This is a genomic window from Thermodesulfobacteriota bacterium (assembly GCA_040753795.1).
In the GTDB taxonomy this organism is placed as follows: domain Bacteria; phylum Desulfobacterota; class Desulfobacteria; order Desulfobacterales; family Desulfosudaceae; genus JBFMDX01.
On the sequence record JBFMDX010000006.1, the window covers coordinates 1 to 57,671 of the forward strand.

General features: G+C 58.2%; 42 protein-coding genes (1 of these 42 running past the window's edge). 27 read left to right on the forward strand and 15 right to left on the reverse strand.

Annotated elements, in window-relative coordinates; translation table 11 throughout:
• From AB1724_08995 to AB1724_09035, 9 genes are all read left to right on the forward strand, one after another.
• Window positions 1–648: hypothetical protein (locus AB1724_08995; protein MEW6077935.1), on the forward strand; the 648-nt coding region annotated here is incomplete at its 5' end.
• 443 nt (window positions 649–1,091) lie between these two features.
• Window positions 1,092–1,793 carry a diheme cytochrome c gene (locus AB1724_09000; protein ID MEW6077936.1) on the forward strand — a complete coding sequence of 234 codons (702 nt, stop codon included), beginning with the start codon at window positions 1,092–1,094 and terminating at the stop codon, window positions 1,791–1,793.
• A 48-nt stretch (window positions 1,794–1,841) separates the two neighbouring features.
• Complete coding sequence (locus tag AB1724_09005) at window positions 1,842–3,059, forward strand: MFS transporter (protein MEW6077937.1); 1,218 nt, start codon at window positions 1,842–1,844, stop codon at window positions 3,057–3,059.
• Window positions 3,060–3,222: 163 nt separating this feature from the next.
• Complete coding sequence (locus AB1724_09010; protein ID MEW6077938.1) at window positions 3,223–3,510, forward strand: GYD domain-containing protein; 288 nt, start codon at window positions 3,223–3,225, stop codon at window positions 3,508–3,510.
• 42 nt (window positions 3,511–3,552) lie between these two features.
• Window positions 3,553–5,943 carry a DUF2207 domain-containing protein gene (locus tag AB1724_09015; protein MEW6077939.1) on the forward strand — a complete coding sequence of 797 codons (2,391 nt, stop codon included), beginning with the start codon at window positions 3,553–3,555 and terminating at the stop codon, window positions 5,941–5,943.
• Between the two features lie 12 nt (window positions 5,944–5,955).
• Window positions 5,956–6,447, forward strand: a complete 492-nt coding sequence (locus AB1724_09020; GenBank protein ID MEW6077940.1) for a hypothetical protein — start codon at window positions 5,956–5,958, stop codon at window positions 6,445–6,447.
• A gap of 52 nt (window positions 6,448–6,499) precedes the next feature.
• The gene (locus AB1724_09025; protein MEW6077941.1) at window positions 6,500–6,985 is read left to right on the forward strand and encodes a hypothetical protein; all 486 of its coding nucleotides are present in this window, start codon (window positions 6,500–6,502) and stop codon (window positions 6,983–6,985) included.
• A gap of 21 nt (window positions 6,986–7,006) precedes the next feature.
• Window positions 7,007–7,582 carry a LemA family protein gene (locus tag AB1724_09030; GenBank protein ID MEW6077942.1) on the forward strand — a complete coding sequence of 192 codons (576 nt, stop codon included), beginning with the start codon at window positions 7,007–7,009 and terminating at the stop codon, window positions 7,580–7,582.
• 65 nt (window positions 7,583–7,647) lie between these two features.
• Window positions 7,648–9,537, forward strand: coding sequence for an aldehyde ferredoxin oxidoreductase C-terminal domain-containing protein (locus AB1724_09035; protein ID MEW6077943.1), 1,890 nt, complete (start codon window positions 7,648–7,650; stop codon window positions 9,535–9,537).
• 27 nt (window positions 9,538–9,564) lie between these two features.
• On the opposite strand, the gene AB1724_09040 is transcribed toward AB1724_09035, so the two are convergent.
• Genes AB1724_09040 through AB1724_09085 form a run of 10 tightly spaced genes read right to left on the reverse strand, consistent with a single transcriptional unit; the run spans window position 9,565 to window position 23,627 of the window.
• On the reverse strand, window positions 9,565–11,139 hold the full coding sequence (locus tag AB1724_09040) for a glutamate synthase-related protein (protein ID MEW6077944.1): 1,575 nt from the start codon (window positions 11,137–11,139) through the stop codon (window positions 9,565–9,567).
• Entirely contained in the window at window positions 11,105–12,526 is a 1,422-nt protein-coding gene (locus AB1724_09045; GenBank protein MEW6077945.1) for a glutamate synthase-related protein, read from the reverse strand. The genes AB1724_09040 and AB1724_09045 overlap by 35 nt, the downstream gene beginning before the upstream one ends.
• An 18-nt stretch (window positions 12,527–12,544) precedes the next feature.
• The gene (locus AB1724_09050) at window positions 12,545–13,450 is read right to left on the reverse strand and encodes a methylenetetrahydrofolate reductase (GenBank protein MEW6077946.1); all 906 of its coding nucleotides are present in this window, start codon (window positions 13,448–13,450) and stop codon (window positions 12,545–12,547) included.
• A gap of 4 nt (window positions 13,451–13,454) precedes the next feature.
• Window positions 13,455–13,847 carry a hydrogenase iron-sulfur subunit gene (locus tag AB1724_09055; protein MEW6077947.1) on the reverse strand — a complete coding sequence of 131 codons (393 nt, stop codon included), beginning with the start codon at window positions 13,845–13,847 and terminating at the stop codon, window positions 13,455–13,457.
• Window positions 13,848–13,880: 33 nt separating this feature from the next.
• Window positions 13,881–14,549 (reverse strand): methylenetetrahydrofolate reductase C-terminal domain-containing protein, encoded by a 669-nt coding sequence (locus AB1724_09060; GenBank protein ID MEW6077948.1) that lies wholly within the window; start codon window positions 14,547–14,549, stop codon window positions 13,881–13,883.
• Window positions 14,546–14,995, reverse strand: a complete 450-nt coding sequence (locus AB1724_09065) for a hydrogenase iron-sulfur subunit (GenBank protein ID MEW6077949.1) — start codon at window positions 14,993–14,995, stop codon at window positions 14,546–14,548. The genes AB1724_09060 and AB1724_09065 overlap by 4 nt, the downstream gene beginning before the upstream one ends.
• 19 nt (window positions 14,996–15,014) lie before the next feature.
• The gene (locus AB1724_09070; GenBank protein MEW6077950.1) at window positions 15,015–19,481 is read right to left on the reverse strand and encodes an FAD-dependent oxidoreductase; all 4,467 of its coding nucleotides are present in this window, start codon (window positions 19,479–19,481) and stop codon (window positions 15,015–15,017) included.
• Between the two features lie 7 nt (window positions 19,482–19,488).
• Window positions 19,489–20,385: a CoB--CoM heterodisulfide reductase iron-sulfur subunit B family protein gene (locus AB1724_09075; GenBank protein ID MEW6077951.1), complete on the reverse strand. Its 897-nt coding sequence runs from the start codon at window positions 20,383–20,385 to the stop codon at window positions 19,489–19,491.
• 1 nt (window position 20,386) lies between these two features.
• Window positions 20,387–20,950, reverse strand: coding sequence for a 4Fe-4S dicluster domain-containing protein (locus tag AB1724_09080; protein ID MEW6077952.1), 564 nt, complete (start codon window positions 20,948–20,950; stop codon window positions 20,387–20,389).
• Between the two features lie 19 nt (window positions 20,951–20,969).
• Window positions 20,970–23,627, reverse strand: a complete 2,658-nt coding sequence (locus AB1724_09085) for a glutamate synthase (protein ID MEW6077953.1) — start codon at window positions 23,625–23,627, stop codon at window positions 20,970–20,972.
• A 546-nt stretch (window positions 23,628–24,173) separates the two neighbouring features.
• Between AB1724_09085 and AB1724_09090 the strand changes: the two genes are divergently transcribed.
• Both AB1724_09090 and AB1724_09095 read left to right on the forward strand, forming a co-directional pair.
• Window positions 24,174–25,454, forward strand: a complete 1,281-nt coding sequence (locus AB1724_09090) for an MFS transporter (protein ID MEW6077954.1) — start codon at window positions 24,174–24,176, stop codon at window positions 25,452–25,454.
• Window positions 25,455–25,672: 218 nt separating this feature from the next.
• Window positions 25,673–29,275: a DUF3683 domain-containing protein gene (locus AB1724_09095; GenBank protein MEW6077955.1), complete on the forward strand. Its 3,603-nt coding sequence runs from the start codon at window positions 25,673–25,675 to the stop codon at window positions 29,273–29,275.
• Between the two features lie 12 nt (window positions 29,276–29,287).
• On the opposite strand, the gene AB1724_09100 is transcribed toward AB1724_09095, so the two are convergent.
• The gene (locus tag AB1724_09100; protein MEW6077956.1) at window positions 29,288–29,938 is read right to left on the reverse strand and encodes a DedA family protein; all 651 of its coding nucleotides are present in this window, start codon (window positions 29,936–29,938) and stop codon (window positions 29,288–29,290) included.
• Between the two features lie 134 nt (window positions 29,939–30,072).
• On the opposite strand from AB1724_09100, the gene AB1724_09105 reads away from it, so the two are divergent.
• Window positions 30,073–30,294 carry a hypothetical protein gene (locus AB1724_09105; protein MEW6077957.1) on the forward strand — a complete coding sequence of 74 codons (222 nt, stop codon included), beginning with the start codon at window positions 30,073–30,075 and terminating at the stop codon, window positions 30,292–30,294.
• Window positions 30,295–30,300: 6 nt separating this feature from the next.
• On the opposite strand, the gene dctP (AB1724_09110) is transcribed toward AB1724_09105, so the two are convergent.
• Window positions 30,301–31,683, reverse strand: coding sequence for a TRAP transporter substrate-binding protein DctP (gene dctP, locus AB1724_09110; protein ID MEW6077958.1), 1,383 nt, complete (start codon window positions 31,681–31,683; stop codon window positions 30,301–30,303).
• Window positions 31,684–32,288: 605 nt separating this feature from the next.
• Between dctP (AB1724_09110) and AB1724_09115 the strand changes: the two genes are divergently transcribed.
• On the forward strand, window positions 32,289–33,530 hold the full coding sequence (locus AB1724_09115) for a radical SAM protein (protein ID MEW6077959.1): 1,242 nt from the start codon (window positions 32,289–32,291) through the stop codon (window positions 33,528–33,530).
• Window positions 33,531–33,647: 117 nt separating this feature from the next.
• Here the strand turns inward: AB1724_09115 and AB1724_09120 are convergent, their stop codons facing one another.
• The gene (locus tag AB1724_09120) at window positions 33,648–34,859 is read right to left on the reverse strand and encodes an START domain-containing protein (protein ID MEW6077960.1); all 1,212 of its coding nucleotides are present in this window, start codon (window positions 34,857–34,859) and stop codon (window positions 33,648–33,650) included.
• 373 nt (window positions 34,860–35,232) lie between these two features.
• Here AB1724_09120 and dctP (AB1724_09125) point away from each other — a divergent pair, with 373 nt between their 5' ends.
• The 4 genes from dctP (AB1724_09125) to AB1724_09140 all read left to right on the forward strand — a co-directional run bounded on the left by dctP (AB1724_09125) (window position 35,233) and on the right by AB1724_09140 (window position 41,020).
• Entirely contained in the window at window positions 35,233–36,903 is a 1,671-nt protein-coding gene (dctP, locus tag AB1724_09125) for a TRAP transporter substrate-binding protein DctP (protein MEW6077961.1), read from the forward strand.
• 315 nt (window positions 36,904–37,218) lie between these two features.
• Window positions 37,219–38,220 carry an NAD-dependent epimerase/dehydratase family protein gene (locus AB1724_09130; protein MEW6077962.1) on the forward strand — a complete coding sequence of 334 codons (1,002 nt, stop codon included), beginning with the start codon at window positions 37,219–37,221 and terminating at the stop codon, window positions 38,218–38,220.
• Window positions 38,217–39,023, forward strand: a complete 807-nt coding sequence (locus AB1724_09135; protein MEW6077963.1) for a glycosyltransferase family 2 protein — start codon at window positions 38,217–38,219, stop codon at window positions 39,021–39,023. Before AB1724_09130 ends, AB1724_09135 begins: the two co-directional genes overlap by 4 nt.
• Window positions 39,024–39,148: 125 nt before the next feature.
• Window positions 39,149–41,020, forward strand: a complete 1,872-nt coding sequence (locus tag AB1724_09140; protein ID MEW6077964.1) for a tetratricopeptide repeat protein — start codon at window positions 39,149–39,151, stop codon at window positions 41,018–41,020.
• A 50-nt stretch (window positions 41,021–41,070) separates the two neighbouring features.
• On the opposite strand, the gene AB1724_09145 is transcribed toward AB1724_09140, so the two are convergent.
• Window positions 41,071–42,405 (reverse strand): PAS domain S-box protein, encoded by a 1,335-nt coding sequence (locus tag AB1724_09145; protein ID MEW6077965.1) that lies wholly within the window; start codon window positions 42,403–42,405, stop codon window positions 41,071–41,073.
• A 145-nt stretch (window positions 42,406–42,550) separates the two neighbouring features.
• Here AB1724_09145 and AB1724_09150 point away from each other — a divergent pair, with 145 nt between their 5' ends.
• From AB1724_09150 to AB1724_09160, 3 genes are all read left to right on the forward strand, one after another.
• Window positions 42,551–42,688 carry a hypothetical protein gene (locus AB1724_09150; protein MEW6077966.1) on the forward strand — a complete coding sequence of 46 codons (138 nt, stop codon included), beginning with the start codon at window positions 42,551–42,553 and terminating at the stop codon, window positions 42,686–42,688.
• An 88-nt stretch (window positions 42,689–42,776) separates the two neighbouring features.
• Window positions 42,777–43,433 (forward strand): TetR/AcrR family transcriptional regulator, encoded by a 657-nt coding sequence (locus AB1724_09155; GenBank protein MEW6077967.1) that lies wholly within the window; start codon window positions 42,777–42,779, stop codon window positions 43,431–43,433.
• Window positions 43,430–44,812: a radical SAM protein gene (locus tag AB1724_09160; protein MEW6077968.1), complete on the forward strand. Its 1,383-nt coding sequence runs from the start codon at window positions 43,430–43,432 to the stop codon at window positions 44,810–44,812. The genes AB1724_09155 and AB1724_09160 overlap by 4 nt, the downstream gene beginning before the upstream one ends.
• Before the next feature lie 19 nt (window positions 44,813–44,831).
• Here the strand turns inward: AB1724_09160 and AB1724_09165 are convergent, their stop codons facing one another.
• The gene (locus AB1724_09165) at window positions 44,832–46,445 is read right to left on the reverse strand and encodes an AAA family ATPase (GenBank protein MEW6077969.1); all 1,614 of its coding nucleotides are present in this window, start codon (window positions 46,443–46,445) and stop codon (window positions 44,832–44,834) included.
• A gap of 128 nt (window positions 46,446–46,573) precedes the next feature.
• Between AB1724_09165 and AB1724_09170 the strand changes: the two genes are divergently transcribed.
• The 7 genes from AB1724_09170 to thiM all read left to right on the forward strand — a co-directional run.
• A complete protein-coding gene (locus AB1724_09170) occupies window positions 46,574–47,248 on the forward strand; it encodes an MBL fold metallo-hydrolase (GenBank protein MEW6077970.1) in 675 nt (224 codons plus the stop codon).
• 50 nt (window positions 47,249–47,298) lie between these two features.
• Window positions 47,299–47,733: a PaaI family thioesterase gene (locus tag AB1724_09175; protein MEW6077971.1), complete on the forward strand. Its 435-nt coding sequence runs from the start codon at window positions 47,299–47,301 to the stop codon at window positions 47,731–47,733.
• A gap of 273 nt (window positions 47,734–48,006) precedes the next feature.
• On the forward strand, window positions 48,007–51,111 hold the full coding sequence (locus tag AB1724_09180) for a fused MFS/spermidine synthase (protein MEW6077972.1): 3,105 nt from the start codon (window positions 48,007–48,009) through the stop codon (window positions 51,109–51,111).
• Between the two features lie 167 nt (window positions 51,112–51,278).
• Complete coding sequence (locus AB1724_09185; GenBank protein MEW6077973.1) at window positions 51,279–54,509, forward strand: 7TM diverse intracellular signaling domain-containing protein; 3,231 nt, start codon at window positions 51,279–51,281, stop codon at window positions 54,507–54,509.
• Between the two features lie 52 nt (window positions 54,510–54,561).
• On the forward strand, window positions 54,562–56,262 hold the full coding sequence (locus AB1724_09190) for a hypothetical protein (GenBank protein MEW6077974.1): 1,701 nt from the start codon (window positions 54,562–54,564) through the stop codon (window positions 56,260–56,262).
• A gap of 21 nt (window positions 56,263–56,283) precedes the next feature.
• Entirely contained in the window at window positions 56,284–57,210 is a 927-nt protein-coding gene (locus AB1724_09195) for an exopolyphosphatase (protein MEW6077975.1), read from the forward strand.
• A gap of 16 nt (window positions 57,211–57,226) precedes the next feature.
• Window positions 57,227–57,671, forward strand: the 5' portion of a protein-coding gene (gene thiM / locus AB1724_09200; protein ID MEW6077976.1) for a hydroxyethylthiazole kinase. It continues 353 nt past the right edge of the window; only the first 445 of its 798 coding nucleotides appear in the window; the start codon lies at window positions 57,227–57,229; its stop codon lies beyond the right edge, outside the window.

A 57,671-nucleotide genomic window follows, 5' to 3' on the forward strand; every position in this document is an offset into this window, starting at 1 on the left:
GGCGGCCAGCGCCACTTTTGCCTTGAATTCCGGGCTGTATTGTTTCCGTTTCTTGATCATGTAAAGCTCCTTTCATGTTGTGAATCAGAGCTTAGCACATTGTCCAGTTTTTGGGGACCACCGCAGAGTAATGATGTGATTTTTGATAGAGCATGTAAAAGTTTAGAAGACGGACATCGAGTTGAAGATTTTGCGCTTGATAACATCGGCAACCTTTCTGATGCATTTCTCCATTACTTCCGTGGAATTGAAATAATATCTATTAAGCTCACTGCTAAATGGCGTTCTGAAAATTTAACATTAATTCGACAGAGTCAGTTGAATATTACCAATAAGTTGCACTTGGCTCTTGAAAAATTGTCCGGTAAAAAGAGAATCACGGCTATCAGAAATTGTTCAGATGAACTCGATAGAGTTGAAGAGGATTTTATTTCAACAAGTATTGAAAGAACATTAAAAATACTTGGGATCACAACTGATGATATAAGCGAAAAAGATATTATTCGGCTCCGCAATCAACTATCCCATGGTCGTGGAGCAGGAATGGAATTGACAGAATTAAAGCAAACGCTGAAATGCATAGAGAAACTTTCTCGAAAGGTAATTGGCGGTTATGCCAAGTTTGTTGCGACTAAGACAAAACCATAGCGAAACTCAATATATTATTGTACTTCTCTGTTGAGTTGAGGGTTAGTTGAGGGTTAATTGCATCTTACTGAATAATTATTGTTATGAAAGCAAATGGACAAGCGCTGGTTCTGTCATAAGCCGATCATTGAGGACTCAACGCTTTACCTTATACAAGCTGTTTGGAGTATCCAATCGAAAATCTATAATCATTGGGATTGCGCCTTATTTTTAAAACGCAGTAGGGTGTAAACAATGGCTGTATCCAGGAATCATCCGTTCGCCTTCAATCGGGATTCTTCTCCGCATAAACCAGGCTGCCCATGCTCCGCGGCGAGACAGACGACCCCATTCCGGTTGATCTTCCGGAAATTAGCCTGTACATTATCGGATAATCAGGCTTGAAATTAGAAAAGCCCGGAGCCCCCGGCTCCCCGGCAGTCTATTCGGAAGGAGATTAAGATATGATCAGACGCGGAAAAATCATCCTGGCTCTTCTGGCTTCATTATTATTAATCACTGGCCCCCTTTTCATGGCCATAGCTGATGACGACGGTGACGAACAGGAAGACAGTTACCGGGAAACCGAAACACGGGCAAGAGAACCCCGGGGAACCGAAGCACGGGAATCCGAAACCCGGGAAACCGAAACCCGGAGCAGCCGACAACGGGACAACGATTACCGGGACAGCGGGTACCGGGAAACCCGGGAAAAAAGATATTTCATAGAGGATGACCGCGAGAAAGAGGCGCTCAACCCGGTCAGCGACGCCACCTATCAGGAGCAGTGCGGTACCTGCCATCTTGCCTATCAGCCCGAACTGCTGCCGGCGGCCTCCTGGAAAAAAATCATGTCCGGCCTGAGGGATCATTTCGGCGAAAAGATCGAGGTGGACGACGCCTCAAAAAGAATGATTTCCGATTATCTTAAGGCCAACAGCGCCGAGGAGAGCTCCGGCGAACTGGCGTCCAAAATCATGCGCAGCCTGAAGGGAGAGACGCCGGCCAAAATCACGGAAGTCCCCTATATCCAGGAAAAGCATCACCGCATTCCACCGGCCACCTTTAAGCGGAAACCTGTCGGCTCCCATTCCAACTGCATTGCCTGCCATGCCGGCGCGGCCAGCGGCGTTTACGACGAGGATGATGTGAACATCCCCCGGTAGGCGCGGGGCTTTGCCTCCGGTTTCGGAGAAACAGCGGACATTATTCGCATGAACAACTCGCCCGGGGATAGTGTTGGGAAGTCGTCATCGTTACGGGCTCTGCCGGCCGGCATCTGGGTGCTGGGGTTCGGCTCGCTGTTCATGGATGTCTCCTCGGAACTGGTGCACAGTCTTCTGCCCGTCTTCATGACGACGGTTCTCGGTGCCTCGATGACGACCATCGGCGTCATTGAGGGTATCGCCGAGGCGACCGCCTCCGTCACCAAAGTTTTTTCCGGATTTCTCAGCGACTATTTCCGGCGGCGCAAATTCCTGCTGGTGTCCGGCTATGCCCTGGCGGCCCTCACCAAACCCATATTCCCCCTGGCAAATTCCATCGGCTGGGTGCTGGCCGCCCGGTTCATCGACCGCGTGGGCAAGGGCATCCGCGGCGCCCCCCGGGACGCGCTGGTGGCCGATATCGCTCCGCCCCGGTCACGCGGCGCTGCTTACGGCCTGCGCCAGGCACTGGATTCCATCGGCGCCTTTCTCGGCCCGCTGCTGGCCATCGTACTCATGCTCCTCCTCTCCAATAATATAAGGGGCGCCATGTGGGTGGCCGTTATCCCGGCCGCCATCACGGTAGTTCTGCTGACCATTTTCGTACGGGAACCGGAACACCGGGAAGCCGGTTCCAAAAAACCACTGACTCTGGCCGACGCGAAACGTCTGCCTTCACGCTACTGGCGAATCGTGCTGCTGGGAGCGATCTTCACCCTGGCCCGTTTCAGCGAGGCCTTCCTGATACTGCGGGCACAAGACACGGGTTTGCCCCTGGCCTATGTGCCGGCGGTCATGATGGTGATGAACGTCTTTTACGCCGGGTTTGCCTATCCCTTGGGCGTGATTTCCGACCGATTCAGCCGTCGGGCGCTGCTGCTGACCGGCCTGGCCCTGCTGATCGCCGCCGACATCATCCTGGCGGCGGCCGCTTCCCCCTGGCCGGTCTTTGCCGGCGCCGGGTTGTGGGGTCTGCACATGGCCTGCACCCAGGGGCTTCTGTCCAAGCTGGTGGCCGACACGGTTCCGGAAGACCTGCGCGGCACGGCCTTCGGCGTCTTCAACCTTGTTTCCGGCATCGCCCTCCTGCTGGCCAGCGTCACCGCCGGCGCCCTGTGGAGCCGGATCGGCCCCGGCGCGACCTTTGCCGCCGGCGCCGTATTTGCCGCCCTGGCCGCGGCCGGCCTGGCCGTCAACGGAAACAAATCCCGGCCCGTGAGCCGCTGACCCGTCAGTTCCAGGTTAAACGGCTTCACCGTTAAAGACCTCTTCATTGATCTTGTCAGAAACTCCTTGTATACTATTTTGACGATGAGATTTCTCCCTTCGGTCGAAATGACATGGCGACCAACATCAATTTTTACAAAACATCAAACAAGGAGACCACGACATGCAGACATTCATCATGACCGGCAAGTATTCAGCGGAAGCCATTAAAAAGATCAGCGCCCCCCGCACCAAAAAGGCCAATCAGATCGTCAAGCAGTGCCAGGGCGCCATCGTGGACGTTTATGCCACCATGGGAAAAACAGACCTTTTGGTGATCACGAGGTTTCCCGGTGTCAGCGAGGCCATGAAGGCTTCCGTCAAGCTGAGCGAGGCCTTCGGTATTTCCTTTGCCACTGCCCCCGCTCTTCCCATCGATGAATTCGACAAGGTGGTGTCCGCCAAAAAATAGCCGGATATCGGGATAAAGACCCCCCACGGCAGCAGGCGGTTTATGGAAAAAACAGGCCCATACCCATCCCTGTTTTTATCCCGGCCCCATATCCGGGGTCCGGTAGCTTTCTTATTACCGGCGATATTGCTGGTTTGCCTTTATCTGGCGGCCGCCCCCTTTCCGGCCGCGGCCCACCTGGATGATAACCTGAAAGGCGTACCGCCTTCGCCTGCTTCCGAATGGCATTACTACGGGTTCACCCCGGAGGAATCCAAACGGTGGATCGCCTCGGGCATCATCTTTGCCGCCTGGGCGGCCCAGTGGCGGGACGAGGGGTTCAGCCCCGAAGCCGCCGACCAGTGGCACCGGCTTACCAATGTGTACACAGCCGGTGATTTTCTGAAAAACGGCCTCAGTGCCGAAGAAGCGAAACAATGGATGGACAACGGCGTCAAGTCCGGCCTGCGGGCCGGCGAATACGCCGCCATCGGCCTTACCCCGGAGCAGGGGGGCAGCTTCTGGGAAAAAGGCATCTACCCGGATGACGTCAGCCAGTGGTGGCAGGCCGGGTTCGACGCCCGGTCCATGATGGAGTGGTATTACGGCCCCCGGGAAAGTCCTTTTTTTTTCACCAGCGATTCTCCCTACGGCCGCAGCCTCTATAAGGTCGAGGCGGCCGTGGCCTGGCGGGACGCCGGGTTCTCGGCCAGGGATATGCAGATGTCGGGCGCGTTTGGCCTGGATCTGCCCGAGGCTGTCAAATGGAAGCAGGCCGGATTCTCGTTTGATGAGGCCGTGCGATGGCGGGATTCCGGGTTTTCCCTTTCGGAAGCCTTTGTGAACAAAGATGAGGGATTTCCCCCCGCGGCCGCCGAGCTCCGGCGGTATGACGCCTCGACGGACAAGCCGGATGAAATCACAGATTATGTCGCCGACATCACCGTCAATCCGGACGGAACCATCGACGTGCTGGAAACAATTTCACTCATCGACCGCCCGGGCGGCGCTTATGAAAACGGGTTCTTCAGGTCTCTGCAAAAAACAACCCGGCTGCTCTCCTTAAGTTCCTATGGTTTCGCCAGAAACACCTGGGTCGCCCCCTCATACCGGATCCGCTCGGTGGAGGCGGACGGACAACCCCTGGATTTCGCGTCCTCCGATGACCGCCTGCTGATTCCAACCGCCGGCGCCGCCGGGGACGGGCCACGCCAGCTCCGGATCGAATACCGGACCGACAGCCGCATCCTGTTTGAACCCCATCACGATGAACTCTACTTCGGCATTGTCGAGGAAGCGCCCGAAGGGCTGTACATCCGCCGGGCGTCGGCTACCGTCCGCCTGCCGAAAGGCGCCGAGATCATATTCACCGACGGTCTCGCCGGCCTGCGCCAGAGGCGGGACCTGTTCCACCGGGTCGAGAGCACCCCTTCCGGCGATGTGGCGCGTTTTTCGGTGACGCGGCCGTTGCGGCCGGGAATGACCTTCGCGGTCAGCGTCGGATTTGTCCGGGGCGTTGTACGCGAAAGCCCGCGACGTCAGCTCATTCAGATCAACCACCGCGCGGGCCGGTTCCTGTCCAGCCTGGCCATCTTCCTGGGCGGTTTCGCGGCCGCCTTCATCTATTATATAATCGCCTGGCACCGGGTCGGCCGGGATCCCAGAGCCGGCGACACCACCATGGCCGAGTTCTCCCCTCCCGACAACATGGACCCGGCCACCCTGCGGGCGCTCCGCAAAAGGGGCAAAACCGACCATGTCAGCGTGGCCGCGGAGCTGCTCTTTCTGGCGGAGCAGGGCATGATCCGGATAACCGAATCACAGGGAATTTATAAAATAGAAAAGACGGCGGCCGCTCCTGCTGCTCTGCCGCACGTGGCCGGGGAGTTTTACGCTACGATCTTCAACCAGGGGGATACCGTTTATCTGATGCGCCGCGGTAAAACCCGGTCGGTCTCCGGCGGAGCATACACCCTCAAACGCCTGCTGAAGAACCGCCACACCGATTCCACCCGGACCAACCAACGGTATCTGTTGCCCGGCCTGGTCATCTCCCTGGCAACCATTGCGGCCTGCCTGGCCGTTATCGATTATGATCTGATCGACGACAATGACGCCTGGGCCGCGCTCGCGATTTATGTTCCCTTTCTGACGATCGCCTTCGGCCTGATGGTGTTTATATTCATGCGGTTGCTGCGTTCGCCGACCGAAGCCTTTGTCCGGGTTCGCGAGCGGATGGAAAACTACGTGCTTTTCCTGCGGAGCGATTACGACGGCCGCCGGATTTCCGGATTCATACCGCCGGCAATGCGGGCCCATCTGCCCTACGCCATGGCCGCGGGCATGACAATAGACAATTTAATGATACGCAACAACGAGGCAACGTGGTATCATGGGTCTTCCGGCGGTTTCCATTGCGGCGATTTTATCCGGATACTGAAAAAATCGGTATAGGGGGAAAGGAACATGACCGCCAAAACCAATCCCTGGATGGCGCGGGTGCTGCTGGTTCTGGGCCTGACGCTCGCGTTTTTGATCCCCTGGTCCGGGTCCATCCTCGGAGAAATCGCCATCCTCAAACACTGGGAAAACTACGGCTTTGATCCTGACCAGGCGCGGCTGTGGTGGGATAACGGCTTCTACTCCATGGACACCGCCAAGAAATGGCGGGCCAGGATGTTCCAGCCCGCCGACGCCAGGCCCTGGCGGATGATGGACATCCCGCCCGGCGAGGCCGGCGAATGGCGGGCCGGCGGTATGGACCTGGCCGCTGCCTGCGAGTGGCGGCGGTATGCCTTTACCCCGGAACGGGCCATTGAGTGGCGGCGGTTCGGCTTTACCCTGGGCGACGCCATGGCCTGGCGCAAACACGGTTTTGAGGCGGAAGAAGCGGCCCGCTGGCGGGAACGGGGCTTTAGCCCCATGGCCGCCGCCGCGAAGCGCGGGCCGGGGATGTAACGGGAGGCTGCGGCCTTCCCGATCCTGAAAACCTGCCCGGCATAATGATAAAATGAATAAGCACAGAAACATCACACATCGTCAACCAATCGCCTGGCCCGCTAAATTGCTCATCATTGCCTGCCTGGCCGCCGCCTTTGCCCTGCCCTACCTCGCCGGGACGGCCTGGGAAGCCTATCAGGACCGTGGCTGGGCCAGCACCGGCATGTACGGGTATGAAATAGACGCCTGGAAAAAAGAAGGCATCGGCGTGGAAATGGCGGTACGCTGGCGCAACGGCGGTTTCCAGCCGCCCCACGCCACCACCTGGATCAAACATGGCTATGATGATCCCGAAGAGGCTGCCGCCTGGAAAAACCGGGGATTTGATCTGGGCGATTCAATCAACTGGAAAAACTACGGGTTCACGGCCGGAGAAGCCGGGGATTGGCAGGCACAGGGATTTTATTTTTCGGAGGCGGAAGAATGGAAGAAAGCAGGCATCGGCCCGGCCGAAGCGGCCCAAAAAAAGAAAATGGGCGAACGGCCCCCGAGATAAACGGGCAAGAAGGAGGGAAAAATGAGCGTTAAACTGATTGCCGGCGTTGCCGGAGTGGTCCTGTTTCTGCTGATCCTGATCTATCTTTACAACAAGCTGGTACGGCTTCGAATTGCCGTGAAAAACGCCTGGTCGGACATCAACGTCCACCTCAAGAAACGGTACGAACTGCTGCCCAACCTGATCGAAGCGGTCAAGGGATACGCCAGCCACGAAAGCGAGACTTTGGCCAGAGTCATCGAGCTGCGCTCCCGGGCGATGAAGGCGGAAGCGCCCAGTGAAAAAGCCAGGGCCGACAACCAGCTTACCCAGACATTGAAAAGCCTGTTCGCGCTGGTCGAAGCCTACCCGAGCCTCAAAGCCGACGCCCATTTCACGCAGATCATGGCCGATATGAAGGGAATCGACGACAACATCGAGCATGCCCGCCGGTTCTACAACGCCTCGGTCCGGGAATACAACGTGGCCTGCGCCGTGTTTCCCTTAAACGTGGTGGCGTCGGCCTTCTCCTTTTTGCCGGAACAATTTTTCGAATTGTCCGACGAGCAGGAGGAAGCGAAACCCGTCAGAGCCGATTTCCGGGGACACCATACTTAATTCAAAGAGAGAGGCGGAGGCACCATGCTTACTCAAGAATTAAGTATGGTGTCCCCGAATAAGACATGACCGCTTCCACCCACACCTTCAAAGTACTGATGCTGGACGTTTCCAGCGGTTTTTACCGCCTGCATCGTTATCCGGTCGGCGACTTCTTCGGCCCCGTGGACCTGGGCATCCACCTGGCCTACAAGCACAACAGTCTCAACATCGGCGCCGGGCTCCTGGCCGGATCGGTCCTGCCGGGGTCCAACCGGCTGATCCTCTCCGGCATTTCGCCCTGCTGGCACGGATTCTACATTTCCTCCATGGGCGGAGCCGCCCTGGTGTTCAGCAACCTGGGGATCGACATGCTCTCCATCATCGGCAAATCCTCCCGGGCCTCCCTGCTTTACCTGAACCGCACCCACGGCGAAGAGATCGAGGCGGAACTGGTGCCGATCATGCCCGACCAGGTCTGGAAGCAGGGCCGCGGCGGGGTGTATGGCGTTATGGAGCACGCCCTGAAACGCTTCGGGCCGAAATACGAGACCGACCCGCGGGTGCTGGCCGTGGGACCGGCCTCCCTGTACACGGATTTCGGAGCCGTGTGCTCGGCGCCGGTGAAAAAAGGCGCCCTGACCTTTGCCGACACCTGGGCCGGCCGCGGCGGATTCGGCACCAAGCTGCTCCAGGAGCACGGCCTGGTCGGGATCATCTACGGCGGCACCCACATCGAGGAGGACTTCCGCAACCGTTCCGTGGCCGACCAGTGGTTTGAAAACCGATTCCAGCGCAGCATGGCGGCCAAAGACATGGAGGCCACCGCCAAATACCGCTACGATCCCAAGTTCAACACCGGCGGCACCTTCGGCGTCAACTACGCCGCCATGGAAGGCAACCTGCTGGCCTTCAACTACCGCACCATCTACTGGAACGAGTCCGAGCGCCGGAGCCTGCACCAGCGCCTGGTCCTGGACCATTATCTGAAACAGTTCAACGAGGAGACCATCCAGGCCAAACAGCAGCGCACCTGCGGTGAGCCCTGCGCCGCGGTCTGCAAAAAATTAAACGGCGAATTCAAGAAGGACTACGAGCCCTACCAGACCATGGGCCCCCTGTGCGGCATCTTCGACCAGCGGGCCGCGGAACTGCTCAACCACCACGCCGACACACTGGGGTTTGACGCCATTTCCGCGGGCGGCGTCCTCTCCTGGCTGATGGACTGCCTGGACGAGGGACTGCTTTCCCCGGAGAACCTGGGCGTCAGCGATCTGCCCCGCTGGAACCCGGAAAACTTCGACGCCGTGGCAGACTCCATGCACAACGCCCGCCTGGGGGTGGCGCTGATGGACCAGATGACCCGCGACAACGGCAACGTGCCCCTGGCTTTCGGCGCCCGCAAGTTCGCCCGTCGCCTGGCCCGGGAAAAGGGCAGGGCCGTACTTGACCGCTTTGTCTACACCGCCTTTGCCCGCCAGGGCTGGATGGTGCCCAACCAGTACTGGACGCCCGGCGCCTTCGCCCCCATGGCCATCATGGGCAAGTATTACATGCACTACGGCCGTGATTTTCTGCCGCCCCGGGAACTGGGCCGGGAGTGCGCCCGCCGCCTGATTAAGGAGCTGATGCTGGACAACATGGGCCTGTGCCGGTTCCACCGGGGCTGGGCCGAAGAGATGATTCCCGACATCGTGGAAAAAATTTTCGGCCAGGGGGAGAAATTCCTGCGATCCATCCATCTCGCCGCCGGCCGCATCGCCAGCCGCAACGCCTCGGTCTTCTGGGAGCCCGGCCGCGTCATCGACATGGTAACGACCTTCCTCAGGAAAAAGAAGGAGGTCGACAACCTGGCCAGCGAGGACCTGAACCGCTGGATCGACTTTTTCGACCGGGACAAAAACGCCGCCGCCTATGAATTCTGGTACGAAATCCACAAGGGAATTCACGAGTCCCTGCGGGAATTTCCGGACTGAAACCAGGCAGACACCCGGGCAAAAGATCTACCGGCCTTCGTCGTTGGTATAGTCCAGATGCATCAGCAGGTCGGTGCGGCCGACCAGTTCGCTGACGCTGCGCAAGCCCAGCCGTTTGAGGATATCGACCAGTTCCTGGCGCCAGGCGCTGTAAAGATTGACGATCCGCTGGGTGGCCCATTCCAGTTCCATCTGGGTCACCAGTCCTGGATCGGTGGTGGCGATCCCCCGGGGACATCCCCGGCCGGCTGAGCACCGGGAGCAGCGGATGCAGCCCAGGGCCACCAGTTCGGCGGTGCCGACCACGACACCGTCGGCGCCCAGGGCAATGGCCTTGGCGATGTCATGGGCGTTGCGGATGCCGCCGCTGGCGATCAGGGTGACCTTGTCGCGGGCGCCCTCGTCGACCAGGAACCGGTGCACCTTGGCCACGGCGTATTCAATGGGCATGGCGATGTTCTTCTTGGCGATGTCCGGCGCCGCGCCGGTGCCGCCGTAGCCCCCGTCCAGATGGATGATATGGGTCCCGGCGGAGTAGCTGCCCACCGCCACCATGTCCACGTCGGTCGGGGTGGAAACCTTGGTCGATATCAGGGCGCGCCGGTTGACATGCTTGATCCAGTCGATGTGCTTCATGTGGTCTTCGATGGAGTAGACGCTGTGAAAGGGAAACGGCGAGAACAGGGAGATGCCGACCACCGCTTCCCGGATCTTGGCTACGGCCGGGGTGTTCTTGTCCCCCAGCAGATGCCCGCCCAGGCCCGGCTTGGCGCCCTGGGCGTACTTGAACTCGATGATCGGCACCCGCTGAATGGTTTCCTCGCGGACGCCGAACAGGCCGGTGGCCACCTGGGTGATCATGTGGTCGTCATAGGGACGCATGCGCTCCATGTAGCCGCCCTCACCGGAGCAGGAAAAGGAATTCCAGGCGGCCGCGGCCCGGACCTTGGCCAGCTGGGTGACGTTGCTGACCGATCCGAAGGACATGCCGCCGCCGTACCAGGGAACGTCGATACGCAGGCGGGGCCGGCCGTCGTCCCGGCGGTTCAATAAAATACCGGTGTCGATCTCATCATCCCGGATCGGGACCGGCGGCTTTTCCGGGAACTTGAAGCGGATGCGGTCGAATCCGCCTTCGGACCGGCCCACCCGGTAATCGTATTCGCACTCCGGCGGCGGCGGACTGCCGGTTTCCGCCATTTTCCAGGTAGCCAGAAGCATGTCCGCCGGCCAGCGGTAATCGCCCAGGGCCTTGATCATGGGATTCTCGACCATCCGCAGGGCCTTTTGCGGGCAGGCCCTGACGCAGAAATGATCCGCCTGTTCACAGGCGTTGCCGATGCACAGATGACTTTTGGGAGAGGCGAAGTATTTGTATCCTGGCTTTAACACGTGAACATGATAGGGGCATACCTCGGCGCATTTGCCGCAGTGGACGCAGTCGTCGGACCGAAAGATGAGAAACTTGGCGATTTCGTTGCGGTAGCGCGACGGCGCCGGCTTGACCTCCCGGCTGACCGCGACCTGCGGCATCCGGGTTTTGAGGGTATTGGCCGGCAGGATATGGTTAAGTTCTTTTTCTGGTACCGAAGATTTTTCCAAAAATGTCCTCCTCAAGCTCTTCGAAAAACATGGCCCGCCCGACATCGCCGCGCAGGCGGCGGGCCTCGCGCATGCCCATGGCGCCCATCAGCTCGATCAGCTGCAGATGCCAGGCGGCGATCAGGTTGCGGACGCGGCCGGTGCCATATTCAAAACTGATGCTTTCAATCCGCGCGGGACAGATCTGACCGGGCCGGCAGCTCTTGCAGAGCCGGCACTCCAGGGCGATCATGAACGGCAGGAAACTGGAAACCAGGTCGGCGCCGCACAGCAGGGCCTTGGCCATGTGCTCGGGCAGGGCGATGCCGCCGCCGGCGATAAGCGTCACTTCGTCCCGCCGGCCGCCCTTGATCAGCGCCTTGTGAATGGCACGGATCATGTCCTTGATAAAGCGGGGGTTGTCCACCCCGATCTCGTCGCCGTTCAAATCGGCGACCACGTGAATCACTTCCGCGCCGGCATCCGCCAGCGCCACGGCCCGTTCCGTTCCCCCTTTTTCCAGGGGCACCCTCACGGAGACGATCATGCCGGGGAATTGAGCCTTGATGGCGGCCATGGTATCAAGGGCCTTTTCGCCGTCCGGGATCTCCACCAGCTTCGTTCCGGCCAGAGCCGCCCGGGGCAGTTCCGGCGCGTCCGGGTTGAGATGGAAGGCGATGTGCGGCAGATACTGCTCAATCGGCTGCAAACGGCTGTCGCCGTCGATGGCGGCCCACTTGCCGGAATCGACGAGTGCGATCAGGCCCGTCTGCGCCGCCGCCTGAATGATGTAAGGTTCCAGGCACGGCCGGCCATAGGCCGGCGGGTTCATGTCGATGATCAGCGGCATGGGGATATCGATGATCGCTGGCAACTGGACGGCGCCGCCGTTGTTTTCAAAATTGAGGTAAGACGGTTTCTTGCCGATGTCCACCGAGGTGGAGATGTATTCCCGGCCGTGGATGCCGTCCCGGGTAGGCCGGACGATTTCCGACATGTCCGTCCACATGGCGTCAAAACCATGCCCAGCGAACTTTCCCCGGTAGCCCGCCCCGGATACCGGCACCGAAGCGGTCTCCGCCTGCTGCCAGGTGCTGTGAATGATTTCCGGGGTCCAGTAGCGGTTGCCCAGTTTCTCGTACTCGGAATTGATCGTCAGGCAGAGCAGGTTTTTAGTGCAGTTCTGCACGCAGGAGAGGCAGCCCATGCATTCGAAAAACAGAAAATCCGAATATTCCAGGGTGCGGATATATTGGGCCTCCTGGCGGTAACGGTCATACACGCAGGCTTTCTTGACGCAGTTATGGCACCGGGCGCAGTCTTCACGCCAATCTACAATGCCGTGTTTCCCGATACGCGGCAGCCGCGGGGGAACCGGCTTGGTATGAATGTGATATTTTTCTGGCATCGCTTCTCTCTGAATAAATTACAGGCCGGCGGCCAAAATCAGTTCCGGCACCACCTCTTCCCGCCCGCCGGAAAGGATGTGAATCCCGCTGAGGCCTTCAATCGATCTGATCTTTTTGATGGTTTCCAGGCATATGGCCAATCCCTCTTTGCTCTGGGCGGCCGCGTCACCGGCCGCCTTGAGCCGGTCGACAACGGCGTCCGGAATCAATATGTCCGTGTATTTTGCCCGCAGGGTTTCGGCTTCCCCGGCGCTCCGCAACGGGAGCACTCCGGCCAGAACGGCCGCCTTGGCGGTTATCCCCCGGCTGCCGACCGCTTTCATCCATTGAGCCAAGGCCTCCGCGTCAAACACCGCCTGGGTCTGAACAAAGCGCGCGCCGGCTTCCACTTTTTTGGCGAGCCGCAGAACATTGAGTTCCATCGGCTTCAGGTCGGGATGGGCGACCGCGCCGATGAGCATGGCCAAGGGGCCGGAGATTCTGGTGCCGTCCAGAAGTTCACCCGCCTCCCGCATTTTTGCGGCCGCGGCGATCAATTGAATCGAATCGATATCGTAAACATTGGCCGCTTCCGGGCTGCCGGTCAGGGCCTGGTGATGACCCGAAAGGCAGAGGATGTTGTTGATGCCCAGGGCCGCCGCGCCCAGGATATCCGACTGGATGGCGATGCGGTTCCGGTCCCGGGTGACTATCTGATAGACCGGTTCGATCCCGGCCCGGGCCATAATCACCGCCCCGGCCAGGCTCGACATAACGGGTCCATGGGGATTATCGGCGACATTGACGGCCGTCACCCCTTTTTTGAAGAACTCCGCCGCCGCTTCCACCGCCTTGCCGTCCGTTCCGGCCGTCGGGAGAAACTCCGCGGTGATGACAAAGTCACCCGACGCTATCTTTTTTTCCAGATTACCGCTCTGCTGCATGTTGTTATCTCCTGCCCTCTATTGATTCTTTCAGATGCTTGATCTCGTCCACGATCGGCTGCACGCCGTTTGGGTCTTGATTGCGGACCAGCCGCATCCGTCCCCGGCCGAGGCCGATTTCCGCCAGCAGTTCGTCCACGGCTTCCGCCCGCTTTTTCGCCCGGAGATTGCCTTCCAGAAAATGGCAGTCGCCCTGGCCGCAGGTCACCAGAATAACGCCGTCCGCCCCTTTTTCGAAGGCTTTGACCAGATAAAGAAGATTCACCTTGCCGGAACACGGCAGGCTGACCGTTGTCAACTCCTCCGTTCCGGATTGAACCGCGACCTGACGGAGCGCCTCCGCGTCCAGACAGTTGGCGCAGTAAAAGACACATAATTTCATCTGTTTTTTATCCATATCGTCGTACCCCGGCGACCTGACGCCCCGGCTTTATATGCGATGATCCTCGCGGACAATCACCCGGCTTCCCCCGGAAAGACTGGCCGCCCAGTTCCTGGGTGGTTCGATCCGGTTGAGCCGGTCGAGTTGCCCGATATTCTTCAGGCGCTGATAGATCAGCTGCCAGCCGCACGGCCGGTCGGGCCTGACTTCGCAGCGGTCCTCCCGGGAACCGCCGCAGGGCCCGTTTAGCATGTGCTTGGCGCAACGGGTAATGGGGCAGATGCCGCCGTACTGATGCAGCACGCACGAGCCGCAGGCGGCGCATTTTTCCGTCCACAGCCCCCGTTCCTCCAGAATGCCGATAAAAGCCGTGTTGAGGCCGGCATAGACCGGTTTTCCGTTGAATCGCTCGGCGATGGCCTGAACGCCGGCGCCGCATCCCAGGGAAAGGACGACATCGTTCCGGTTGACGGCTTCCGCCGCCGATTCGATGAAGACATTGTCGCACTGACGTTCGATAGTGAGTTCTTCCACTTCCAGATTGAGGCCTTCCAGCTTCGAGGCAATCCGCAGGGCCGATGCAATGATGCTCACTTCCCGCTCGCCGCCGGCCAGGCACACCGTGACGCATGTCCCGCATCCGAGCACCAGAACCTTGTTATGGTCACGCAGCATCCCCGTCAGTTCGGGGATGCTTTTTCTTTCCGCTACGATCATGCCAGAATCTCCTGTTTTTCAGTATGATGGGTTCGGCCTTCCGCCATGGGATTGGGCCCGAGAGCGCGCACGGTCTGGATCATCTCCTTGACGATATCCACAAAACCGCGGGCATCGGCGGCGCCGATATTGACCATGCGCAGCCGTTCCGGTTCCAGTCCGGCTTCGTTCAGAAGTCGGCGGGTGTAATTGACCCGGCGCCTGGCCAGCAGATTGCCTTCGATAAAATGACAACTGCCCTCTTCGCAGCCGGCGACCAGAACGCCGTCGGCGCCGTCCTCAAAGGCCCGCATGAAATATTCCACCTCCAGCTTGCCGGTGCAGGGCGTCCGGATGATGCGGATATTGGTCGGGTACTGCAGTCTCATGGAACCTGACAGGTCCGCTGAGGAATACGCTCAATAATGGCAGCAGAAGGCGATAATTTTCGGTTCAAACATTTTCATAGGGTTCTCGAGTTCGTTTTTAATTGACCCGCGATTCATGGCGGGAGAACAGATTGTCGATCATGACCATAAAGTGCCTGGCCCCGAAATGGTTCAACTGAATGGCGCGGGCCGGACACTCGGCGGCGCAGATGCCGCAGCCCATGCATTTGGCCCCCGCGATTTCGGCCTTGTGGTCCTTGTTGACAAACGGCGCGCCATACGGGCAGGCATGCACGCAGGTCATGCAGGAAATGCACCTGCTCTGGTCGACCCGCGATACCTGGGCGCCCACGTCCAGATGGGTCCGGGACAGCACCGTGGCCGCCCGGGCGGCGGCGGCCCGGGCCTGGGAGATATTTTCATCCATGAACTTGGGTGAATGCGCCAGCCCGCACAGGAAAATGCCCTCACTGGCGAAATCCACCGGCCGCAGTTTCAGGTGCGCTTCCACAAAGAATCCATCCGGATTGAGCGGCACCTTCAGCAGGTTGGCCAGCATCTTATTGCCTGCCGGCGGCGTCAGGCCGGTGCTCAGAACGACCCGGTCGGCCTCGATCTCGATGGGCTCCGGAAAATCCGGGCTGGTCAGTGAGACCAGCAGCCCCTTATCGTCGGCGACGACCGGCGGCCGGCTCTCATCGTAGCGGATGAACACCACCCCCGCCTGTCGGGCCTGCCGGTAATACTTCTCCCGGAAGCCGTAGGTACGGATATCACGGTAAAGGACATAAACATCAGCCTCGGGATGTTTTTTCCTGATCGTCAGGGCGTTCTTGATCGCCATGGAACAGCACAGCCGGCTGCAATAGGCCCGTTCGCCGTTGCGCGAGCCCACGCACTGGATCATGACGATGTTTTTGGCCGATCCGTCGAATGCGCCGTCTTTCAGCCGCTGTTCCAGCTCCACCTGTGTCATGACGTTCCCGTTCTCATGGAGCCGGTATTCGGCGGTGTCCGCCCGCTCGGCGCCGGTGGCGACGATGATGGCGCCGCAGGGGACTTCCTCGGTCCTGCCGTTGCCGGCCAGGCTGACGGCAAATTTTCCGACATGCCCCGCGATCCTGGCGACTTCGGTATTCAGGTGAAGCTTCAGGCGGGGATGGGTCCGGACGCGCTTGAGCAGCCGGCCGGTAAAATCCGTGATGTCTTCATGCTCCAGCGTACCGTGGATATCGGCCAGATGCCCGCCGAGACGTCCGGTCCGCTCGACCAGGTGCGTCGTAAACCCTTGGTCCGCCAGGGACAGGGCCGCGGTCATGCCGCTCAGCCCGCCGCCGATGACCAGCCCGGTCTGGTTGATGGCCAGGGACTCTCCCGTCTGGGGACCCAGCAGCCGGGCCCTGGCAATGGACATGCGCACCAGTTCGACGGCTTTTCCGGTCGCCGATTCCGGCTCGGACGCATGCACCCAGGAGCACTGATCCCGGATATTGGACAGTTCGAACAGGAAAGGGTTCAACCCTGCTTCCCGCAGGGTCTCCCGGAAAAGCGGCTCGTGGGTCCGGGGGGTGCAGGAGGCCACCACGATGCGGTTGAGCCGGTGGTCGACAATGGCCTGCCGGACGGCCGACAGGCTGGCATCGGAGCAGGCGTACATGGTGTGGGTGGCGAAGACAACATGGGGATCGCCGGAAACCGCCGCCGTCACCCTTTCCACGTCCACCGTGGAGGCGATATTGATGCCGCAGTGGCAGACGAACACGCCGATCCGCGGCTCCTCGTCGGTGATGTCCCGCTCCGGCGGATATTCCTTTTTCGCGATCAGCGTGTTCCGCGCTGCGGCCAGCATTTCCATGGACATGGCCGCGGCGGCGCTGGCCTGGGTGACGGTTTCGGGAATATCCTTGGGTTCCTGGAAAACGCCGGCCACGAAAATTCCCGGCCGCGACGTCTGTAACGGGGACAGCCGGTCGGTGCGGCAGAAACCGTACTCGTTCAACTCGATGCCCAGAGCGGACATGTCCGGGGAGACGCCCGGCTTCGGGTCCAGCCCCACGGCCAGGACCACCAGGTCGAATTCCTTTTCCCGGATCCCCGCTTCGGTCAGGAAGCGGAGCCTCAGGTCTTTGCTGCCGGGGATCTCGACGACCCGGGAAGGAATGCTCTTGATATAGGCAATGCCGTCCAGCTTTCTGGCCCGCTCGTAGTATTGATCGAAATCCTTGCCGAAGGCGCGGATATCCATGTAGAAGATAGTGACGTCCAGTCCTTCGACATGCTCCCGGGCGACTATGGCCTGCTTGGTCGTGGCCATGCAGCAGATGGAGGAGCAGTACCCGTTGTCACAGCGGCTGTCCCGGGAGCCCACGCACTGGATAAAAGCGATCCGCCGGGCTTCGCGCCGGTCGGACGGCCGCAGCACATGGCCCTGGAACGGGCCCGCCGCCGACAGCATCCGTTCGAACTGGACGCTGGTCAGCACATTGGCGTATCGGCCGAAGCCGAATTCGCCCTTCGTCCGGGCCGGAAATTCGTGGAAGCCCGGGGCCAGGATAACGGACCCGACTTCCAGCGATAGGGTTTCTTCCTTCATGGCATGATCGATGGCCCGCTTCTCACAGGCGTCCACGCACTCGCCGCACTCGGAACAAAGGGCGCAGTTGAGGCACCTTTCACTTTCCGCGATGGCTTCCGGCTCGCTCAAGGCCGTTTCTATTTCCGAGAAATCCTTCACCCGCCCGGCCACCGGCAGTTCCCCGGCCACGGCCCGGGGGCTCTTCTCGACATCGCCGGCCTCGGGCAGCAGTTCTTCGGGAACCGGCTTGAGCGTGTCTTCAAACCGGGGCGTTTCCGGCTTGACCCCGCGCAGGTAGCGGTCGATGGATTCCGCGGCCCGCTTGCCCGCCGCCACCGCCTCGATCACCGTGGCCGGACCGGTGACGATGTCGCCGCCGGCAAAAACCCCGGCCGTTTCGGTGCAGCCGCGCTGATCCGCGATGACATTGCCCCGGGGGTTGGCCTTGACCTCCGGGGCCGCATCGGAAAGTGCTTTGTCCGGCTGGCTGCCGATGGCCAGGACGACCGTGTCGGCCGGCAGGTCAAACTCCGAGCCCTCGATTGGCACCGGCCGGCGGCGGCCGGACTCATCGGGGTCTCCCAGCCGCATGCGGACGCATCTCACCCGGGCCAGCCGGCCCTGACCGTCATCGATAAAGGCTGTCGGGTTGGTGAGAAATTCGAAGCGGACCCCCTCTTCCTCGGCGTGCCGGACCTCTTCTTTTATCGCCGGCAGTTCGTTTCGTCCGCGGCGATAGACGATGGTGACCTTTGCCGCGCCCAGGCGGACGGCCGAGCAGGCCGCGTCCATGGCAACGTCCCCGCCGCCGACCACGATGACGTGGCCTTTGAGCCGCGGCTTGTCGTCGGGCGTGCTGGCCCGGTAGAGGAATTCCAGCCCCGGCATGACGCCCGCCAGGGTATCCCCCTTGATCTTCATGGGCGTGCTCTGCTGGGTGCCGATGCCCACGAAAACGGCCCGGTACTCGCGCCGCAGCTGCTCAAAAGAAATGTCTCTGCCGACACGGCAGTTATAAACAAAGGCCACGCCCTTGCGCCGGATCAACTCCACTTCGTAATCCAGGATATTGACCGGCAGGCGGTAATCGGGAATACCCCAGCGGAGCATGCCGCCGGCCGCGGGCGAGGCTTCGTACACGGTCACGGCGTATCCCCGGTCAGCCAGGTCCTGGGCGACCGTCAGGCCCGAAGGCCCGGCGCCGATCACCGCGACTTTAACCGCGTCCGGCGACGGCGTTTTTTCTGCCGGCAGGGACAGCTTGCCGGAAGCGATCATTTCCATTTCCCGGTCGGCGGCAAACCGTTTCAACTGGCGGATGGCCACGGGAGCGTCGGCTTTGCCACGGGTGCAGGCCGCTTCGCAGGGATGGGTGCAGACCCGGCCGCAGATGGCGGCCAGGGGATTTCTTTCCCGGATCAGCCGGACGGCCTTGACGTATTCCTTCTTCCTGATCAGTTGAATATATCCCTGGACGTTGATGTTGGCCGGGCAGGCCGTCTTGCAGGGCGCGTGGCCGAGCTTGAGAATGCCGGCCTTGTTGGGAATGGCCTGGGCCGAATATTTGGCGATGGCCTTGCGCTTTCCCAGATCGCGGTTGAACCGGTCCGATACCTCCACCGGGCAGACCGGCGTGCAATCGCCGCAATCATTGCAGATAGCGGCGTCCACATAGCTGGGAAATTTTCTGATGGTCGCCGTAAACCGGCCGGGTTCGCCGGCGACGTCGACCAGCCGCGAATGGGTCATGATCTCGATGTTCAGGTTGCGGGCGCATTCCACCAGCTTGGGCGAGACGATGCAGGTGGCGCAGTCTCCGGTGGGAAACGTCTTGTCCAGGTGCGACATCATGCCGCCGATGGCGGCCGACCGTTCCACCAGATACACCTTGAAACCGGCGTTGGCCAGGTCCAGCGATGCCTGCACGCCGGCGATCCCGCCGCCCTGTATCAGCACCGCCCCGATTTTCTTGTTTTCCGTATTTGACATAATCGTATCAGATCCCTTGAACTTTCCGGTTGTCCGCGGCCTTCACCCGGTCGGCGATGGCCGACGGGGAAACCACCAGCTTTTCCAGCCCCAGTCCGGCCGGGGAAACGCCCAGGCATAATCCCAGCAGCTGTGTGATATAGAGGATCGGCATGTCGTAGCGGCGCCCGGTCTGCTTGTGAATATCCGTCTGCCGGAGATCCAGGTTGACCTGGCACAGGGGACAGGCCACGGCAATACAGTCGGCGCCCGCCGCTTTGGCCATGCCGATGATGGGATCGGTCAGGTTTACCACCAGGTCGGAGCGGGTGGTCAGGGAGAGGCTGTTGCCGCAGCATTCCACCTTGCCCGGCCAGTCGAGACTTTCCCCGCCCATGGCGGTCACCAGCCGGTCCATGGCGGTGGGATTTTCCGGATCGTCAAAACCGGTCACCTCGTGGGGCCGCACCAGCAGGCACCCGTAGTAACAGGCGACTTTCAGCCCTCGGAGCGAATGCCGCAAGGCCGCCGCCAGCCGCTCCGGGCCGTAATCCTCCAGCAGGATCTCCATCAGGTGCCGGACCCGTACCGAACCGTCATAGTCCCGGCCCACGGCCTCGGCCACTTTTTTCCGCATGCCCGGGTGGTTCCGCACCTCATGGTTGGCCGTTTTCAGGCGGCTGAAACAGGCGGCGCAGTTGACCACGATATCCAGCCCCATGTCCCCGGCCAGGACCAGGTTGGCGGCCGACAGGGACGCGGCCAGGGTCCGGTCCGTCTGATGGCCCGGGGTGGAGCCGCAGCAGGACCAGCCGGGGATTTCGACAAACGTGAGGCCGAGGGCCCGCGCCACCGCCAGGCTGGAAAGATGCTGGTCGCGGGCGGAGGATTCGGCCGAGCATCCGGGATAATAGGCGTATTTCATGCTATCTGTCCTTGTCTTTGCCGACCTGGTCGAAGATCCGCCGCACGGTTTTCCGGTTGGCGCTCCAGGACGGCAGAAAAGCGATCTTTTTCTTTTTGAGCATCAGCGGGAGCTTGTCCGTATCCTGCAGATAGGACGAGGTGCCGATCTTGTATAACGCCAGCAGCCCCAGATCGTAGGTGCGTCCGAAAAACCGGACGGTCTTTAAGAAGGAGCCGTTGAACAGGGGAACGTTGCCGGCCGGGATGGCGGCCTTTTTCTCCACCGCCAGTTTCCGCAGGGCGTCCATCACCGCCACCGTGTCGATGCCCATGGGACAACGGGCGTAACAGGTTTCACAGGAAACGCAGGTCCAGATCAGGTCGTTGCTGAGCAGTTCCTCGCCGGCGCCCAGTTGCAGCCGGCGGATCAGTTCCGAAGGCGGCGACTGCGCCCGGCCCGACACCGTGCACCCGCAGGAGCATTTGCGGCACTGGTAGCAGGCGGAAAGATCCGCACCCGACATCGTAACGACCGTGTCGAGCAGGCGCTTTTTTGTCCGGTCTCTGGTGATTCGAATGGTCATGGTTATCCTTGGAAGTCAATTAATCGTTCAGATCGCCCACGGTTTCGGCTTCGGGGATCTTTTCTTCTTCTATTTCTTTCTTGAGGATGGCCGCTCCGACCGCCTGGGGAACGACTTTGCGATAGACCCGGTCCGGGGTCAGCCGGTGGCCGTCCACGGTCAGCAGGTCGTCGATTTTGATGCCGAAGAGCCGTTCGTTTTCCTCCAGGTAGGGCAGGATCAGTTCCCAGTCCTTGACGGTCAGCGGCAGGAACATGCCGCCGTTCAATTGTCCGTCCACCGAAATGCGATGCGGGTCGCGGATATAAATGGCGCCGCCCGAGGCCAGCGAAAAGATGTTGCTGCCGGGATAGGGCTCCGGCAGCGGCACGATGCGGCCGTCATCATCAAAGCGGATGCCGTTTAAAATGACAAAGCCGCCGTTGTTGTGCGGGTCCCCGGCCATGAAGGATTCGGCCAGAAAATCCAGGGCGGTGCCGTTGATGACCACCCGCGGGCGGCCGACCGAGTTGATCAGCGGCCGGCCGGCGGCGTTTCCCATGACATAGACCACGCCGCCCTTGGCGCCGTACATGAAGGTCTGGCCCACGTCGCCGAACACGACCAGCCGGCCGCGCTTGAAAATCTGCCCCAGCTGGTCCTGGGCGTTGCCGTGTACCCGGATGGTCATGCCGTCGATCCCGGACGCCAGGTAATCCCCGTCGCTGCCGTAAACATCGATGACGACATCATCGGTGTCCGGCCCCAGGCCGCAGCCGATATACCGCTGCCCGGCGCAGCGGTAACAGATAAAATGCCGCCATCCTTTTATATAAGCGCTGACCAGGAGGGCCGCGTCGCAATCGTCCCCTTCGGGCGGGAAGACGTCGGCGTTGATGACCAGGGTCGTTTCACCGGGCTCCGGCCCCCGCAGATCCCGGCGAGTGCCAAAATCGATCAGCCGGTAGGCGTGGCCGGTCGACTGTCGGTCGGCGATCTTCGGCAGGCCGTCGAGCAGTTGATCCAGTTCACCGCGCACGATATGGAGCAGGTGGCTCCGCTTTTTCGTGCCCGTGGGGTAGCGCCAATCGTTCAGCCGCGTCAGGACATCGATGGCCGCGGCGGTCAGTTCCGGATCCCGCGCCTGCTTTCGTATGGCCCGGCAGGCGGTGTAAATGTCGTCAAAACGCCAGCCGGGGATGTTGCCGCGGACATAATCAAAAACCGCCCCGGTGTCTCCGGTCGCAAAACGGGTCCTGATCTCCTGGGCGATCGGTGAATTCGCGTCATAGGATCTTTCCTGGGTAAAATCGCAGGGCTCGGAAGGCGTCGGCAGCCGCACCGGTTTACCGAATTTATCGGTGCAGAGGATGCGCATATTTCCGGAAGCGTCCGGCGCCACATTGAAAATAAAGGCCCCGCCGTCGGTATGGCTGCCGCCCCGGGCGTTCCAGTAACAGTCCGCCACCGGACAGATGCGGGGATCGTCCCTGGCCAGGCTCTTCATGGTGGCGTCAATGGCCTGCTTCTCTGAGGCGATCAGCCCGACCTGGACCTCTCCGTCGGCAAAGACGAACACCTGGGGCCGCAGCATGGAGGTGTCGGTGATGCCCAGGAGCTGGAACTTGTTCTGATCGACCCGGTTGCGGGCGATGATGAAAAACCAGGGACCGTCCGGCGATCCGTGCATGTGGGTGGCCTGAATCGTGCGGTAAACGGACTGCTTGTCCGCGGCCAGATGATCGAAATCCAGTTCCGTCGTCGGCGCCAGCGCTTCAATTATATATTCCAGCGGATAGCGATAGGTCCGGTGCAGCAGGTCGAACATCAGCGCCGAGACCTCGGTGTCGGTGATGAACTGGGGAAAAATATTGCGCTGCAGCAGGTATTCGGAAACCGAATGGTAGTTGGCGAAGTCGCCGTTGTGCACCAGGGCCATATTGATTCCGGCAAAGGGATGGGCGCCGCCCGGGTGCCAGACCCGGCCTTTGGTGGGAAAACGCTGGTGGGCGATCCAGACATGGGCCGAGAGTTCTTCAATCTTGTAATATTTGACGATGGCCTCGGCGTAACCCACGACCTTGAGAATCATGATGTTGCGGCCGTGGGACAGGACAAACCCCTTCTGGTTTTTCAGGCTGGCGTAATATTCCTGATTCAACTTGAAGCTGTTCTGGTTGACAAATTCCTCTTCCGCCTCCCGCCGGTCAAGGCCCTCAAATCCGTTTTCATGGATAAAGGCATCCAGGACCGCCGGCTTGACCCGGACAAAATAGCGGCGCACATCCGGGGGCTTGACCTCCAGCCCTTGGACCGACGTCCAGTCTTCCACGGTTTCCAGATCGGCAACGGTTTCGACGTCAAAATGCGGGAGGATATATTTTTCCTCCAGCTCCGTCCTGATGCCGGGGTCCAGGAAAGCGATATGAAGCATGTAACAGTTGTCAAGGGTTTCCCGGCTGACGCCGAGTTCTTCCGGTACGAGTCCGACCGCCGCGATGCCGCCGCCCTTGCCGTTACCGCGGTTGTGCATTAAACGTGACGGCTCATAAATATGACGGCCGGGAACAGGCTTGGTACAGCAGAAACCGACCACGCCGCAACCGCCCTCTTCTTCCGCCTTGAATACCTCTTCGGGGTATTCGATCCCCTGCGTCAAACGTTTCCTTGACTGCAACAGCCTGTTTATACGGTCCATTACTTATCTCTTCTCATCAGGAGGGGGGCTCCCCGGATCACTTTCCTTCAGGCAAGGCCCCAAAAAAAAGACGTCTTTCCGCTCGCGGATAAGACGTCTTCGTCTTTTATTGTGCTTTATCACGGTTATGAAAACACGCCGTTGTGCTTTTCCGGATAAATCCAAAGCCTTTGTTACATATTGATTATGGGACGGTTTGTCAAGAATTTTACTAAAAAATCAATAGTTTAGATATACTTAATAACGACCGTGAAATTTAATTATCACTTAACCCGGATATTTTATGAAACAACCGGGTTAAATAACTGCCCCGTATCCCTGGGCAAAACGCGACGGCCCGCTTCCCAAAACGGGCGGGAAGGCCAGCCGTTTTCATGACTTGTGAGGCGGAAGCAAATAATAAATATAAAAGGCAGAGTCTACATTACCCGTTGTTTCATTATTTCGTTTTTTAATGGAAACGAGTTAGAGGGTTGTGTTATATGAATCCTGGCACAAAATTCACAAGGGAATTCACGGGTCCCTGAGGGAACTTCCGGACTGACGATGGAGACACGGCGCGTGAAAACCAACTACGGGATTGTCGGTCTGGTCTTTCTGATCTTCTTCGTGATCTCACTGCTAACCAACATCCTGGGACCCCTGCTGCCCGACCTGATCGCCGGCTTCCGCCTGAGCCTGGGCCTGGCGGGCTTCCTGCCTTTCTCCCTCTTTTTTGCCTACGGGGTGATGTCCATCCCCTCGGGGATGCTGGTTGAACGTTGTGGCGAGCGCGCGGTCATCGTGGCCGCCTTTCTGGTCGCACTGGCGGGTTCGGGGGCCTTCGCCCTGGTTCCCCGCTTTCCGGCGGGACTGGCCTCGCTCTTCCTGATCGGCATCGGCATGGCCATGCTCCAGGTGGCGATCAACCCCCTGCTGCGAGCGGCCGGCGGCGAGCGACACTTCGCTTTCAATTCGGTAACGGCCCAGCTCATTTTCGGCCTGGCCTCCTTCGCCAGCCCGCGAGTCTACGTCTATCTCGTCAACAACCTCAACGGGTACGCGGGCGGAGGCAATCCGATGATAGCCTTTCTCGCGCGAATGGTGCCGCCGGAGATGCCCTGGGTTTCGCTGTACTGGCTCTTTACCGTGGTGACGCTGACGATGGCACTGGTCAGTCTGGCGGCCCGGATACCATCGGTGGGGTTCACGGAGCAGGAGCGGGTCGGCGCCTGGGCCACCTACGCGATCCTGTTGAAGGACCGGCGGGTTCGTCTCTATTTTCTGGGAATCTTCTGCTACGTCGGCACCGAGCAGGGGTTGGCCAACTGGATCTCGAAATTTCTCCAGACCTATCACGGGCTGGACCCTCGCAGCATCGGCGCTCTGGTGGTGAGCGCCTTCTGGGGGCTGATGACGGCCGGCTGCCTGGCCGGTCTGGTGCTGCTCAAGGTGTTCGACAGCCGCGCGGTGCTGGTCGGGGCTGCGGTGTCGGCCCTGGCCGCGCTTAGCCTGGCCCTCTTTGGCACGGCCAGCCAGAGCTTGCTGGCGTTTCCGCTGATGGGCCTCTGCGCCTCGGTGATGTGGTCAATCATTTTTTCGCTGGCCCTTAACTCAATGGAGCGGCACCACGGGAACTTCTCGGGTATCCTCTGCACCGCCGTCATCGGCGGCGCCGTCGTTCCCGTGGTCATCGGCTGGCTGGGCGACCTGTTCGGTCTGCGGCAGGGGATGACACTCCTCTATATCCCCCTGGCCTACATCCTGAGCATCGGCTTCTGGGCACGGCCCCTGGTCAGCAACGCCACCATCCGCTGGAAAACGGCTGAGAAAAGGGCAACCAATTGATTTCGGGAAAATCCGTTGGAGAAGAACGCCAATCTTCGGACCGCTGCCGAATGATTCTGCCTGACGCACCTTCCGATGTTCCGGGGACTTATAGAAGAGTCAAAAAAGGTGTCCCCGCCGATTTTGTCAAAAATTGGCTTGTAATGCCGGGTAATGATGCTAATAAAATTAATAAAATTACCATTTCTGTTCCCATTTTAAAGGTGTAGCGGAAAGCCATGAGTAGAGTCCAGTCCAGAGAAATCCCCTTCAACTACACCTCGGCCGACGATCCGCGCGTCTGCGCGCTGGTGCTTGGCGGCGATATGGTGGCGCCGCTTGAAATGCTGCGGTTCAAACGACGGACCGGGCAGGGCTGGCGGCTGCTGATGCGCTTTATCGGCGATCTGTTCATCCATCGCCGCAACCCCTTCCTCTACCAGGAACTGGCGGATGACCGCCGGCGGCAAAACCGGTTCTTAAACTCGGCCCGCGGAGACCTCGCCCAGATCGAGGAAATGGAGCCACAGGATCCGGATCTGGAGCTGATCCTGGCCCGGTGCCGCCGCAGGCTCGACGAGCTTCAGCGGGAACTGACGTCGGTCGGCCGTGAGCGGAACCGCGTTCGCCGGCGCCTGGGCGCGATCGTGGGCGAGCAGAACATTTTTTTTGATCCCTTCGCCCTGTCGGCCCATGCCACGGACGCAACGGACTGGCGCATGCACATGCCGGTGGCGGTGGTCTATCCGCGAGAGGAGGCCCAGGTCCCACCCCTGCTGACGGCCATCGCGGCCCTGGGCCTCAAGGCCGTTCCGCGGGGCGGCGGCACCGGCCTGACCGGCGGGGCCGTACCGGTAGCGCCCGGTTGCGTCATGATCAATACGGAAAAGATGAACCGCATCGGGGGGATCACCACCCGGACGGTCATCCGGCCCGACGGCACCGAACTGGTCCCGGACGTGATGGAACTCGAGGCGGGCGTGATCACCGATGACGCCATGCAGGCCGCCAGGGCCGCGGGTCTGATTTTTTCCACGGATCCCACATCGGCCTGGGCCTGCACCATCGGCGGCAATATCGCCGAAAACGCCGGGGGCAAGCGGGCCGTGCTCTGGGGAACCTGCATCGACAACCTGCTTGCTTTCCGCATCGCGGTCCCGGGGGGACGACTGCTCGAAGTCCGGCGGACCAATCCTACCGGCGGCCGTATCGGCCCGGACGAAACCGCCTCTTTTGCGGTAATCGACGCGGCCACGGGCGAACCGGTCAGTCAGATTCACATCCCGGGCGATAAATTGCGCAAACCCGGCCTGGGCAAGGACATCACCAATAAAACCCTGGAAGGCCTGCCCGGCGTCCAGAAAGAAGGCACCGACGGCATCATCACCTCGGCCACGTTTATCCTGCACCGTCCCTATCCGGAGCAGCGCACCATCTGCCTGGAATTTTTCGGAGAAGACATGGAGGAGGCCGCCCGGGTCATCGAACGGATCACCGGTGCCTTTGTTGACCGTGGCCAGGAAGCCCTGCTGGCCCTGGAGCATTTTGACGAAGAGTATGTCCGGGCCATTCAATACAAGGCCAAAGCCCCCAGCCGTGAAAGCCCCAAGGCCGTGCTGCTGATCGATCTGGTCGGGCACACCGGCGGGCAGATCCAATCCGGTCTGGACCGGCTGATCGCGCTGCTGCGGGCCTATCCCAATACCGTCATGACCGTGGCCCGGGACGAACCGGAAGCCGAGCGTTTCTGGCGCGACCGGAAACGACTGGGGGCCATCGCGGCCCGGACCAACGCTTTCAAGCTTAACGAGGATATCGTCCTGCCCGTCAGCGCCCTGGCGGAATTTGCCGAATTCGTGGACATGCTCAACGTGGAGGAGGAACGCGCCAATCAGCAGGAAGTGATCTGGCAGCTGCTGGCCTACATCGATGAAGCCGTTCCCATTGAAGATCCGGAATGGCTGGCCGCCAAACTGCCCGCGGCCCGGGATATGCTCAAGGAAGCCCTGGCCCAGATCAACCTGGCCGGGCGCGCTCACTTGAGAAACGAGACCCACCTCACCCGCGTCCAGGCCGCCATGGCCGAACTGCTGCGAGGCTTTGTCAAGGTCCAGGCCGAAATCCAGCAGGACATGGCCGAGATCCGGAGCCGCCGCATTGTAGTGGCCACGCACATGCACGCCGGCGACGGCAACGTGCACGTCAATATCCCCGTCTTTTCCAACGACCGCGAAATGATGCTGCGGGCCGCCGAAACCGCCGACGCCATCATGGAAAAAGCCGTCGACCTGGGCGGGGTGGTGAGCGGCGAACACGGCATCGGGTTTACCAAGATCAAACATCTGGACGAGGAGATCCTGACCGAATTCCGTGACTACCAGCGGCGCATCGATCCGGACGACCTGATCAACCCCGGCAAGCTGACGGACCGGAGTGTGGCCGACCGGGTGTTCACGCCGTCGTTCAACCTTATCGAACTGGAAGCGCGCATTCTGCGGTACAGCCATCTGGAGCAGCTGGCCGAAAAGATTTCCCGGTGCGTGCGCTGCGGCCGCTGCAAGACGACCTGCTGCGTGTTCTATCCGGACCGGAATCTTTTTTACCACCCCCGCAACAAGAATCTGGCCCTGACCGGCATCATCGAAGCGCTGCTCTACGACGCCCAGCGCACGCAGACGACAGGGGCGTCGTTCCTGCGCTGGCTGACCGAAATCGCGGATCACTGCACCCTCTGCCACAAATGCCGGACCCAGTGCCCGGTCGACATCGATACCGCCGAGATATCGGTCCTGGAACGGGAAGTGCTGGCGGCCCGCCATGCCCGGAAGACGGCGCTGCCCACGCGGATCGTGCTGGGCTATCTGTCTTCCCGCTCCGAAGCGGTCAACCGGCTGGTCCGCCGGGCGGTGCTGCAATGGGGCGGTGCGGCACAGCGCGCCGGCCGGCGTCTGGTCGGCAATCAATGGCGCCGTTTTCCGTTGCTGGCGCCGCTCTATGCCCCGGCGCCCGTTATCACGGCCGGAACCCTGCCGGCAACTTATCCGCAGCCCCGCGGCCTTTATCACACCCTGCTGCTGACGCCGGAAAACGACATCACCGGCACCGTCTTCTATTTTCCCGGCTGCGGCTCGGAACGACTTCATGCCGACATCGCCCTGGCCGTTATTTATCTGCTGCTGGACACCGGCCGCCGGGTGGTGCTTCCGCCGCCGTATCTCTGCTGCGGATACCCGGCCCGCGCCAATGCCCGGCTGGAAGAGAACAATCGTCTGGAACTGCGCAACACCATTATCTTCAGCCAGATCCGGTCCCTGTTCGGTTATCTTGAGTTTGACGGATGCGTGGTCAGTTGCGGCACCTGCCTGGAAGGACTTGGCCGCGTCAATGCCGCCGGGATCTTTGACTCGCCGGTAACGGACGCGGCCGCCTTTGTCCTGGACGGCGATCTGGAAGTGACGATTCCGGGAACGTGTTTTTATCACCCGCCCTGTCACGACTCCCTGGACGGCAGAGGCGAAGAACTGCTGCGTCGCCTGGCGCCGGAAGGTGTAATTCCCGTCCCCCACTGCTGTTCCGAAGCCGGCACCCTGACCTTGAGCCGCCCGGACATTGCCGCCGCCATGCTGGACCGTAAGCGGACGGTCTTGGAACCCCACGCAACCGGCTTCACCGGGCCTCACCGGCTGGTGACCAACTGCCCGGCCTGCCTCAATGGTTTGAGCCGGCAACGCCTCATCCCTCCGGTTCATCTGGCTGTTGCCCTGGCCGACGCCCGGGGAGGCGATAACTGGCGCCGGTGGACAATGGCGCGACTGGCGCACGCGGAGAAGATCCGATTTTAAAGGGGACGGGATTCAAAAATTCGGGTCGGGCGTATCGCCGTCACGGTCTTTTCTTTCGTTGAGCCAGATGCGAACCCGGGCCACGACAATTACGGCTATTACAATCGAGATGACGATCAGAACGGCCTGCACGCCCTTGGCGACTTTAAACACCTCATCGATGTAGCTGCCTCCGGCAAAGGCGACGATCACCAGTGCCGGCACGCTGATCAGCGCAGCCAGAAAATCATACAGGATGAATTTTCCGAAACGGGTTTTGAGGGCGCCGCCCGTGTAAAAAATGGCGGCACGCAACCCCGGCAGAAACCGGGCGATGAAAAAAATCCGTTCATGGTATTTTTCGATAAAGGCCCGGGCTTTATTGATATGGAACGGCTTGATGAATTTCGACAGAAAGCGATGACTTAAAATGGAATCCCCGGTCTTTCTCCCGATGAGAAACAGCGAGCTGTCGCCCAGAAGGACGCCGGCCATGGCCAGGGGAAGGAAAATCCGGATATCGAGATGGCCCGTATAGGAGAGATAGCCGCCTGTTATCAGGACCACATCCTCGGGGAGCGGCAACCCGAAGCCGCACAACAGCAGAATCCCGATAAGAAGGCAGTACAGGGTTACCGGGTGGGCCATGGCGCCGGCCGCGTTCATGATATAATCAAAAAACATAAAAAAGCCGCAGCGAGTTTTCTATTAGAGCGTAAAGGCGAGAACTAATCACAATTCCGACCTTTTTACAAGCCGAAACCCCGGATTTTTTTCAAGCGGTTCACCCATGAGCCGTAACGGTGTCATGGGAGCAGATGATGATAACACGCAAAAAGATGAAAGACCGCTACCGGCGTTTTTCCCATGTCAGTGTTCTGGCGGGAGTTATCAACGCCCTGGGCGAAATGCGGGGAATCGGATTTACGGAAGCATCCCCGGCCGAACAAAGCCGCCGCCACTTCCGGCCGCTTAAAATAAAACGGAGACTGGTCAGGGCCGCCATCCGGGACAAAGTTCTCCAGCACACTGAAAATTAAGACAGGCTATTTTTTTGCCCGGTACGCTTCCAGGGCCTTCAGTATGTCATCCATCAAATCTTTAGAGAAAGCCTTGCCGGCCAGCTGTTCCCGCACTCGCAATGAAGCCGTCTCAAGGGTCTTCAGATCAGCGGGAGAGAGGTTGACGGGTTTGATGCCGCATTTGGTTTCAAACGCCTGCAGGCTTCTGGTTTCAAAATCCCGGGCGATCTGTTTCCACTCCGCCTCCAGGGTGCTGACCTCATATACCAGCATTTCCTGAAAATTGTCGGCCAGCAGCTCCGACACGCCGAACCGCTTGCGCAGTCTTTCCTTGGTTTGAACACTGGTCAGGGCCGCCCCGGGAGAATAGAGGAACGGCGGCTTGATGTAGTAACCCATGTATTGATACGCCTGAATGCCGAGCATCCAGCCGGCCGGCGCCATCATGGCATTGGCCATGCCCGTGCTCAGGACGGAAATGGTCTCCGGCGCCGCCATGGGCGTGGCGTCAACCCCCAGTTCTTTATACAGCGCGATTTCAATGTCTCCGAAGGTGGTCAGAAACTTCTGCTTGGGAAGATCCGCCAGACCGGTGATTTTGTTTTTGGTGAACACATAAAAATTGCCGGTGTCGATAAACGAGGAAAGGATATACCCTCTCTGTTCAAAGGACGCGTCGATCCTTTTCCTGAACTTTTCGGTTATGTAATCCACCTCGTCATAATTCCTGAATAACCCCGGCAGGAGCAGAACGGACACATCCGGGGAGGCCGCCACCAGGCCGATGGCGGTGCATCCGCAGCCGTCCAGCTGCCCGATATCCATCTTTCTCAAAATATCGGTATCCTCGCCCATGATCCCGCCGGAGTAGACCTTGACGACGAACTTGTTGTTGCTCAATTTGGCCATGCGGGGGATGAGCGTCTCTTCAGGAACCTTGATCCATGGCGTTCCGGACGGGGCCAGGGTTCCCAGGGTGATGACCATCTGTTCCCCGTCCGGGATCAGCGTGGAGGATGCCTTCCAGACAATGGCCTTGACCTCTTCCCAGGTCATATAGGGGGCGAGCAGGGCCTCAACGCGCCGGGGCATATCCTTCAGGATATATCGTGAGGTCCGGTGATGGCTCAGGATCGGAAGGAACATCTTCTCCTGCATGGTAATGATCTCATCCCTGGTAACGGTGCCCTTCTCAAACATATTTCTCAATATCTGCTGCTGCTTCTGCAGCGCCGGAGGGAATTCCTGGCCGGTCAGCAGGGCCGTCATACTCTCCTGCAGCACGGTTTCCACTTCCTTGGCGGTTAAATCGGCGGCCGCCGCGCCGGGGGTAAAACCGACCAGCAGGCAGATTATCGCCAGGTTGATTGCGTACAGGACGACGCTCCAGTGCGGAATACGCGACATGATCCGTTTCCTTTCAATTGATGCCACCGTTGTGGTCTGAGTATCAGCAAATTTGCTTCGATTCCGGATAGAAACATATCACAAAAAACAGCCACCCCTCAATCATTAACGCGCTTTTATGAATTGCGGAGTTCCTTCTTTCGGGTTGTGGTGAAAATCTCCGTTGCGTTTTCACGCTTGACGCCGGGCCGATAATGGTACAATAGTATCCATCTTAACTAGTTTCCATCCATAAATGGCCTTTTTTCGCAATCTCTGCGTCAAACTGCGGGTTTTTTTGTGCGGCGTACGAAAAGTACGCCTCCGCAAAACCCCTTGTTTTCCTTGACCTTGCGCAATCCCGCCATGGCGGGACTGGATTGGAAACGTATCAGTGTCCCTTTCCATAGCCTTGGATGGACACTAACTACATAAAAGGGGAATCGTCATATTCTTGCCATACGATTTCGCGAATATCCGATCGCGGCTAACACCGGGCGGCATTATCTTGCTGCTGACCGCCTGGCACCCCTTCAGCGCTATGGCGGCGGAGGTGGATCAGGTGATGATGCCGAATCATAACACGATAATCATTCTGGCAACCGGTCTGGATTAAAGAAGCACCTGTGAACGGTCAACAACTATACGGCCTGTCCCGCCTGGCGACCACCCTGAAGATGGGCGGACACCCCGGGCTGAAGGGGCTGAGCCTGCGCCGGAAGCTGGCCCTGAACCATATTTTTTCCCAGAGCAAGCTGACCCGTCTGGACGGCCGCGTCTATTCCAACACCTTTACGCCCTTTTACCCCTCGCCGGCATATGACCGGTTTGTCTCCGGGCTGCGCTCCCTGATCCGGGGCGTGCCCTATCCCATGGTCACCAACTTTGCCGTGACCGCCCGCTGCCCCTGCAACTGCTGGCATTGTTCCTTTGCCGACCGATCCCTGAAAGACAGGCTGCCCCTGGCGGTCATGAAGGATGCCATCGCCCGGGTCCAGGATCTGGGCACCGCCGTGGTCGGCCTGACCGGCGGCGAGCCCTTGCTGCGGTCCGATCTTGAAGATATTATCGCGGCCATTGACCAGCGGTCCATGTCCCTGCTGTTTACCACCGGTTTCGAACTCACCCGCCAGCGGGTAAAAAATCTCAAGGCCGCCGGCCTGGGCATACCGGTCATCAGCCTGGATCACTATGACCCGGCTGTTCACGACCGGGGTAGAAACCGCCCGGGCATGCACGCCGCCGCCCTGCGGGCCATCGACCTGTTCCAACAGGAAGGATTTTACGTGGCCGTCTCCTTTGTGCCCGACCGGGAACTGCTGGACAACCGGGATGAAGCTTACAAGATCATCGAATTTTTCAAATCCCTGGGCGTTAACGACATGCGCCTGACCTCACCCATCCTGGCCGGAAAACTGACCGCCCACCCGGAACGTCTGCTGTCCGGAAAGCACATTGACGCCATCTACGAAATCCAGCGGTTCTGCACGAGGACCCCCGGCTATCCCGGCGTGTTTGCCTACGACTATTTTGAAAGCGAGCATTTTTACGGCTGCGGCGCCGGGTACAACTACATGTTCATCGACTCTCAGGGCAATGTCTGCCCCTGTGATTTCACCATGCTGTCTCTGGGCAACATTCTGGAACGGCCTTTGGCCGACATCTGGGAGGAAACCAGCCGGGCCTTTTCCCGGCCGGGCTGCGCCTGTTACGCCAACCGCGTGGCCGCCCGCATCCGGGACAAGAATCCCGCCTGCTATCCCTTGAACCGGCAGGACTCCCTGGAGATCATCAGCGCCTGTCCGCCCGACGGCGGGGAGAAAAGGCCCTGGATGTACAAAAAGATAAGTGAATCATCTTCCGGTTAACTGCGTCGCAAACGAGGATTGAAGGTGTTGCTGCGCAACATTTGAGGGGTTGAAGGCTTTTGTGGCCAATTTTAAGCCGTTCCCAAATTCCTTGCGGTTCACTTGACCCCTTGGGCCCTATGTATTCCCCCCCACCCATTCGGCTACGATTTTTTCAAAATCCCCCGCGTTTTCAAACGTGAGGATTTTGTCCAGGACCTCTTTTTTAAAACCGCTGTCCTGCCAGAGCCGGGTACGAACGGATTCGCTGGTCAGAATTGCACGGGCCAGGTCTTCATCCCGGATAAACATTCCGACCGCTTTTTCGGAGGTCGTGATTTTGTAAAATAATCTTTCAATATTGGTGCCCGAGGTGTTCAGGTAGCCCTCAATCGGCGGCCGGTTTCTGGCGATCAGATCAACCAGCCACTTTTCCCGCATCAGGGTTTCCAGGCAGATGATGTCCTCCAACGGTTTGTCTTCGATACAGGCCGCGACCGCCGGGCTGAAAGCCAGTACGGAAAAAACGCCGGTCACAGCCTGCTGAATGCTCTCAAAGGTCGTCTTATCCGCATGCACTTTCCTGACCATATCCTGCATGGCCCGGTCGTCAAAGACGATGTCAAGCACCCGCCGATCGACGATATATTCACCAATCCGGTTTTTAAAAATTTTGGCCACCTGGCCGGGGTCGCTGCCGGCGTTTTCAATCAGCTCCCGGTCCGGAGACTCGGCCCCGGCTTCGATATACTTCTGTTCCCTGACCATTCTTCTTATCCCCATGATGTTGATATAGGGATAATGCCTGGACTCGATCCAGTCGGCCAGCCTGACAGGGACGTTACCGCCGGGACATCCCCGGTATTCAAACGTGATCCGGGTCTTGTCGCGGCCGAAATACTCAAGCAGATATTCACCGGAAAGCTCGGTGACCCGGTAATAGTTATCGGTGGAAGGGACCAGCGTCTGGTCGGAGAGACGAAAGGTGATTTCGGCCGTGCCTTTTTCCAGATCATAGACCGTATCGTTTTGAATAACCATATCCCGGTCCTGGAAAGGCGGCGGGGCGTCGACAATGCTGTAAAAGATTTTGGTGTTGAAATCGATATCCTGCAAAACCACCGCCTTCCGGCATCTGGCCACCCACCGGGGATAGGCCGGAATATCACGGATAACAGCGCCGATCACCTCCAGCCTGGCGTCCACAAACCCGAAGCCCCTGAAAGCGTGGGATCCGGTTCCTGGAATGTCCTTCTGGAAGACATCGATGCCGTCCCTGGTATAAAGATACATCCAGCCATCTTCGGCAGCGGCGAAAGCCGTCGGCAGCAACAGGCACGCGATAATCACGACCCCTGCCCGCGTAAAAACGCTATTCTTCACCGTGGATTTTACTCCCTTAAACGTCCCTCCGGGCAAAGTGCCGGACGCCCGTTGATGTTGAGGTTGGAATTAATGCCGGCATCGGGCCAAAAGGCGATTGTAACAACGGCCATAAACGGCACCGTACCATGGGCGCAGCCCGGTGATCAATCCTTACCTTTCATTTTCGAGGATTTTAGACGGCGCCGGGCGCCCCCCGTATTATCGCGCACCACCAAAATGTACACTTGTACAAAAAAACTTGACAGATACCGTTGCCTTCCATTATACATTTAAGACGGTTTCCTTTTCGCGGCGGGTCAATGGCCACAAAGGTCATAACTAATCAGGGGGGGGAATAATGGGTATAATTTCACATAAATTCATCGGCTATCGAGCGGCATTGCTTTTTTTGACCATTGTGATGTTTGGCGCTGTTTCCTTTTCTTTCGCGGCGAACATGACCAGAGCCGAAATGCAGACGATTCTGGATGAGAGCATCAAGGCGCTGCTGACCGGCCAGCCTTTCAGCCCGACCCTGGAACAGAAACAACTGGTCTTAAGGAAAACATTTGAAGCCGGCGCGGTCAGCAAGGAACAACTGATCGCTATGGTGGAAAAATCCATGATGCCGATGCTGGACGCATATCAGGACAAAACATCGGTGGCCGCTTTCAAGGAACTCCCCGCGCGCGTCGAAGCCCTGCTTTCCCCCTATATGGCCTGGCAGGAAGTCAAAGAGGCCGGATGGCGGATCGCGACCCCCCTGATCAATGAGAGCATCAAGGCCCTGCTGACCGGCCAGCCTTTCAGCCCGGACCTGGAGAAAAAGCAGCTGGTCGTGAGAAAGATGTTTGAAGCCGGCCTGATCACCAAACCGGAGTGCATTGCCATGGTGGAGGGATCGATGCTGCCGATCCTGGAAAATCACCGGACCTCGCGGTACATTTTAAAAGATATCCCCAAGCGCGTGGAAGCGCTGCTTTCTCCCTATATGACCTGGGAGGAGGTCGAAGAGGCGGCCTGGAAGATGGGGTCGTCCCTGATCAAGGACGGGGATCAGATGATGCTCACCATCGGCACCCTGGCCCCGCCCGGCACGCCCTGGATCAATGTTCCCGAAACGGTCCTGCTTCCCCGGATCGCCCGCTTGAGCAACAATAAGGTTGTCGTAAAAGTTTACGGCGGCGGCGTCATGGGAGAGGATACCGACATATTGAGAAAAATGGACATCGGCCAGCTGTCCGGCTGCGGCTGCACGGCCCTGGGCATTCTGGCGGCGTCTCCGGACACGTCGGTCCTGCTGCTGCCGGGTCTTTTCCGCAACTATGACGAAGTGGATTATATCCTGGATAAATTCCGGAGAAGAATCGACAAGTCGTTTGAGGACCGGGGCTATATTCTGGGCGCTCTGATCGACACCGGCTTCTTTTACCTGTTCACCAAATACCCCATTACCGGCCTGGCCGACCTGAAAAAACAGAAACTGCTGACCTGGTTCGGCGAGGTTGAATCCACCTTCTACCAGGAACTCGGCATCGACGCCGCCACGCCCGTGGCCGTGCCGGAGACCATTTCTGCCTTAAGCACGGGCCTGGCCAACGCCAATCTGGCGCCGGCTGCCTGGATGCTCGGCATCCAGGCCTACCAGTATGCCCGTTATTACTTCACGCCGCCCATGGTTTATTCTCCCGGCGCCATCATCGTCAGCGTGGCCACCAAGGAGAAGCTGCGCAAGCAGTTCGGCGTGTCCGAAACCCTGGCCTACAATGTTCAGGAGATGCTGATCTATGAAGTCAGCCTGCTGGAACCCCGCTGGAAAAAAGAGGTCCGGGATTTTGAGGCCAAAAGCCTGCAGGCGTTCCAGACCAAATGCGGCATGAAAGCCGTGCCCCTTTCCGCCGAAGACCAGAAAGTCCTGGAGCAGGCTTCCGCGCGGGTTGCCGAAAAACTGGCCGACAAGGCCTATCCCCGTGATCTTTTAAACGACATCCGGAAAGCCCTGGCGGAGTACCGGGCAGGACACCAATAGCCGCGTGCCCAATCAAGGCGGATGCCGGAGCCCATGACCTATCCCCCCCGCATCGCCGTGACGATATGCGGGCCGAACAGGTTGATGTCCCTTATCCCCTTTGCGGCCTGCCGCCGCGACGATTGTCATCACGTCAGGCGTCTGTCCTGAAAGCCCCCGTAATGGACGTTGACATACGGTCCGGGCGCTGGTATAGTTTCAAATAAAAACAAAATCTTATCTGCTTTTAATAACTTTATTTTAAAATCTTGAAACGACGGTATCGACATGTCAATCAACTCCAACGGGACCACGCTGGGAGGCGGCAAACCCAACATGAGAAAGATCGTTGTGACGGGCTGCGCCGGCATGATCGGGTCCCATCTTGTTGACGAACTGGTGAAGTTTGAAAACGTAACGGTGGTCGGCGTGGACAATCTTTCCTTCGGGCGCGTCGACAACATGGAGGAAGCGTTCAGCAGCGACCGCTTCACTTTTTACCGGGTGGACGTTCTCGACCTGGAAGCGCTGAAAATCATCTGCTGCGGCGCGGATACGATTGTCCATCTGGCGGCATTAAAAAAAAGCGGCGAGGCGGACGCCAGCCTCCATACCCTGCGCGTTAACAGCCGCGGCACCGAGAATGTTTTCGATGTCGCCCGGATGTGGCGCTGCAAGGTCGTGCTTGCCTCCACCTCCGATGTCTACGGGATGGCCCCCGTGCCCCACACGGAGGACAGCGATCTGGTGCTTGGCCCCACCATGATCAAACGCTGGGCCTATGCCGTTTCCAAACTCTATGACGAGCAACTCGCCTTTGCCTATTTTAAGGACGAAGGCGTTCCCATCGTGATTCTGCGTTACTTCGGCGGCTTCAGCCCGCGATCAAACTTCAGCTGGAGCGGGGGGCATATCCCGATTTTCATCGACGCGATATTGCGGAACGAACCGGTTAAAATACACGGTGACGGAACGCAGACGAGGTCCATGGCCGATGTCCGCGACCTGATTCGCGGCACCATCACCGCCATCGGGCGGGAGCAGGCCGTCGGCCATATTATCAATCTTGGTAATGATGAAGAGATGAGCGTGCTCGACAGCGCCCGGATGATCGCCGAGGTGGTCAACGAAGAGACGGGCCTCCACCGGGAGATGAAAATCATTTATGTCCCCTTCGCGGAAATATTCGGGCAATACAAGGATATCATGCGCCGGCTGCCTGAGCTGACCAAGGCGCGTCGGCTTCTCGACTATGAACCGCGCTACCGGCTTCGCGAGGCGGTAAAGAACACGGTCAGAATCAAGTTCCAGCAGCTAAAAACGCAGGGGGCGATTTGACAACGACAACCGCCTCCCGGCCGCCGTCTGCCGCCGACACGTCCCGGCCGGTCCTTTACGTCATCATACCGGTCTTAAACGAATCCGCCAATGTCGAAAGGCTCTGCGGAGATCTGGCGGATATGTGCCGCATCGCGGCGGCAGGCTTCGAATCACGTATCATCATCATCGATGACGGCAGCACCGACGATACCGCTGAACAATTTTTAAACAGCGGCCTGGGTTCCTCGCTGGTTCTTTTAAAGCACGAAACGAACCAAGGACCGGGCGCCGCCTTTCGTACCGCCTTTACCTGCCTTTCCCGGCGTCTCGCTGATCAGGACCTGGTCATGACCATGGAAGGAGACAACACCTCACAGACCGGTCTGTTCCAGAATATGCTGGTCCGTTTCCGACAGGGAGCGGATGTCATCCTGGCCAGCCCTTATGCGCCCGGTGGCAGCATGACCAATGTCGCCCGGCACCGGCTGGCCTTGAGCCATGCGGCCAACCTCCTGGCGCGGGCCGTGCTGGGGTTGTGGAAAATCCGCACATTGAGCAGCTTCTATCGTCTGCATGCCGGATCGATTATCCGCAGGCTTCAGCGTATCCACGGCGATGGCATCATCGAATCGGATGGTTTTGAGTGGGCGGTCGAGATGCTTCACAAGTTGCACCTGGCAGGTGCCGGCATGGTTGAAGTCCCCATGAAAATGGATCTGTCGCACAGAAAAGGGAAAACCAAAATGAAAATTTTCAGGACCATAAAAGGATATTTCAGGGTTTTCCTCAACTCGAAACAATATTCACGCCTTCACCGGTAAGCAGGTTATCGCGTCACATGGCGACCCATTCCCGAGGCTTCCGTTATTTTCCGGTTTTGCTCATTGCCTGCCTCCCGCTCCTGATAAGTGTAATACTGACACATTGCCTGTTCAATGCCGACTTGATGGACTATGTACCGACGACCCTTTGCCAGCGTTACAATGACGCCACCGATTACTGGATGCAGACCCGGGCTTTTGCCACGGCAGGATTCGACAGCGGGTATTTCGGCCGCGAAGAGGACATCTCCAGGTGCCCCGGCATCCGCTTCGGATGGCAGAACTTCATCTCCTATGCCTATGGCCTGCCGGCTTATGTACTCGGCTGGGAGTTGTGGTCTTCCGCCGTGTGGAACCCCGTCCTTATCGGCGCCTGCCTGTTTTTCTTTCTCCGGGCAATACGGACCGGCCGTAAACGACTGATAACGGTTGGCCTGCTGACGGCGACCTTCTGGCCGCTGCTGTTTTTCCTGCCGACAATGATGGCGGAGCCTTTTCATTACTGCATCGCCGTGCTGGCCGCCGCGGGCTTTGCCCGCGCGCTGTCTTCCGGCGGGAACGTGCGAAAGCGATACACCCTGGCTACCGTGGCGCTCCTGTTCCTGGCCGCGGTTGCCCGTCCCAGCTGGCTGCCCCTGTTGTTTCTGTCGGTTTTCCTCGCTTATGAAACGATGCGACCCAAGCAGTACCTGCTGGCCGCCGGCGGCGGCATGGTCCTGTGCGGTTTGAGTTACACCGTCTTTTCACTCATGATGCCGGATACGAGTACTTATTCGGCTGCCGGCGCCTTAATGGCAGGCACGGCCCACATCCGCACGATAACGACGAACCTGATTCAGAACATATTGCTGCTGGCAAAAGGGCCGGATTTTCTGATCGCTTTCCGGATTCAGACCGGCGTTCTTCTGGCCGGATCAGCCGTCGCCCTGATCATGGCGCTGAAGGGTCATACCCATGAGCGGCGCAACGGAGTTCTGTCGCCCTTTCCGCTTGACGCGTTTATTCATTTTTTTAATCTCGCCTCCATCGTATTTCTCACCGTAGCGGCTTATACGACGGACAACTGGGGAGACTACAGAATCCTCTCGATCCACGTTCTTTTTTCCGCTCTGCTGGCCGCCGCCAGATGGAAAATAACGGCAATCCCTGTTTTCCTGGTGGTCGGCAACATCCTTCTTGCCCCCATGTTCATCAACGAATACCGCCTGTATCGAGGGCTTGAATTCACCTACGACAACTCCCGGCTGTCGGCATTCTACTCCCGGATACGGCCCCATATTCAGTACACCCCCGGGGCAGATCCCTGGGACAACACGCTGCTCTATGGCGGCCTGGTCAACTTTTTCCCTACGGAGTTGATTGCCCTGCCCGCCGGTTTCGGGCTTCGCATCATCGTTGTGCCGCAAAACCTCCGCTTTCCCGTTCATTCGCGCTATATCCTTCTCGACAACAGCTATTACCTGGACTGGATCGCACAGAAAGAACGTCTCTTCTTTCTGACGAAAACCACCACCGGCGACCTTTATTATTGCCTGCATGAAAACGAATCTCCGTTTGCTGAAGACGGCCGGTTAAAGGGCGACCCGGATAATCCTGACCTCTCCTGCTGGCTCGGGGATGCTTATATGGAATGGGACCGTACTGATGACGCCATCCCGTATTACCGGAGAGCCCTTGCGCACGCCCCCGGGATGTACCACGCCCTTTTCAACCTGGGCCTGTGTTACGGCAAAAAAGGAGACGATGAAGCTTCCGGAATGTACTTCGAAAAGGCGATCGAGCGCAATCCGGACCGGCCTGAACCTTACTACAACATTGCCTGCATTCATGCCAGATCCGGAAGAACTGACGAGGCCATTGCCTGGCTCAGAAAAAGCATCGAAAAAGGATATTGCAACTGGCCGTTATTGAGAACCGACGGCGATCTCGACAACATCAGGGGGACGGCTTTTTACGAGCTGTTACTACGAGACGCGGACGACAAACAAGGGCCTTGACATTCGGGTCCGCGGGGGCACAGCTTACGCCAAGCGCCTTCAGTGCCCTTTTATATGAGCTGATATTCTTTTTCCCTGAACAACCTCAGACAGACGTCGACCACGCCTTCGTGATAAAGGGCCCCCCGGTTCTTCTCGATCTCCTCGAGGGCGGCCGCCATCCCCAATGCGGCCCGATAGGGGCGATGGGTGGCCATGGCCTCCACCACGTCCGCCACCGACATGATGTACGATTCCATGAGAATACCATCGCCTTTCAGATTCCCGGGATACCCCGTGCCGTTTAGCCGCTCGTGATGCTCCCGGACGATTCTGGCCACGGGCCAGGGGAAGTCAATCTCCTTGAGGATCTCGTATCCTTTTTCGGGGTGCGTCTGAAGGATACCGAATTCATGCTCCGTTAGCTTGCTCGGCTTGCTCAAAATGCCTGCCGGAATCGATATCTTGCCGATATCATGAATGGTGGCGGCCACCCGGAGTCCCTCGATCCGGTCGTGAGAGAGTCCCATCTCCCTGGCTATGGCGCAAGCCAGATCCGCCACCCGTCGCTGATGACCGGCGGTATAGGGATCGCGTGTTTCCACGATGGAGGCGATCGCCCGGACGGTTTGCTCCAGCGCCTTTCTCAACCGGTCGACGCTTTCCTTGCGGTCGGTGATATCCTCGATAATCCCCTCATAATAACGCGCCCGCCCGTTCTCATCCCGAACCGCGTGCATGGTCCGGGAAACCCAGATGACACTCCCGTCCTTCTTGCGAAACTGGACTTCACGATTTTTCGCGAACCCCTGCTGTTCGATGATTTCAAACACCCTGGCGCGTTCCTCGGGATCGACGTACAACTGGCCGGCGATGTTGGTTACGCCGGCAATCAGATCCGCGGGGGAATCGTATCCGAGGATGCGGGCCATGGACTGATTGGCGATGATGAACCGCCCTCCGGGGGTAGACTGATAGATGCCTTCCTGGGCATACTCGAAAAGGCTGCGGTATCGTTCCGCCATCTGCTTGCGCTCGGTGATATCGCGGACGATACTTCGAAACCCCACCGACCGGCCTGGCATATCCGTCATCAGTGAGACCGACGCCTCGATATATCTTCTGGTTCCGTCCTTTCTGATGATCAGCCAGTCGACGCCTTCGTCGGGTTCGCCGGTCCGGTAAACCTTGTTGTAGGCCTGAAAAATTTTCTTCCGGGTATGTTTATCCGTATAATGCCGGTAATTCATTCCCATAAGCTCTTCACGGGAATAACCGAGGATGCGGCATACGGAATCATTAAAGAAAATCAAGTTGCCGGCCAGATCCAATTCAAAATAGCCGTCACGGATATTCTGAAGAATATTTTGGAGACGCTCCTCGTTTTTACTCTTACTCAACATCATGGCAGGCTTTCCGGCAACAATGATTTCTCTGGCTACGGGCTTCCGCACCTCATCTTGTCCGCACCTTGATAACAGAATTTATCCGAAAGGTAAACATCCCCGGAAGTTCCCAGCGGGGTATGGTTCCGGAATTTTCACTTCCCTGATGTCCAAGGGCGCCGGACGTCAGAAATCCCTGTGCCGACTTCCGGATATTGAGATGGACCTGCTCCTGGGAGACCATTGCGGCGTCATCACAGGCAAGACACCCGTTCAGGATTTTATCCGCTCGTGGCTCAAGTAAAAAACCGGTTTTTTTCTTGACAGACGCGTGATATCCCGGCATAAAAGTAAACGATAAATACAAAAAACGTTTACTTAGGGGTCGTCCAATGGGTACTGCCGAAGAGGGGGAAACTCCTCGTAATGAGAAAACCCGCCGGCGAATCATGCAGTTTGCCGAAGGGGCTTTTCATGATCGAGGCTTCCGTGGGGTGACCGTAGAGGAGATCTGCGGCGGCCTGGGAATGAGCAAACGGACCTTTTACAAATACTTTGCCAATCGCGACGCCCTTGCTCTGGCGATCATGATGGATCGCTTTGCCGTCTTCGGCCCCGCACTGATTGAAAATCTGAAATCCGCCAAGCCGGTCAAACACATCCTGGAGACCCACTTCGACCTGCTTATCCATAACATCTACGGCCGGATTTCAGCGCAAATGTTCGCCGACTTCCAAACGATGTTTCCGGATGCCTGGCAAAACCTGGAGCAAGCCAGGCGACAGATCATCGCCATGTTTGCCGATCTGCTCCGGCGGGGGCAGGCGGAAGGCTGCATCCGCCAGGACCTCGACCCGCTGGTGGCGGTAAAGATCATTCAAGGGATTGCCACCCATCTGGCCGATCCGCGTTTTCTGCTGAGTGCCGGCATCGATATGGATGCGTTTGTCAGAAACTGGCAGCACCTGGTCTTTTTCGGGTTACTGACGACAAAAACAAAACAGAGGCGGTCTTCAATCCGCCTCCGGAAAGCAGAGAGGTTTCGATGAAAATCACGCTGATTTTTCCGGCCAGAGACAACGATATCGCCCGGGGGATGGTCAGCATCCCGCCGGCCGGCATCACGCGGCTGGCGGCCCTGGTGCCGGACGACGCCGAAGTGAAACTGGTCGACATGCTCAGTTACGATCGCGTCGATTATGAGGAACCGGCGGATCTGGTCGGCATCACGGTCAGGACGCCGGTGGCCTCCGTGGCCTATGAAATCGCCGACCGCTTCCGGGCACGGGGGGTGCCGGTGGTCCTGGGCGGCCCACATGCCTCGGCCGTGCCACTGGACGCGGCCCGGCACGCCGATACGGTGGTGGTGGGCGAAGCCGAGACGACCTGGCCCCGTTTTCTGGAAGATTTCAGAATCGGGGGAGCAAAACGCTTTTATGTCTGCGGCCCCCTCAAGTTTGATCCCGGCATGGAATCCCTGCACCATGAGCCGGCCTTTCCGGCATTAACCAACGCGCCCATACCGAAAAACGGACTCCTGCCCCGGCGCCGCTATATCATGGATTCCATCCTGACCACCCGGGGCTGTCCCTTTGACTGTTCCTTCTGCCCGGTATCGATCCTGTTCGGGAAAAAGCCCCGGCACCGTCCCGTCGATGAGGTCGTCAGAGAAGTGGCCGGAATGAAGAAACGGGTCTATTTCAATCTGGACGATAATATCTTCGGCATCCCCGGAGATGAAGAGTACTATCTTGATCTCTTCAAGGCCCTGGCCGGTCTGAAGAAGAAAAAATACTGGGCCGGCCAGGCCGGACTGGGCGTGGTGGATACGGAAAAGGGCCGGGAAATTCTGCGGCGGGCCGTCAAAAGCGGACTGACCCTGGTATCCGTGGGGATCGAATCCGTTTCCCGGGAGGGGTTGATCGAGTCGGACGCCGCCAGAAAGATGTCGAATAAAGGCAATAAGACGCCGAGCGTGGATACGATTCTGGAGCAGATCCGGGCCTTAAAGGAGCACGGCCTGTTTATCCTGGGCTGGTTTGTCATCGGCTGGGACAGCGACCGGGAGGATCAGTATCAGAGCACCCTGGAATTTGCCGACCGGGCCGGAATCGCGCCGATTATCGTCAATCTTTACCCCATGCCCGGCACCCGGTGTTACGACGACTTTCTCCAGGCCGGCCGCATAAAACCCGGTCTGGACTGGGAGGATTTCAGCCTGGCCGGCAACAACATCGTCTATCACCATCCAGCGCTCAGTGAAGCGGCGATGGTCACCGGCGCCCGGTCGGCCATGCAAAGCGCCTATTCCTTCACCCGTATGTTCAAACGCGCCGTGGATTACACCCGGCACAGGCCCAGCCCCATCAGTTTCCCCCTGGCGATGATTTTACAGTATCGGGGAAAGAAGAATTTCCCGACGGACTGAAAATAAGCCCGGGCCGTCTTCACCCGCCTTTTTCCGCCTCGGCCAGGCGACGCCTGCCCCATTCCTCCAGGATGGCGGCGTCATGAATCATGATCTGCTTCAGGGTCGATTCCAGCGGCTGGTCGGTTTCCGCCACCATATGCCGGCCGGCGTCAATTTCCGTAACCGGATCGAAGTCATCTTTTAAGGCTTCAAAATGGGCCAGGCGGGCGTCCGAAAGCCCGGGGCTTTCTTCTCTCTGCTTCAGTCGGCGGCGGATTTCGTCGTCCCCCGCCCGGCACTCTACCAGAATGAAATTGGCATCCAAATCCCGGGCCAGGCGGCCGGCTTCATCGCGGAAATGGCGCCTGCGGAACGTGGCGTCCAGAATCACGGATTCATTCTTTTCCAGGGCTTCCTGGGCCGCCAGCAACAGGTTGCCGTACGTCAGCCGGTCGGCCTCCGGCGTGTAGATGCCGCCGGCAAAAGGGGTCTCCCGGGCCGCTGTTGTCCGTGCCGGAAACATGTCTTTGCGGACACGATCGGACTGAAGGAGATCGATGCGCAGCAGGTCTGCCAGGGCACGGGCCAGAGTGCTTTTGCCCGAAGCCGGCAGACCGCAGAGCACCCACATGGTGGGCCGGGTGAACTGGAGCGCATACCGGTAAGCCAGTAGCAGGAAACGCCCGCTGTCCTGCTTCAGCGTGCTCCGCTGCTGTGTCGTCAACGAAGGTTCCCGCCGCCGGATTTCCGAAACCTTGAACCTGACCATAGCCCGATAGCACTTGTAAAAGTCAATCAGGGGAACCAGGCCGGCGTCGCCGCTCTTTTCCACATAGGCGGCCAGAAGGCGGCGGGCCCAATGGTCATGGCCTCTGAAGTCCAGGTCCATGATCAGAAAGGCCAGATCATTGGCCGTGTCCCCCAGCCGGAAGCCGGGGTTGAATTCAATGCAGTCGATGATGCGGATGCCGTCATGAAAATAGATATGCTCGCAGCGCAGGTCGCCATGGCCGTCCCGGATCCGTTGCCCGCGGACACGATCGAGAAAAAACGTCTGCCGCCGGTTCATGAAACAGACGACGGCGGACCGGATAATGTCGTGCCGGCGACGGTCTTCTGAATTTTCGATAAACAGCGCCGTCTGGTCAAATGTTTCCCGCCATATCCGGCCGATATGGTCCGGGCCGCCGAATTTGGCCATGGCGGCGGCCGTCGTCGGCAGCCGGTGGAAATCCGCCAGGCATCCGGCCAACGCGTCCACGTGCGCGTCGGTCATGCCGCCGGAATCGAGTAAAGCCGTCATGGAATCGGTTTCCGGGAGTTGCTGCATGCGCACGGCGTATTCGACGATGTCGCCGGAGCCCTCCAGGGAATAGCGTCCGGATTGAAAAGTGACGGGAAGAATATCCAGATAGATATCCGGCGCCAGACGCCGGTTGAGCATGATTTCCCGCCGGCAGTAATGGCGTCTTCCGGACAGGGTAGTGAAGTTCAGAAAACCCAGATCGACCGGTTTTTTAATCTTGTACACATAGCGCCCTGTCAGATAGACCCGGGAAATATGCGTTTCCCGGACCGTGATCCCCTCCACGGGATGGGGATAAAAAGCGGCATCGCGCATGGCGCGATCAAGTTCCTGCGGGTCCGTCATATATCACCGGTCTTTATATGAAAAATTTCATGATCTCTGTTATTATAATGATTATAACAGAACGGCGCCGCTTTGTATCGTTCTGGCATGGAGATCGTCCACCAGCATACCAATGGGAGGGACATCAGATGAATCGTTCCGGCATTATAATGGATAACCTGTGGCAGGTAGGCGGCGGGGGGCTGTCCGGTCCCGGTGATGCCGCCGTTTACCTGGCGCGGTTCGGCGACGCGGCCATGCTGGTTGACGCTGGTTGCGGGGACGGCCACGAGGCTGTCAGGCGCAACATTACCGCCTGCCTGCCGGAGAGGATCCCCGTGACGTATCTGTTTCTGACCCACTGCCATTTTGATCATACCGGCGGCGCAGACCGGCTGCGGTCCGAATACGGGGCGAAAATCGTCGCCCACGAACTCGACGCTGGTTTTCTTGAAAGCGGCGACCGCGACGTCACCGCCGCTTCCTGGTACGGTGCCTTTCTGCCGCCGTTTACCATTGACGTCAAAATAACCGGGCGGGAACAGACGTTTACCGTCGGCAGCGGCCGGATTACCGCCCTACACTGGCCCGGGCATTCGCCCGGATCAATGGTTCTGACCACCCGTCTGGATGGGCTGACGATCCTTTTCGGTCAGGACATTCACGGACCGATTCATCCATCCCTGCTGTCCGACCGCGCCGATTACCAGGCTTCTCTGCGCCGGATTCTGGGGCTTGAGGCGGACCTGCTCCTGGAAGGCCATTATGGCGTCGTACGCGGGAAAGAAGCCGTGCGGGATTTTATCCGCTCGTTTATCGAATAGAAGCGATGTCTCTGTTTGTTTAACAAAAAAGGAGGACATAAAAAGGCGAAATGGACACCACCGGCACCCCCCCGAACCCGGACGAGGAAAAACGGCTGGAAAGCCTCATGGAACCCGTCAACAATTCTCCCTATTACCGGCATATCCGGATGCGGCTGGGAAAATTGTCCGTTGAAGGATGCGTGATGACCCTGGAGGTGGGTGACGAGCACATGAATGTCTTCGGGAACGGCCACGGCGGCGCGGTAGCGTCCCTGGCTGACTCCGCCTGCGGGCTTGCCCTGGTGCCGTCCCTGAAACAGGGCGAATTTGCCGTGACCCAGAATCTGTTCGTCAATTATTTCCGGCCCGTGAAGAAAGGCACCCTGACCGCCCGGGGGAAAATCGTCAACCGGGGGAAGACCAGCGCTGTCCTCGAAGCGGAAATCTTCAACGAGGCCGGTGAACTGGTCGCCCGGGCACAGACGACCCACGCCATCCGGTAAACACAAGGCACCTCGCAGACATAATGGGTTCCCGCAAAAGCATAGAAATCCCTTGTAAATTACCCGGGACGTGTTAGATATCCTCAATGGGGGGGCCTTCCGTAAGGATATTTTTTTGCCCCGGTTTTCAACTCATCAACAGGATATTTGCAAGATGCGCGGGAAATCGAGCCGTGATATCCGCTCAAGGGGTGCCGGTTCATGCCTGCCGGTAGCCGCCTGCCGTGACCGCCGGATTATCGTTTCGGCGGTGTTTCACCTTCCGGTGAAGAGATGAACAAATTTTTTGCCGGTAAAATCGGCCCGCTGGTGGTATGGTTTTTCTTCCTGTCCGGCGCGGCCAGCCTGATGTACGAAATCATCTGGATGCGAATGCTGACGGTCTACGCCGGCGGCAGCGATTTTTCGGTGAGCATCGTACTGGCCGTATTCATGGCCGGGCTGGCCATGGGCAGCGCCATCGCCGGGAGGCTCGCCGACTGTTTGGACGGATCAAGGCGACTCCTCATTTACGGATGGCTGAAACTGGCCATCGGGCTTTATGGCCTCCTCTTCCCCCTCCTGATGTCCTGGTGCAAACCCCTGTATGCGCTTTTCTACCATCATCTGCTGGATCATTTTCTCGGATACAACGCGGCCAGTTCGCTCATTTCAGCACTGCTGCTCATTGTCCCCACGACACTGATGGGCATTACCTTCCCGCTTTTATGCCGCTTTGTGATTGATGATCTGCCGCAAGCCGGCTCCCTCATGGGTCGCCTCTATGGCGCGGAAACGCTGGGAGCCGCGACCGGTACGCTCCTATGCGGATTCTGGCTGATCGGCGGACAGGGCATCACCGCCGCGCTGACGGCGGCGGTGATGATCCATGCCGCCATCGGCTTGTTCTGCATCCTGTTTCTGGTCCCGGCAATTCGACTCAAGACCGGAAAGGACGCCCGGACGCCCTCTCCGGCTGCAGCCGACAGAACGACCGGCCGGGAAAATTTTTCAAATCATCGGCTGCTTCTGACGCATGTGATTCCGCTCTATGCCCTTTTGGGGATTTCCGCCTTCTGCGGCATGGCATACGAGGTCATCTGGACAAAACTTATCGCGTTGCTGTTGGGACCCACCACCTATTCTTTCACCATCGTCCTGTTCACCTTTATTACCGGACTGGCGCTGGGCAGCATCTTTTTCGGCCGGCTGGCGGACCGGAGCCGGAACCCCTTCAGCCTCCTGGTCGCCACTCAATTCGCGGCGGCAGGATCCGTTCTGGTTGTCAGCCACTTTCTGGGCAACGCCCAGATCTTCTTCGCCAAGATTCTGTATCAGTTGCGCGATCATTTCTTCCTGCTGGAAACCGCCAAAACCGGCCTGCTGTTTGTTCTGATGGTCGTACCGACGGTTTTCCTCGGCGCCTCGTTCCCTGTGGCCGTCCGTATCCGCACCCGGAGCCTGGCATCGCTCGGCGAGTCGGTCGGAAAACTTTACGCCGTCAGCACCGTCGGCGCATTTCTCGGCTCCTTTTCCGCGGGGTTTGTGCTGGTTCCGCTTCTTGGCAAGGCCATGGGCCTTTCCACCCTGGCCGGAGCGCAGGTTGTCACGGCCATGACCGCTTCGATGCTGGCCGGCAGGCGCCTCTCGCTTCGGGTCGTCCCGGCAGTCCTCGCGGCCACCCTGCTGGCGGGGTGCCTGTTTCTGCCGAGATGGGACCGCGCGTCGCTGACCCGCGGGAAATACCTGCGTCCCGATCTTTACGGGGACGCGTTGGAAAACATGTCCCTCATGGACAGCCTGTTTCTGGGACGTAAGAGACTGTCGCACCTGTGCACGGACCAGGATATCCTCTGGATCGAAGACGGCATCGGCGGGCTGGTGGCGGTGGGCAGGACCGTCAACAGCCTCGGGGCCACGATCATGTTCCTTTCGGTCAACGGCAAAATCGTTACCTCGACACAGTGGGATCTCCACATGATGACCATCGCCGGCCACCTGCCGATGATGTTTCACCGGAATGCGAAAAGCGCCCTGGTGATCGGCCTGGGCGGCGGCATTACCGCCGGCGAAATGCTGCACTATCCGCTGGAAACGCTTGACGTGGTGGAAATCAGTCCCGAGGTCGTAGCGGCATGCCCGCTGTTTGCGCCGTTTCACAATAACCTCCTGACCGATCCCCGTACACACCTCATCGTTCAGGACGCCCGAACCCATGTGGCCCTGACCGATCGCCGGTACGACGTGATCGTGTCCGACCCCATTAATCCCTGGGTGGCCGGTTCCGCCCAGCTGTTCACCCTGGACCATTTCCGGCGTGTGAAAAGCCGGCTTAACCCGGACGGCATATTTATCCAGTGGTTTCATGCCTATCAGTCGGGCTGGGACGTTTTTTCCATGTTCGGACGGACGTTCCGTGAAGCGTTTCCCAACAGCCTGCTCGTGAACACGGCCATTTTCGGACCGGACTATCTGTTCGTAGGTTTCGCTGACGACCATCAGCCCATGCCGGGCCTCGACATTCTGGAGCAGAACCTCCCCTACGCCGTCCAATCGGCCAACCTGCGCATGCCCAGCGCATCCGTCCTCTACCCCCTGATTGTAACGGATTCCCCCGCCTCGCTCTTCGGCGACGGTCGGCTCCACACCGATGCGCATCCATACATGGAGTATCTTGCCCCTCGCTATGCCTACACTGGCGGCATCGATTTCACGAAACAGGTCAGAGAGGGAAGACAACGCTCGCCGCTGCTGCGATCCATTCTGTCACGGTTTGGCGACATCGACCATCAGCTTGACTTCGCCGAATTCATGGCTTCCGTAAACGTCCCGCCGTTCGGGCTGGTCCAGACAGCGAACGCGAGCCCCTCACAGATGACGCGATACCGGCATATCGTGGAAAACTACTGCCGCGTCAACAAGGTGGAAGACTACAGTCGGTTGTCGCCACTGGATCGGGGTATCTGCCTTCCCCTTCAGGAACAGCTTGTTCTGGAACGAATTGATCAGTTGATCACTGCTGGAAACGATAGCTGGCTGCTCGCTGAAGCATACTTCGACCTGGCCGGAATTTACGCGGCCGGGAACGGCTTCCGACGCGCCACCACCGCTTATCGACAGGGGCTTCTGCATCTGCCCGATCACCAGGCGGCCCTGTCCAACCTGGCGGCCTGTCATGAACGTCTGGGGGAGCACCGCCAGGCTATTGACGCCCTCAACCGGCTGGTCCTGATCCGGCCCCGGTCGGCCGGACTGATGGCCCGACTGGCCGTTAATTATCTGCGGCTCGGAAACCCGGGAGAAGCCCTGGCCAGTGTCGAAAAAGGTCTGACCATCGACCCTGCCAGCAACGCCCTGCTTTCCCTGCGGAACGCCCTGACCGGCAGGGACCCGGAATGAAAATAAACCGGGGCACTCTCCGCTTTTTCGCCGTCACAACCATTTTAAACATTGATCACCCGCGCAACCTTTTATTTTCATTGTCTGATGAAAATTTGCTTTAAAAATAAACAACTGTATATTAGATTATCCGGTAAACACTGTTCAATCATCCGGGGTAAATTCGAATGAAGCTGTTCTTGGCCGGTAGAACCGCATGCTCTTTTTATCTGTCTGTTTTCTGTTTTATCGTTTGGGTGCTTCCGGCCAATGCCCGTCAGAGTCTTGACGTCGATAACCACTTTTCAAAATATCCGCTCGGAAAACACATCTCCATTTTTGAGGACAAGAACAACCGCTGCGTTATCAGCGAGATTGTTTCCGCGGATACCGACGGCCAATTCATCCCGAGCACCCGGTCGATACCCTCTTACGGGTTTTCACAATCCACCTTCTGGGTCCGGTTTGACGCCACCAACATCACCGAGGAGACGCTGCCGCTGATCATCGAAAGCCACTGGCCCCATCATGACCTGATGGAATTCTACCTCTTCAGCAACGGAAGCCTCATCAAAAAAGAAATTCAGGGTGATCATCTGCCCTTCAACTCCCGGGTACAAAAATATATAAACCCGATATTCCCTTTTCAAATGGCTGCCCGGACCAGCTACACCGCTTACCTGAAAATCAAATCAAAAGCATCCATGATACTGGATTTCGTTCTCTGGGAACCCGAAGTTTTTTCCATTCATGCGATTCACACCCATTCTCTCTTCGGCCTCTATTACGGTGCCGTCCTGATCATGATTCTTTACAATCTGTTCATCTTTTTCGGTATCCAGGAAAAAATATATTACCTTTATTATGTCTTGTTTATCAGCAGCCTTCTCCTGATCCAGATGTCACTGGACGGCTTTGCTTACGCTTATCTGTGGCCGTCTCATCCGACCTGGGCCAGTCAATGCGTCAATATTTTCGTTTTCAGCGGGGTATTCTGGGGAACGCTGTTCTGCCAGAAATTCTTAAACACCCGTGCCAACGCGCCCCGTCACAATCTGTTACTAAACATCCTGGCCGTCATCTCTTTTACCGGCATCTGGGCGCTGTTTTTTACCGACATTCTGATCGCCGGGATGCTGGCTTCGTTTACGGGTATTGTCTTTGCCGTATTATCTTTCCTGGCAGGGCTGACCTGCCTGGTCAAAGGTGTCCGGGAAGCCCGTTATTTTTTTTCCGCCTCCGTTTTCCTTCTGACCGGCATGATTCTTGTCGCCCTTGGATACGCCGGATTCATTGAGAAAAACTTTCTGTCAACCTTTGCCATGCATATCGGCACGACCATCCAGGCCCTGCTGCTCTCTTTCGGCCTCGTCGACCGGATCAATAAGCTCAAGCGCGAACACTCCCGGATTCAGGAAGCCAACCTGACCATGCAGAAGGAGTTTTCCCGTGATCTCCAACGGGAGATTGAACTGAAAACACTCGACCTGAACCGACAGAAAGTCCAGCTCGAACAGGCCAACGCGGAGCTTCAAAAAATCAACACCTTGAAATCCAACTTTTTCGCCAACCTCAGCCATGAATTGCGGACCCCGCTGACGCTGATCAGGGGCTGGACCGATTATATTATCAGCGGCGAACTCGGCCAGATTCCCGACCGGTTGAAAGAAACCATCCGTAAAATCGACACCCAGAATCTGGCCCTTACGGAAAAAATCAACCACATGCTCAAGCTCTCCAAGTTTGACGCGGGCATGTCCAAAATCGTGCTTCATCATATTGACATGGAAACCACTGTCGCGGGCATCGTGGCGAACTTCCAGGACCTGGCCACGCACAAAAACATCGCGCTGAATTTTTCATCCCGGTCCGCGATCGGTTCCGTCCTCATGGACAGGGAAAAACTGACGGACATTCTGAACAATCTGATCCGGAACGCCTATAAATTCACCGAAAATGGTAAAATAGACGTTATTCTCTCCTCGGACGGTAACAAAATGGCCATTGAGGTCAGAGACACCGGTATCGGCATGAACGAAGAGACCCTTCAAAAGATCTTCCAGCGCTTTCAACAGGGCGACAATGCCCCGGCCCAACTTTTCGAAGGCACCGGTCTGGGTCTGGCGATTGTAAAGGAATCCGTCGACCTGCTGCACGGCACCGTAACGGTAACAAGCGCTGAACGGCAGGGGACCGCTTTTACCGTCCAAATCCCCTTGGACCTTGGTGAACTTGAACCCGATGCGATTATGGAAAGGCGCCGGCAGGACCGGCGTTCATCTGGCCAGGACAATGGCCCGGAAGACCGGAGAAGGAATTTGAGAAGAGAGGATGATATCGCCAAAATCAGCGGCGACAATATCATTCAAATTCTGGCCGCGGATGTCAAAACCGGCAACACGGATAAGGTGACGGTGGTCGAGACGGAGAATGCCCGGGGAAAACTGGTCATCGCCGAGGACAATCTGGCGGTTCAGGCCCTGCTTCAGGCCATCCTGAAAGAATATACCCTTTACCTGGCGCCGAACGGCCAGCTCGCCTGGGAAACCATCCAGAAAGAGCAGCCGGATCTGATCCTTTCCGACATCATGATGCCGTTGATGGACGGGTATTCCCTGGTTGAGAACATCAAGTCCGACAAAAACACGAAAAACATTCCCATTATTCTGATCACTGCCTCCGCCAATAAAACCGACCGGATAAAAGGCCTGCAACTGGGAGCCGATGACTTTCTGACCAAACCGTTCCACCACCTGGAGCTTAAGGCCCGCGTCAACAACGTCATCAGCCTGCGCAAACTCTACCGGGAAAAACTGCGTTCCGAGCAGCTGGAAATCTTTCTGATGGTCCTGGCCTCCGCGATTGAGTCAAAAGACAAGTACACCGGCGGCCATGTGGAGCGGGTGGCCAATTACGCCCGCGACCTGGCACAGAAAATGCGGTTGCCGGAAGACAAGATCAATGAAATTTACCTGGGGACCATTGTCCATGATATCGGCAAAATCGGCATTCGCGACGATGTGCTGAACAAGGCGGGCAGGCTCACGGAAGATGAACTCCGGCATATTCAGGAGCATCCGGTTATCGGTAAAGAGCTTCTCTCGAAACTGGAGTTGCTGCCTGCCGCCGTCAATATCGCCTTTGGCCACCAGGAAAAATGGGACGGGACCGGGTATCCCCGGAAATTGAAAGGCCGGGATATCCCCATCGAGGCGAGAATATCGACGGTGGCCGATTTCTGGGACGCCATTACGTCCGACCGGCCCTATCGGCGGGCAATCCCGGTCGGTGAGGCAGCGGAAATCATGAGACAGGAAAGAGGCAGGACGTTCGACCCGGAACTCCTTGACGCGTTCATGGATAATAATGAAAAGCTTTACCTGAAATACTTGGCCACCGGACAAATGCAAAGCGTGTAATATTGCCCTTGTACAAGGATGGAAGGGGTATAAAAAGGGAGATATTACGAATATGACCGACCATTTTGAGGAGATCAGAAAAGCCCGGAGAAAAAGTGTTAAACAGACAAGGTGCCGGTTTGAGAATTCATCCGACAGCTACCCGGTGCATGATCTGTCGGTGAAAGGATTTTCCTTCCTGTGCGAAAAGGGGAAATGCTTTTTTGACAAGAACCTGTCGCTAAACAACATTGTTTTTCTCGATGCGGAGGGGAAAAAAATCATCGAGGCATCGGGGACCGTGGTCTACGCCAGAAATTTCGACAACGTCAACATGAAAGTCGGCGCCTCTTTTGTGACCAACAAAGTCGTGCATTCCCTTCTGGGGAGAATAAGAGCCTCCCGTTATATGCCGACCATCCAGATGAACGCCTTTATCCGGGATATGGAAACCACCTCCGGTGAAACCATCAGCGGACTGGTGGCCGACTATACCCCGTCGTCCATCCGGCTGACGTTCCCGTACGAACGGCCTGACGGCATGAGCCCGGGAGACAGAGTCCATCTGGTGATCGAGTCCCTCGGGAATGTCCTGCTGGACGACACTGCCCATGTCATTCGGAAAAAGCAAGACGGGACCGAACTGATTCTTCAATTCTCAAAAAAATTTCTTGACGTGCCCTATATTGAAAATATCTCGGAAACCGTTAAAGACCGGGAAGAAGCGCAGACCTGGCTCGAAGCATTGAGACAGTACGACGATGTTTCCGACGACTTCAAGGCCCTGATATCAGACTGGCGGATGTATATGGCACGCCTGAGGCAGCGGCTTGACGCCGAAAGCGTCAAAAAAAGGTACCGGGAAACCGAGGAACAGATCTTTTTCTTAAAAGAAATCGAACCATTCGTGAAGCAGGATATGTTCACCTTCATCCAGCGGCTGAATGCCATAACCGATCCCCTGGACAGAAAGCAGAGCCTCCTTTTTAAACAGTATTTCCGGGAAAACATGGAGCCCTTTTTGCGGACCTCTCCGTTTGTGGCCTCCGTTATTGATAAAGACAGGGGATATGCCGGTAACTTTGAAATCATCAAACAGTTTTTCGATGACCCCTACAAGGGGGACACGCTTTTCGGAAAAATGATCAACCGGCTGGCCTTGAGCCTGGATGCCGTTACCGCCCACCAGGACCGGATCAATTTCCTTTACGACACCATTGTGACCATGTATCAGGAAAGCAGAGGCCCGTTTTCTCTTTTTGCCCTGGGCTCCGGGCCGGGCGAGGAAATCTTGAGATTCGTGGAGCAGACGGATTTTACTCCCGAGAAACCGGTCCGGGCCGCCCTGCTTGACATGGATGCGTTCGCGCTGGTCGACTTTAAAGACCACCTTCAGTATCTGGACGTGAGCCACCTTGACCTGGTCACGATCAACCGCAATCTCCTGAACATCCTGGTGGGCCGGGATAAGGACCCCGTCGACGCCAAATACGCGCTCACCTACTGCGCCGGCATGTTCGATTATTTTTCTAAAAAGGTCTGCAAGCGGATCATCCGCTACATGATGGGGCACACCGATCCGGGAGGCGTCATCATCGTCACCAACGTCCACAGGAACTGCTTCGCCAGAGCGTTTATGGATTACGGCGGCGAATGGGAGTTGATTCTCCGGGACGAGGCGGACATGATTGACATGGTGCCGGAAGGGTATTCGCATGATATCTTCCGCGATGAAAAAGGCGCCAATATCTACCTGAAAATATATATGCCGTAACACGATGGGAGGAGAGGAATCATGAGACTGTTAACGCGATCGGATTTTGACGGTCTGGGATGTGCGGTATTGTTGAAGGAAGTAGGTGTTATCGACGACATCAAATTTGTTCATCCCAAGGATGTTCAGGACGGGAAAGTCGCGGTTAATGAAAACGATGTACTGGCCAACGTCCCCTATGTCAAGGGTTGCGGGCTCTGGTTTGACCATCACTCCAGCGAAAGCGAACGCAAGGAGTACGGTGAGTTTAAAGGTGCCTGCGATCCATCCGCCCCCAGCGCCGCCAGGGTGATCTATGAGTATTACGGCGGCGCGATAAAATTCTCCAGCATCCATTTTACGGAGCTGGTCAACGCCGTTGACAAGGCCGATACCGCCGACTTTACGGTCGATGAAATTTTAGAACCCAGGGGATGGTGCCTGCTTTCTTTTATCATGGACCCCCGTACCGGACTCGGCCGTTACAAGGACTACCGGATAAGTAATTATCAGTTGATGATGGAACTGATTGACCACTGCCGGTCCAGGACCATAGATGAAATCCTGGCCCTGGAAGATGTCCAGCAGAGAATCCGCCGGTATTTCAAGCAGGAAGAACAGTTCCAGGAGATGTTAAAAGACACGGCGGTCATTCGTGAAAACGTCGTCGTGGCCGATCTCCGGGATCAGGATGAAATTTATACAGGCAATCGCTTTATCCTTTACGCCTGGTTCCCGGACCAGAACATTTCCGTGCAGATCATGTGGGGACTGAATAAACAGAACGTGGTGGTGACCTGCGGCCACAGCATCATCAATCGGACCTGCAAAACGGATGTGGGCTCCCTGATGCTCAAGTACGGCGGCGGCGGCCATCACAAAGTCGGCACCTGCCAGCTTCCCATCGACAGCGCCGACAGGTCCATTGAGGAAATCATTTCCCGGATAATCGCTGATAACAAAATTTGAGCACAGGAAAAACTCCATGGCCCTCACGGCGTCAGCCATTTTCAGGGATATCGAACAAATCAGAAACCTTGCGCCCCTGATCCACAACATCACCAACTACGTGGTCATGAACACCACGGCCAACGCGCTTCTGGCCATCGGCGCCTCGCCGGTCATGGCTCATGGGCTGCCGGAAGTGGCGGACATGGCCGGAATCGCCGCTGCCCTGGTCATCAACATCGGTACCTTAAGCGACACCTGGATAGAGGCCATGTTCCGGGCGGCCAGTAAAGCCGGCTTCCGGGGAATCCCCATCGTTCTGGATCCGGTAGGGGCGGGCGCCACGCCGTACCGGACGCGGACGGCCGGAGATTTGCTGCGAAAGGCCAGGCCTTCCATCATTCGGGGGAATGGATCGGAGATCCTGGCCCTGTGCGAGGCGGGCGCGGCTACCAGGGGCGTCGACAGCACCAGCTCATCTG

Coding starts and splice junctions, on each gene's coding strand:
- AB1724_09055 (MEW6077947.1), bottom strand. CDS start 13,847: ATGGATAAAAAACAGATGAAATTATGTGTCTTTTACTGCGCCAACTGT.
- AB1724_09160 (MEW6077968.1), top strand. CDS start 43,430: ATGAAAATCACGCTGATTTTTCCGGCCAGAGACAACGATATCGCCCGG.
- AB1724_09130 (MEW6077962.1), top strand. CDS start 37,219: ATGAGAAAGATCGTTGTGACGGGCTGCGCCGGCATGATCGGGTCCCAT.
- AB1724_09005 (MEW6077937.1), top strand. CDS start 1,842: ATGAACAACTCGCCCGGGGATAGTGTTGGGAAGTCGTCATCGTTACGG.
- AB1724_09075 (MEW6077951.1), bottom strand. CDS start 20,385: ATGAAATACGCCTATTATCCCGGATGCTCGGCCGAATCCTCCGCCCGC.
- AB1724_09050 (MEW6077946.1), bottom strand. CDS start 13,450: ATGCAGCAGAGCGGTAATCTGGAAAAAAAGATAGCGTCGGGTGACTTT.
- AB1724_09030 (MEW6077942.1), top strand. CDS start 7,007: ATGAGCGTTAAACTGATTGCCGGCGTTGCCGGAGTGGTCCTGTTTCTG.
- AB1724_09060 (MEW6077948.1), bottom strand. CDS start 14,549: ATGATCGTAGCGGAAAGAAAAAGCATCCCCGAACTGACGGGGATGCTG.
- AB1724_09070 (MEW6077950.1), bottom strand. CDS start 19,481: ATGTCAAATACGGAAAACAAGAAAATCGGGGCGGTGCTGATACAGGGC.
- AB1724_09185 (MEW6077973.1), top strand. CDS start 51,279: ATGAAGCTGTTCTTGGCCGGTAGAACCGCATGCTCTTTTTATCTGTCT.
- AB1724_09095 (MEW6077955.1), top strand. CDS start 25,673: ATGAGTAGAGTCCAGTCCAGAGAAATCCCCTTCAACTACACCTCGGCC.
- AB1724_09155 (MEW6077967.1), top strand. CDS start 42,777: ATGGGTACTGCCGAAGAGGGGGAAACTCCTCGTAATGAGAAAACCCGC.
- AB1724_09090 (MEW6077954.1), top strand. CDS start 24,174: ATGGAGACACGGCGCGTGAAAACCAACTACGGGATTGTCGGTCTGGTC.
- dctP (MEW6077958.1), bottom strand. CDS start 31,683: ATGTCGCGTATTCCGCACTGGAGCGTCGTCCTGTACGCAATCAACCTG.
- AB1724_09195 (MEW6077975.1), top strand. CDS start 56,284: ATGAGACTGTTAACGCGATCGGATTTTGACGGTCTGGGATGTGCGGTA.
- AB1724_09080 (MEW6077952.1), bottom strand. CDS start 20,950: ATGACCATTCGAATCACCAGAGACCGGACAAAAAAGCGCCTGCTCGAC.
- AB1724_09145 (MEW6077965.1), bottom strand. CDS start 42,405: ATGATGTTGAGTAAGAGTAAAAACGAGGAGCGTCTCCAAAATATTCTT.
- AB1724_09170 (MEW6077970.1), top strand. CDS start 46,574: ATGAATCGTTCCGGCATTATAATGGATAACCTGTGGCAGGTAGGCGGC.
- AB1724_09100 (MEW6077956.1), bottom strand. CDS start 29,938: ATGTTTTTTGATTATATCATGAACGCGGCCGGCGCCATGGCCCACCCG.
- AB1724_09190 (MEW6077974.1), top strand. CDS start 54,562: ATGACCGACCATTTTGAGGAGATCAGAAAAGCCCGGAGAAAAAGTGTT.
- AB1724_09010 (MEW6077938.1), top strand. CDS start 3,223: ATGCAGACATTCATCATGACCGGCAAGTATTCAGCGGAAGCCATTAAA.
- AB1724_09140 (MEW6077964.1), top strand. CDS start 39,149: ATGGACTATGTACCGACGACCCTTTGCCAGCGTTACAATGACGCCACC.
- AB1724_09180 (MEW6077972.1), top strand. CDS start 48,007: ATGAACAAATTTTTTGCCGGTAAAATCGGCCCGCTGGTGGTATGGTTT.
- AB1724_09025 (MEW6077941.1), top strand. CDS start 6,500: ATGAATAAGCACAGAAACATCACACATCGTCAACCAATCGCCTGGCCC.
- AB1724_09035 (MEW6077943.1), top strand. CDS start 7,648: ATGACCGCTTCCACCCACACCTTCAAAGTACTGATGCTGGACGTTTCC.
- AB1724_09085 (MEW6077953.1), bottom strand. CDS start 23,627: ATGGACCGTATAAACAGGCTGTTGCAGTCAAGGAAACGTTTGACGCAG.
- AB1724_09020 (MEW6077940.1), top strand. CDS start 5,956: ATGACCGCCAAAACCAATCCCTGGATGGCGCGGGTGCTGCTGGTTCTG.
- AB1724_09045 (MEW6077945.1), bottom strand. CDS start 12,526: ATGCCAGAAAAATATCACATTCATACCAAGCCGGTTCCCCCGCGGCTG.
- dctP (MEW6077961.1), top strand. CDS start 35,233: ATGGGTATAATTTCACATAAATTCATCGGCTATCGAGCGGCATTGCTT.
- AB1724_09165 (MEW6077969.1), bottom strand. CDS start 46,445: ATGACGGACCCGCAGGAACTTGATCGCGCCATGCGCGATGCCGCTTTT.
- AB1724_09015 (MEW6077939.1), top strand. CDS start 3,553: ATGGAAAAAACAGGCCCATACCCATCCCTGTTTTTATCCCGGCCCCAT.
- AB1724_09105 (MEW6077957.1), top strand. CDS start 30,073: ATGATGATAACACGCAAAAAGATGAAAGACCGCTACCGGCGTTTTTCC.
- AB1724_09150 (MEW6077966.1), top strand. CDS start 42,551: ATGTCCAAGGGCGCCGGACGTCAGAAATCCCTGTGCCGACTTCCGGAT.
- AB1724_09175 (MEW6077971.1), top strand. CDS start 47,299: ATGGACACCACCGGCACCCCCCCGAACCCGGACGAGGAAAAACGGCTG.
- AB1724_09000 (MEW6077936.1), top strand. CDS start 1,092: ATGATCAGACGCGGAAAAATCATCCTGGCTCTTCTGGCTTCATTATTA.